Genomic DNA, 42,170 nt, shown 5'->3' on the forward strand with positions numbered 1-42,170 from the left:
AAAGAAGGACATCTCGCAGGCGCGGCTGTGGACGTATTCCCGAGGGAACCGGCATCAAACAAAGAGCGTTTTGAAACACCGCTGCAAGGTTTGGATAATGTCATTCTGACCCCGCATATTGGAGGGTCGACCGAAGAAGCCCAAGAACGCATTGGAAGAGAAGTCTCGAGGAAGCTTGTCGAATATTCGGACATCGGCTCGACGCTAGGCGCTGTCAACTTTCCCCAGGTTCAACTGCCGCCACGTCCAAACGGCACGCGTTTCATCCATGTTCATGAAAATCGCCCTGGCATTCTCAACAATCTGAATACGGTTTTTTCGTCTCGTGGACTTAATATTAATATTGTGGGCGAGTTCCTGCAGACGCACGGCGAAACGGGTTACGTGGTTATTGAAGTCGAAGGCGTTGGCCAAACTGCAAATGATATACTTGATGCACTCCGCCAGATTCAAGGAACGATACGGGCTCGATTGGTTTACTGACGCCGGTGGGAATGCCTTTTCCAGGGTCTAAAGTGCCGGCGGGAGGCAGCATGACCATGGGCGAATGGTTGTCCTTGACTATTCCTGTCGCAACCACGCTCTTGACAGGAGTCGAACCGGTGGCTCACTCCGAAGACGCGTCGTCCAACAGCGCCGAAACCTGCCTTACATGATCTGAGAAACCGGGACGGAGGCGGAATGCCTTTGTCCGCGGATAAGGCTCGGAAACATTGACCGAACCAATGATGCGGCCGGGTCGTGCGGCCATAACGATAACGCGGTTGGACAGATAGACGCTCTCCGTGGTGCTGTGGGTTACCATAACAATCGTGCAACCAGTCTCGCTCCAGATGCGCAGAAGATCGTCGTGCAATCGCGCCCGGTTGATTTCGTCGAGTGCGCCGAATGGCTCGTCCAGCAGGAGGAGTTGCGGCCTGGTAATCAGCGCACGGGCGATCGAGACGCGCATCTTCATACCACCCGAGAGTTCGCGCGGGTACGCGTCGGCGAAGGTCTCAAGCCCGACCATGGTGAGACAACGAATAGCCTCGGATGCCAGATCCACGGCGGAACCCCGTAAGGTCAGTGGCAAAGCGACATTTTCGGAGACCGTCGCCCAAGGCATGAGGCTTGGTTCCTGAAACACGAATCCGATCGAGCCAGCGCCGACAGGCGGTCGGCCGTCGCCCGCCAATTCCACGCGACCTGCCGTGGCACTCGCCAGACCCGCAAGAATATAAAGAGCCGTCGACTTGCCACAGCCGGAAGGTCCGAGAAGACTGACAAACTCGCCCTTGCCGACTGTAAGGTCCATTCGGTCGAGCGCCAGCGTGCCGTTCGGATAGCGCTTGGTCAGGCCCTCGAGCCGGGCAGCAATGACAGCACCATTTCGCGTGCGTTCTTCAAGCCCCATCTTTCAACTCACTTTCGTGCCAATGACCGAGCAGGATCGAGGACAACCGGCTCATAGCGTGCCAGAGCACAACCCCGAACCCCGCAAGTAGAAAGAGCGCGGCAAACATCCGGGGGACGTCGAGCATCGTGCTGCTTTGGACGATCGTCCACGCAAGGCCAGTCGAGGTGCCACTGCCGGCTACGAATTCCGCCACCACGGCGCCGATGACCGACAGTCCCGACGAGACCCGGGCGCCGGACAGAATGAAGGGCAATGCCGCCGGCAATTGCAGGCGCAAGAGCCGCTCCCAACGCGTGGCGCGATAAAGGGTGAAAACATTCTGCAGCCCGCGGTCGACGGATTTCATCCCGACGACGGTGGCCGAGAGCATCGGGAAGAAGGCAACCAGCCAGGACAGGATCAGCAGCGCAAGCCAAACCCTGGATAGTCCGACCCAAATGATCACCAACGGCGCGATCGCGATGATGGGCGTTACCTGGAGCGCCACAGCGTACGGCCAGATGATCTTTTCCACCGTCCGGAAGAGCGAGATCAGAATGCCGAGGGCGATCCCGCTTATCGTCGCGAGCACGAATGCGCTCAACGTCACCAGTGCGGTGTTTCCAAGCGCGCGCATCAGTCCACCGGCATTCGTCCACAGCGATTGGAAGATGACGCTCGGGGCCGGGAGAACATAAGGCGGGATACCGCGCCAGCGCACGAAGACTTCCCAGACGACGAGGAAGATCGCGCCGGCGATCAGGGGTACGAACCGATCGAATACCAGGCCGAGCGAACCGGTTACCCCGTCCGCAGTGATGACGGCCACAGGCGCCACAGCATCTTTATGTTCAGATGTCGTCACAGGCTCGGCCTTTCAGTCCAACCCAGTGAGGCTGCTTGAACTGCTGCCGCTAGATCGAACAGACGCTCCTCATCATGCCAGCGCGCCACCAACTGGATGCCGACGGGAAGGCCTTCTGAAGTGAACCCGCACGGCACTGATATGGCCGGGTGTCCGGTAAGATTGAAGGGATAGAGCGCTGCGGCCCAGGCAGCATAGTCTTCGCCATGGACTGGACACTGCGCGGCGGCCGGCCCGGGTGACCGTGTAAGGCTTGGCGTGGCGATCACGTCCACATGCCGGAACGCATACTGCACACGGCGGAACAGTGCTGTACGCGCCTCTTGAGCCTGCGCGAGATCCGCGGCACTGAAGGACATGCCGAGGTCGGCGATGTTTCTGAAGGTCTCACCCCACATCGACCGCGCCGATGCGCCAAGCTGGCGCAGGCGTCCGGCATGGCCGACAGCTCCGATGACCCTATAGATGGCATGTGCGCCATCGAGAAGCCCCGGCTCAAGATCCGGTTGCAGGCTCGCGCCCGCCCGCTCCAGAACGCCGAGTGCGGCGCTGCAGCGGTCGCTTATCTCCGTCTCGACAAGATAGCCGCCCGGTTTTGCGAGCCATCCGATTCTGGTCCCTTCGAGATTGCCGCTACAGCGACTGCCGTCTGCGACACGCGCCAGCGATGAAAGAGCATCGGCATCTGTCGGGCCGGACATGATCGCGTACGTCGCCACGAGATCCTCGACGCAGTGCGCCATCGGCCCCATCGACGAATAGTTGCCAAAGGTGTCTGGGAAACTCTCATGCGGGATACGGCCAACGGTGGGCTTCAATGCCAGAGTGCCCGTGCAGGCCGCGGGGCAGCGTAACGATCCGCCGCCATCGGACCCGACGGCAACAGAGCCGATGCCCGCCGCCAATGCCGCTGCGGCACCACCGCTCGAGCCCCCCGGCGTAAGCTCCAGCGACCAAGGATTGCGGGTGACGCCGTGAAGGGAGGAATGCGTCGTGACTTCGTGATAGAATTCCGGCGTCGCAGTCTTGCCGATGAGAACAGCGCCGGCCGCCTTCAGTCGCGCCCAGACGACATCGTCTCGCTCCGCAATGACGTCCACCATCGATAGCGATCCGAAGGTCTGCCTGTCGCCGACTGTGGCGATGCCATCCTTCACGGTCACCGGCACACCGCAAAGCGGCCCGGGATCCGCCCTCCGGGCAATCTCGACGTCAATGTGGCGGGCATCTTCCAGCGCGCGCTCATAGCGCGGTACCGCGATGCAGTTGATATCCGTCGCTGTGTCGTTGGCGCGCTGGATGGCCAACGCGACGAGCGCCTCGGACGAGATACTTCCCTCACGCACCATCGCTGCCTGCGTGAGAGCGGAAGCGTATAGTAGGTCGAGCCCGGCGAATGCAGGTTGTGCCTGATCGCGAAACATGGCGTTCACTTCGAACCCGGAAGATAGGAGAGCGTATAGGCTTTCCTGAACTCCAGGTCGGCTGGATAGACGCCTGCCTTCACCATGTCAGCGAAAAAATCCGCCCAGCGCGTATCCGTCATCGCACCAATGCCCTCGCCGCTCTCATTGGAAACGATATGGCGGTCCCGCATCTCGTTGATCGAGGCCTCCCAAAGGCCCTCGCCATAGGCGGGATCGGTGTTGATCGAGGTCGCGAGCTTCATTGCGGGTGTGTAATCGCCAGTCATGCAGCTCTTCCAGCCTTCGGCCGTGGCGCTCAGGAACGCCCTGACGGCATCGGGATGTGCCTCGATATAGCTGCTCATGCCAAAGACGGTCGTCGCATAGTTGAGATAGCCGTGATCTGCGAGCAGCATGATCACCGGAGGCTGGTCGAGCTGGTTGCCGAGGTAATGGGCATCCGCCGTGACATAGCCCTGCTGGATCGCGGTCTTGTCGGAGACGAAGACCGCAGAGCTATAGGTGTAGGGCCGCAACTGGTCGTCGGTGAAACCGAAACGGTATTTGAGGAACTGCCAGAATTCGCCGCGGGCGAAGTCGGCCACCATCACCGGCCGACCTTTGACGTCCTCCAGTTTGGATACCCCCTGCCCTGCATGAGCGACGAGGGTCTGAGGATCCTTCTGGAAGAAGGCCGCGACTGTGACGCCGGGTATACCCTGCTTGACCATATTGAGCGTGGTGAAACTTGATCCCATGCCGAGATCCTGCTCGCCGCCCGCAACCAACATGGCGGTGTTGATGCCAGGTCCACCGGCCATCAGGTCCACATCGAGGCCTGCCTTCTCGTAAAGCCCCGTCGCCTTGGCCTGGAAGAAGCCGCAATGCTCGGCCTCGGGCAGCCAGCCGAGACCGAAACGGATCTTGTCGACTGCGGCGGCAGGGCCACTGGCGCCGAGCAGAAGCGTAGCGGCCATCATTGCAAGCCCGCCGACGCGGGTGGTCTTGGTTGACATTGTTGTTCCCCATTCTTGGTGTTGTGCGAACACGCTACGTCAACTAATGTCCTCTTTACAGCGTCATTTTTGCGCATATATGTCCCAGTTTTTGCACCACAAACCTGAAGAGTGACAAACCGATGAACCAAAAGACCCTGCGGTTTCTCGAACAGGTGTCCCGTTTCGGATCGATGCGGAAGGCCGCCGAAAACCTCAACATTTCCTCGTCCGCGCTCAACCGGCAGATCTTGGCCCTGGAAGAAGAAGTCGGGATGCCCCTGTTCGAGCGTCTTCCTCGCAAACTCCGGCTAACAGCGGCTGGCGAGGTGCTCGTCGCGCACGCACAAGCGGTGGAACGCGATTATCGCTCGACGATGGGCCGCATCGCCGCACTGAAGGGAATGGAAAGAGGCACGATCCGGCTCTCTACCATGGGCGGATTGATCTACGGCCCACTCCTGGCCCTGGCCTGCGAATTCATCCGCCAACACAGCCGCATGCTGGTGCGCGTGGAGATTCAGCCGTCGCCCGAGGCGATCGCTGCACGCGTCATGTCGGGAGAAAGTGATATTGGGTTGGGTTACAACATACTACCCAATCCGGGCCTTCGTATTTTACAGACCATCGACGTGGAAATCGGAGCAGTCGTTTCCCCGGACCATTCCCTTACACACAAGTCGGCTCTTCGCTTATCGGACTGCATCCAGTATCCGATCGTGACGGGGACCGACACGATGGCGATCCGCAGCGTCATGGATCATGCCTTCGCCTCTGCCGAACTGCCCTTGCAGCCGACGGTGGAAACCGATTCTATCGAAGTCATCAAACAGTTCGCGATGAGTGGCAGCGCCATCACTTTCCTTAACCCCTTCGACATCAGTGCGGAGATGGAGCGCGGAGCGTTGATGTGGCTGCCACTCGTAGAGCGTTATTTCCCCATCCCATCCCTTCGCCTCGTCGTCCGCTCGAAAGGTGTACTGGAGACTGCTGCGGCAAGGCTTGCTGAAAATATCAAGTCGCAGATGAGCGCATACAGCGGATGAATAGGCAGCGCTCAACGCTCGCCTTGAAAGGAAACGACCCGCCGTTCTCCATCAAGGGAGCGATCGCACTGGATCTTCAGTGAAAATTCCTGGCCTTCACCTTCAGCGTATCTATATGAAGGTCGGGAATGAAAATATCTCTCGGCTTGACCGCCGGCACTCGATCCCGCGAATCCTGGCCGCCCGGCGAGCCATGGGCGAACTCGTCGCCGCGGCCCGTCGGCAGCTTGAACTCCCCATCACGATCCGCCAAGGCGGATAGGTCGCCCGACAGATCGAACAGTTGCTGGGCGATGAGGTGCACCACCTCCCCTTCCCGCTGGATCCGGCCATTGATTGCCATCATGCTCGATCCTAATACAATGCGCCGACGCCGCTCGAAGAGCTTCGGCCAGACGACGACGTTCGCCGGACCGGTCTCATCCTCGATCGTCAGAAACATCACGCCTTTTGCCGATCCGGGCATTTGACGGACGAGAACGAGGCCTGCGGTCATCAACCAACGGCCATCTCTAGCCAACATGGCTTCTCCGCAGGTGACGATGCTTCGAGCGGCAAGGTCCTTGCGCAGGAAGGCGATCGGGTGCTCTCGCAGGGTCAGACCGGTATGGCTGTAGTCCTGGATGACGTTGTGCCCATCTGTCATCTGCCGGAGTTCGACATCAGGCTCCTGCTGCTCGGCGATTGTTTTCATCTCGCGCTCGGCCGCAGCAACAAAGAGGGGCAGTGGCTCGTCGCGCAAAGCTTTGATCGCCCACAGCGCGTCTCGTCGCTGAAGTTCGAGCGATGGCAGGAAAGCATCGGCCTCCGCCAGTTCGACCAACGACGCCGCTGGCACGCCGGAGCGCCGCCACATATCATCGACGCTATCGAAAGGCTGATCGGCACGGGCGGCCACGATGCGTGCCGCGTCGACTGCGGCCAGTCCACGCACCAGACGCATCCCCAGGCGAACGGCATGGCGGCGCTCGTCACCCACTACCGGCTCGAGCGTGCAGTCCCAGCGAGAGCGGTTGATACAGACCGGCCGGATCTCCACACCGTGGTTGCGGGCGTCACCGACGATCTGGGCGACCGCATAGAAACCCATGGGTTGGCTGTTGATCAAGGCCGCGCAGAACGCGTCGGCGTAATGGCATTTCACATAGCTGGAGGCATAGGCGATGAGCGCGAAGCTTGCAGCGTGGCTTTCAGGAAAACCGTAGGAGCCGAAGCCTTCGAGCTGCGAGAAGGTCTTTTCAGCGAACTCCGGCGAATATCCATTCTTCACCATGCCGGAAACGAGCTTTTCCTTGAACTTTGAGACGCCGCCGGTGAACTTGAACGTGGCCATCGATTTGCGAAGCTGATCGGCCTCGCCGCCGGTAAAGCCGGCGCAGACCATCGCCACCCTCATCGCCGACTCTTGAAACAGCGGCACGCCCAGCGTCTTGCCGAGCACGGCCTCGAGTTCCGGCGTGGGATATTCGACCGGCTCCTTGCCTTCGCGCCGGCGCAGATAGGGATGCACCATATCCCCTTGGATCGGACCGGGCCGGACAATGGCGACCTGCACCACGAGGTCGTAGAAGGTTCGGGGTTTCAGCCGCGGCAGCATCGCCATCTGCGCGCGGCTTTCGATCTGGAAGGTGCCGAGCGTATCGGCCTTGCGGATCATCGCATAGGTCGCAGGATCCTCCTGCTCGATCTTCGAAAGATCAAGGTCCTCGCCCATATGCTCGCGAATAAGATCGAACGCCTTGGCCATGCAAGTCAGCATGCCCAATGCCAGGACGTCGACCTTCATGAACTTCAGTGCCTCGACATCATCCTTATCCCATTCGATGATCTGCCGGTCCTTCATCGTCGCCGGCTCGATGGGGACGAGATCGTCGAGCCGATCATGCGTCAACACGAATCCACCCGGATGCTGGCCGAGATGCCGGGGTGCCCCCATCAGCTGCTGCGCAAGTTTCAGCGTCAACGCCAGCCGGCGGTCGTCGGGATTGAGGTTGAGTTCGCGCAGGTTCCGATCGCCGACCATATCGGCGGACCAGGACCACATGCCCGATGACAGAGCCTTGATCATATCCTCCGGCAGGCCGAGCGCCTTGCCGACATCATGGATCGCACCTTTCGCACGATAGCGTGTCACGGTCGCGCACAGAGCTGCCTTCTGATGTGTGTAGGTCTTGTAGATCCACTGGATGACTTCCTCGCGGCGCTCATGCTCGAAGTCGACGTCGATATCCGGCGGCTCGTCGCGTTCCTGGGAAACGAAGCGCTCAAAGAGCAAATCATTCGTCTCCGGATCGATCGACGTGATCCCGAGAATGTAGCAGACGGCGCTGTTGGCGGCGGACCCCCTGCCTTGGCAAAGAATACCTTGAGACCGCGCATAACGCACGATCGAGAAGACGGTCAGAAAGTAAGGCGCGTATTTCATGGTGCGGATGAGATCGAGCTCGTGGCGCACCGTCTTCAGGACGTCTGGTGGCATGCCTTCTGGATAACGATCGGGAATGCATTGCCAAACATAGTGCTCGAGCGAGGCCTGGGCGTCCTTGCCCGGCACGATCGCCTCCTCCGGATATTGATAGGTGAGCTCCTCAAGCGAAAACTTGGCTCTCGCGACGATCTCCATCGTCCGCGCGAGCGCCTCACGGTAGCGCGGAAAGAGGCGCTGCATTTCTTCCGGCGGCTTCAGGTATCGATCGGCATGGCGCTCGCGCTCGAAACCGACATCGTCGATCGTCGTGCGGGTGCGAATGCAGGTCACGATGTCCTGCAACTGCCGGCGGCCTGGCTCATGGAAGAGGACGTCATTGGTGACGACCGTCTTCACCTTGAAGCGTGCGGCGAGATTGGAAATTTCATGCAGCCGCAGCTGATCGTTCTGCCGGCGCCGCAGGCAAAGCGACACATAGGCGCGATCGCCAAACACCTCGGCCATCTTGCGCAGCTGGATCGCGCAGGCGTCGTCCGGCAGATCCGGCACCAGGATGCCGATCATGCCATCCGCATAGGCGACGACGTCGTCCCAGTGCAGGATGCAGTTGTTCTTGCCGCCGCGCGACTTGCCGAGTGTAATCAGCCGGGTGAGCCTCGAATAGGTAGCGCGATCCGTCGGATAGACCAGCACGGACATGCCATCGGCCAGATCGAGCCGGCAACCGACGACGAGCCGCAAACCGGTGGCGCGCGACGCCTCGAGCGCCCGCACAATCCCGGCCAGCGAATTGCGATCGACGATGCCGATGGCTTGGATGCCGAGAGCCTTGGCGGTCTCGAACAGTTCCTGCGCCGAGCTTGCACCGCGCAGGAAGGAAAAATGGGTGGTGACCTGCAGCTCGGCATAGCTCATGCGAAGATCCCGTGCATGAACCAGCGATGGCTTCCGGTTTCGGGATCAATGCCGTCCCCGGAGCGAAAGACCCAGAGACGTTCGCCAGCCTCGTCTTCGATGATGAAATAATCCCGTACCGCCTCCATCTCGGCGTCGCGCTGCCACCATTCGCCAAAAATCCGTTCCGGGCCATCGGCCCGCTTGACCTTGCGGCGCTTGCCACGCCAGGTGATGGAGACCGGCGGGCGGTCCGGCAGCAAGGCGATGGCCTCGATAAGCTCCGGATGCGCCAGCAGCCGGACCGGCCGGCGCCAATGGCTGACCCAGGTGACCTCGACCGGATCGGCAGCAGGACCGATCCGCTGGACGGAGCGCTCGGGCACGTCGGAGGCAACGGGTGCCACCCGATAAACACGCTGGCCACGGTTGCCGTAGATATCGATCAGCGGCGTGACGTCCGTGACCTCGTCCTCGACCAGCGAGGAGGATTTCTGGCGCTCCTCCAGCGGCTCGGTCATCACGGCGACCAAGGTCAGCTTCTCGATCCCGAAACCGGGCTCGATCTTCTCCGTCCGGTCGCGAAACAGCTTCGTCAGCCAGGCGACATCGCGCACCGGTTTTGCCGTGCCGGCGCGGATCGCCTGTCGCGTTCCGTCGACCCTCTCGACGATCAGATCCGCTCTCCGGACGCCAAGACCGCGCTTTTGCAGTTCCTCGATCAGTTGCACGACCAGTCGTGAGACATATTTGTTGATCGTCTCGGAAGCACCGATCGGCTCGGCAAAGACGCGGCTGACCTCGACGAGCTCGGCGGTACGGATCGGATCGATCGGCTCGCAGATACGGCCGAACATCTGATCGAGCCGCCGGCCGATCTCCGGCCCGAAGCGAAGCGTCAGCGGCGCGCGCGGCGTATTGGCCAATTCGCCGATGGTCTGGAAGCCGAGCGTGCGAAGGTCGCTGACGACCGCGCCGGGAAGGCGAAGCAACGATATCGGCAGCTTCTCGACGGCGCGCACGGTCTCGCCGATCGGCACGATGACCGTCTCACGGCTGATGGCACGGGCACAGGCATGCGCCGTGCCCCAGGTGTCGGCGACAGCGATGCGGGGCGTGAGCTTTCTGGCCAGGAACTGGTTGGCGATCCTCGTCACCATCGGCAGTTCGCCACCCTGCAGGTGATCGGCGCCTTCAGTATCCATGACAATGCCATCGATCCCATCGACCGCGACGATCGGAGAATAGAGCGTCAGCGCCCAAAGGGTAATGCGTTCGAGTGCTGCGGCATCCGCCGCAGGATCTGCATCGACCAGCATCAGACCGCGAAACAGCGCCTGCGCTTTGGCAGCCGGCATGCCGACATGGACGCCAGCTTTTCGGGCGGCGGTGTCTGCGGCCGCTACCCAGCGTTTCGAGCCGCTCCTGGCGATCACGGCGATCGCCTGTTCAGGCGGAATAGACGGATCGGCGCGACGAATGCGATCCGTCGGCAGATCCGGGAGATAGATCGAGACGACCCTTGTCATCGCACGCCCTCACGAGAAACTCAGCACATTCACCCGCTTTCACGCGCATCAGTTCCAGCAACCACTGGGCCCTGCCGACACCCGGCACTGGCAGCTCCTCCGACGGCATGACGCTCACCCGCCACCTCGTGGTCGACGCCGTCGGCTGCCCGAAATCATTCGCCTCCGTTTGCCTGCGCCAGCGTCGGACGGCGAGCGCCATCGTCCCTGTTTTCTCGGCCGCCAGCTGTAGCCGGCGGGAGCCGACCATGGGCAATCGGACAAGTTCACCAACGACGGCGCCAAGGCCGCCGAAGGACAGCCCCTCCTCCATATTGGCGAGCACGTCCTCTTCCTTGTCGGACTCGACAAAGATCACCCGGTCGGCATGGAGGCCGACCTCAGCGAGTGCCGGAAAAAACAGGTCCGGCCGCGTCAGGCACCAGACGATCGGGCCTTTGGTGCGCGCTGCGATGCCGGCGGCGAAAAGCGCTGCCGCCGCACCATCCACCGTGCCCGACCCGCCACCGGCGAATTCGTGCAAGGCGCCATAGGCCAGACCACCTCCCGGCAGGACTGCATCGATTTCCGGCACACCGAAGGAAAGACAGCCGGCCTTTCTGGCTGACACGCCCTCCAGCGAAGCGATGCGCTCGCGCAGATCGGAAATCACCCGTTCACGGGCAGCAGTCATCGTTCACGGCTCCCTTAAAGGTCGTGTTGGCGGCCGACATCATGTCGATCAAAATGCGGATGTTCCCTATCTGTTCCCGCCGACTTGAAGAGTCAAGCAACCGGAGGATGGGAATATTATCCTGAACATTAGGAATCGCACGAATACCCAAGAGAATCAGGTGGGTAGCGGCTGGAGGTTTTTTTCGGAGCGCCTGCGAGTGCTACTCCCTTTGTGTGAATTGCGGGGACAAGTCGGCATCGTCACAGTGTCTTTAAGATTTTTCTGCTGAACTGTCGGCATGACCAGGCCTCCGAGATCAAAACCCCTCCTTCGTGATACCGAGGCTCCGATCCGCTCAAAGCCGCGAGGCAAGCGAAATCCGGCCCAGCCACAGCTGCCTTTCGATCCGATGCCAGACCGCGTCGAACCTGCGTTGGCGCAATTGAAGAGCCATCCTCCAAAAGGGAAAGAATGGAGTTGGGAGCTGAAATGGGACGGCTATCGCCTCGCAGTTCATATCGAGCCTCAAGGGATAAGGATCCTCACCCGCCGCGGCCATGACTGGACGCACCGGTTTCCGGCGATCGTAGAGGCCGCCCAAACGCTCGGACCGGCGACGATGATCATCGATGGCGAGGCCGTTGTCCTTGATGAAGAGGGCCGGCCGGATTTCGGGCTGCTGCAGCAATCGCTCGGCGCATCCGGCAAACAAGCCGGCAACCGGGCCTCCGAGGCCTTCTTCTACGCTTTCGATCTCATCTATTTCGACGGACACGATCTGCGCGGTGTCGAATACCGATCGCGCCGACATCTCCTTGAGGACTCGTTGAACGGCCCAAAGGGTGACAAAGACGGTGCCATCCGGCTGTCGGAAACATTCGACACTGAACCAGCCGTCCTGCTGGAGCATGTCTGCCGCCTCGGCCTGGAAGGCATCGTCGGCAAGCACCTCGATCGGCCCTATCGTTCCGGCCGGACCGCGGATTGGGTGAAAGTCAAATGCGTCCAGAGCGAGGCGTTCTTCATTGTCGGCTATGAGAGGTCGGCGTCGCCTGCCGGCTTCGGGTCGTTGGTGCTTGCTGCCAATCGCGGAGCCGATCTCGTCCACGTCGGAAGCGTCGGCACGGGCTTCAAGGAAGCCGAGGCCATCAGGCTGCGGAAGATGCTGGACAAGCTGCGCTGGAAGCGAAAGCAGCCGCCCCTGCCCTATTCCGCAAGTGCCGATATCGTCTGGGTCGAACCGACGCTGATTGCCGAAATCGAGTTTCGCGCCTGGACATCAGATGGGAAACTTCGCCATCCATCCTACAAGGGCTTGCGCGAACGGCAGGACAATGCCGACGTCTTCCGGCTCGACTAGCGAAATCAGCGCCATACGCTAGATTGTCCTCCACTGAGCTCAAGCGGAGCAGATGGCCCACGATGTGCAATCTTTATCGCATGGAAGACAGGGACTGGGTCGCAAAATGGGCCCAGGACGCTGAAAGCCTGATCAATCTGATGCCCGCCTACCAGATGAACCCAGACCAGATGGGGCCTATCATCCGCAATACTACTGAGGGAAAGAAGCAACTGGTCCATGCGCGCTGGGGACTGCCCTCGCCGCGCTTCGCGCTCGAGAAGTCCGCCAAAGCGAAGGCCGAGAAACTTGCGGCCAAGGGCAAGCCATTCGATCTCGAAGAACTGATCCGAATGGAGGCCGATCGCGGCACGACCAACGTGCGCAAGCTCAGTTTTCCGCACTGGAAGCGATGGTTCGGGGCCGAAAACAGATGTCTCGTCCCGGTCACCAGTTTCGCCGAGCCGGATCCGGCCAGCCAGGAGGAAGGCGGCAACGTGCCCAATGCCTGGTTTGCACGCGACGAGGAGAAGTCGCTGATGTTCTTTGCCGGCATCCATGTGCCGCAGTGGCAGAGTGTCCGAAAGGTCAGGGACGGTCTGACGACTGATGATCTCTACGGTTTCCTGACCACCGATCCGAATAACGTGGTGAAGCCAATTCATGAGAAGGCCATACCGGTCCTCCTTCTGACCACCAAGGAAACCGATGTCTGGATGCGTGCGCCATGGGATGAGGCCAAGGCGCTTGCCAGCCCACTGCCCGACGATGCGCTGATCGTAACATCCCGGGAGCCTTACGGCTCGACGATCGTAACGAGGGCCGGAGAACCGGTCGTGCAGCCGAGCCTTTTCTGAGCCTAACCGGCCCAAAGCAGATCGATCCACACTGGGGGCATGATCGCTTGTGTGGTTCCAGTCTCTCACCGAGTTGTCGATCTTGGCCTGCTTGAGATTGTCAGCAAGTGCTGGGTTTAAGAGGAGTGATCGATCCGCAGCCCTGCGTCGCGGGCAAACGCGTGTTGATATCGCCGCGAAGGCTGCTATGTTCTCTCTTTGTTTCGGGTAAGGCCCTCAAAAGGGACACCGAGCCGGTAGCTCTCTTGCAAGATCCGCCATGAACGATACGACGCCAACGCCGATCCGCAAAATTGTCCATGTCGACATGGATGCTTTTTACGCGTCGGTCGAGCAGCGCGATAACCCGGAACTTCGTGGCAAGCCGCTCGCCGTCGGCGGATCCGCAGCGCGCGGCGTGGTGGCCGCCGCAAGCTATGAGGCGCGTGCCTTTGGTGTCCGTTCGGCCATGCCATCGGTCACCGCAAAACGGAAATGTCCTGACCTGATTTTCGTGCCGCCGCGCTTCGACGTTTACAAGGCCGTTTCCCAGCAAATCCGCGAAATCTTCGCCGAATACACACCACTGATCGAGCCACTCTCGCTCGACGAGGCCTATCTCGATGTGACGGAAAACCTGAAAGGCATGGAAATCGCCACCGAGATTGCCCTGGAGATCCGCGCGAAGATCAAGCAGGTCACCGGGCTCAACGCTTCGGCCGGCATTTCCTACAACAAGTTCCTGGCCAAGATGGCCAGTGACCTCAACAAACCCAACGGCCAGGCCGTCATCACGCCGAAGAATGGGCCAGGCTTTGTCGAAACCCTGCCCGTCAAGAAATTCCATGGTGTCGGGCCTGCGACGGCCGAGCGCATGCGTAAATTCGGTATCGAAACCGGGCTCGATCTGAAATCGAAGTCGCTCACCTTCCTGCAGGAGCATTTTGGGAAATCCGGTCCCTATTTCTATGGCATCGCCCGTGGCATTGACGAACGCCAGGTCAGACCCGACCGCATCCGCAAATCGGTCGGCGCGGAAGACACATTCGCCGAGGATATCCATAATCTCGAACGCGCGAAGGCAGAACTGAAGCCGCTTGCCGAGAAAGTCTGGCGCTACTGCTATGCGCAGGGAACCAGCGGCAAGACGGTGACTGTAAAAATCAAATATTCGGACTTCACCCAGGCGACGCGCAGTCGGACAGGCACAGTGCCATTCGCAAACATGGCTGATTTATTCGACGCGGCATCGGCACTTCTGGCAACCGTCTATCCCTTCAAGCTGTCAGTGCGCCTGTTGGGGGTGACACTCTCGTCGCTGACCAACAATCAGCCCAGCGACGCCACCGAGGGGCAGCCGCAATTCGATCTCAATCTTTAGCAGGAACGAGGCGCCGAAAACAAAACAGCCTGCCGCGGGGGCGGTGCGGCGAGCGCCTGGCAGGATTATTTCGATGGGCAGCGTTCCCTCGAACAGGCGATCAAGCGGCTCGCCAAATCGTCGAAGCAGGCCACTTGAACGCGCGGTCCGTTAGATACCATATCGCCGATCGAGTTCTTTCAGCGCGGACTGTACCTCATCGATCGAAATCGGCTCTGGCATTCCCGGCACCTGCCGGAGAGCGGAATCGAATCGACAGCGTAAAAGTCGGAGGCCCAGGCGGCGAGGATCGTTCGCTTATCATCGACGGAAAGAGCCGGCGCTCTCACCACATCGATTGGCCGCTGAAGCTCCATACCCTGAAGCAAGACCGCTGGTCCCATCGCCATCGCGTTGCTGGCTGCCTGCTGCAACATGTCATGCGTCATCGGACCACCTCACTGTACGTGTGGATCCCGGTCACGCTGCAGACGTGACGCGGCGATCACGTTCATTTCCGGCGCCAGCAGATCGTGTTTCTCGGCGAAAGCCGCAAACAGGCCACGCGCGGTTTCTGCTTCAATCTCGCCACGCAGTGCCGCACTGCAGGCCTTCAGCGCAATCGCATGCGCGCTGTCCCTGAGTGACGTCGGACACTCGGAAAGATGCCGGTAGGCATCCATGACGCTGCGAACCTCCGCTGGGTAGCCAAGGCCGACGAGAATGGAAACAGGCTGTCTAAACATATCGGGTTTCATCGCTCTCTCCTTTCCAACCCGGAATGTTGATGAGCGCCGTAGCCACGGCGCCCTTGTTCTGCGGTCAATGCGGGGTCAAGCCGCCTTCTGCGCTTCGATTTGCGGGGGAGCGACTGCCCCAGCGCTCTGGATGGAGATCTTGCGCGCCTTCAACGCCTCGGGGATCTCCCGAACCAGATCGATCGACAAGAGCCCGTTGCTGAGTTCCGCCCCGTTCACTCTGACATGGTCGGCGAGTTCGAACCGGTGCTCGAACGGCCGGCCGGCAATGCCGCGATGCAGGTAGCCCTCGGCAGCCGCTTCCTGCTTCTTGCCGGTAACCGTCAGTAGATTGGATTGGAAGGTGATGTCGAGTTCGTCCTGGGTGAAGCCCGCGACCGCGATCGAAATCCGGTAGGCGTCGTCACCGGTCTTGACAATGTCATAGGGCGGCCAGTCGCTGATCGACCGGGCGCGCTGGGCGTTTTCCAGAAGATTGAAAACCCGGTCGAAGCCGACGCTCGAACGGTAGAGCGGTGCATAGTCGTAAGATGTTGCCATAGCCATATCCTCCTTGAGCAACATGGATATGGAAGCGCCGAAAGCGGCGCTCCCAGCAAGGCCAGCCCTTCATTGAGCGGCTGGCGGCAATCGATTTGGTTTTTGAGAATTTCGGATTCAAGAGTAGCGGCAGAAAAAAATTTGCTCGTGTTCGGCTTCTGCCACCGGCTCAATCCAACTCATAAACGGCCGCATTATCCTGAACTTCGCGCAAGCCTTTGTAGGATGCGTGACGAAGATTGCCGTCGTCGGTCCAGCCCCGGAATTCGATCTCGGCAATCAGCGTCGGCTGGCGATGGCAACCGGTGAAGAGGGTTCGATCAAGCGACGCCCTTGCCGCCGGTGACACCATAGACCTCACCGTTGATGAAGCTTGCTTCTGGCGATGCAAGCAGGACGAACACGGGAGCCAGCTCGACCGGCTGGCCGGGCCGGCCGAAGTCGCTATCCTTGCCGAAGTTCTTCACCTTCTCGTCTGGCTGCCCGCCACTCGGCTGGAGAACCGTCCAGACCGGTCCGGGTGCCACGACATTGGCGCGAATGCCACGCTCAATCAGCTGCTTGGCAAGGGCCTTCGTATAGGCGACGATGCCGGCCTTTGTCGTGGCATAGTCGAGCAAGATCGGTGACGGCTGGTAAGCCTGGATGGAAGCTGTCGTTATCACCGCAGATCCCGCCGGCATATGGGGCACGGCGGCTTGTGCGATCCAGTGGAGCGCATAGAGATTGGTCTTCATCGTCTTGTCGAAATCCTCCGTCGACAAATCCTCGATCTTCTCGCGGTACTGCTGCCGGCCGGCATTGATGACGAGAATATCGAGACCGCCAAGACCGGAGACCGCCTCGTCGACCAGTTGCCGGCACCACGGCTCCTCCTTGATGTCGCCGGGTAGGGCGACGGCTTTGCGGCCCTCGGCTTCGATAAGTCCGATCACTTCCCTGGCATCTGCCTCTTCATCCGGGAGATAGGCAATCGCGACATCGGCGCCCTCGCGCGCGAAAGCGATTGCCGCAGCGCGGCCAATGCCCGAATCTCCGCCGGTGACGAGTGCCTTCCGGCCAGTGAGCTTCCCTGACCCGCGATAACTCTCCTCGCCATGATCCGGCGTGGGATCCATCTTGCGGGCGAGGCCAGGCGCATGTTGCGGTTGGTTTGGGAAAGGCGGTGCTGGATAAAGCGTGCGAGGATCGTTCAAGGAGGTCTTGTCGCTCATAATGACACCCAAGGTTTTTCCGAATTGCATGGCGAATGCATGTCCGCGAACGCCCGTTTCATCCCTTTGTTCCTGTAACGCCGTCGGCTCGGAACAAACTTTTTGCGTTGTCGTTCGTTCTGATTATCAACGAAGGAGGAAATGTCATGCCCCGTGGTGACAAGTCCAAGTACACCGACAAGCAGGAACGCAAGGCAGACCACATCGCCGAAAGCTACGAAGACCGTGGCGTATCAGAGAAGGAAGCCGAGCGCCGAGCCTCGGCGACCGTCAATAAGGATGATGGCGGCGGCAAGAAGGCCGGCGGTTCCGGGCAAGGCAAGCATACCGGTCATCCGGCCGCCCATAAAGGCGGCGAGAAGGGCGGCAAGGCGGCAGCGTCGCGATCGGCCGCAGACCGTTCGGCTTCGGCAAAGAAGGCGGCCGCGACGCGGAAGCGGAATGCCGAGCACAACGCCCATCATTGATCGGTCGTGTCCCGTGACGGAGCAGAAACGCTACATCCCAGCACCTGACGGATTCCTAATGGTCTTGAGACAGGGAGACGACGTGCTTGCCCGCCTGGGAACGCTCATGGTCGACGAAGACATTCCATCGGCCATGCTTACTGGATTCGGGTTCGCTGGCCAGATCACCTTCGGCTTCTTCAATTTCGAAGCCCGCGAATACAAGCCGAAGAGCTACGAAAACCTTGAGGTGACCAACTTGACGGGCTCGCTTGCCTGGAAGGACGGAAAACCGCTGCCGTATCTGCACGCAACCGCCGGCAGCTCTTCCTTCGAGGCGGTCGGCGGTCACCTGTTGGCGCTCGAGGTCGGTCGCGGTTCGATGGAGCTCCATGTGACGATCCTGAGAGATCGGCTCGAACGGTCCACCGACGCGTCGATTGGCGCCAACATCCTGCAACTCGGTCCGGCCAGTTGAGACGCGGGCTGGCTGCGCTGCCTCGTCTTAGTCGCTGACAACGCCGCGGGGGACCGACAGTCGGATCGCGAGTCCGTTCGGCATCCAGTCGCGCGCGATATCGACGCCGAGGCTCTGACTGATTATCTGCTCAAGCCGGCTTCCAAAACCGATCGAACGTGGCTCCAAGGCAGCCTGCGGAGGACCGCTGCTCTCCAGCCAGACGATCTCCAGGATCTCGCCCTTCACCGCCACCGCTATCTCCAGCTTTCCCTCTTCAACGGACAGCGCACCATATTTCGCGGCATTGGTTGCGAATTCATGGAACAGAAGCGCGAAGTTTGTAATTTTGGTGCCGCTGATGTCGATGTCATCTCCGATCAGCTGCCAACGATTGGCACCGTCCCGCTCATAAGGCGCGAGGATATTCGACAGAAGCTGAAAGAGGGTGGTCTCCGGAGCACCGGTCGCGGTCTCACCGTTTAAACTCGGCAATGTCATCTCATGCGCCCGCGAGAGGGCCATCAACCTGTCCTTCATCCCCGCAGCGAGATCAGCAGTCGTCTTTGCCGTCCTTGCTGCAAGGGTGATGATGCTGCCGGTAATGGCGAACAGGTTTTTTACCCGGTGATGCATCTCGCGCAGCAGAAGTTCCTGACGCTCGGCGGCGCGCTTACGCTCTGATATGTCGCGGGCAATTTTCGATGCGCCGATGATCTTTCCGTTGCCGTCCCGAATAGGCGAGATGGTGAGAGAAATATCGATCAGGCTACCGTCTTTACGTCGTCGTATCGTCTCGAAGTGATCGACGCGTTCGCCGGCTTGAATGCGGGCGAGAATGGCTGGCTCCTCGTTCAGGCGATCGGGTGGAATGACGATCGTGATCGGGTTGCCGATAGCCTCGTCTGCCGTATAACCGAAAAGACGCTCAGCGCCCTTGTTCCAGGTCGTGATGACTCCGCTGAGGCTCTTGCTAACGATCGCATCGTCGGAGGATTCGACGATCGCTGCAAGAAAAGCTGCAGCATTACGTCCATGCTGCGCAGCTTCTATGTCGGCCTCCAGCTGTCGCAAACCGAGCTGGGCCTGGCCCTCGTGTTGCTGGTTATCGGAAATCGACATTTACGCCCCGTCAATCAACGCATTTTTCAAGAAATCGAGACGGCCGAGACCGCTAATGCACCGCCGACCATATTCGCTAAACACCACCAACAACAGTCAGAATCATTTTAGGGGTCGCAAATCCGTATGACGCCATCCGAATGCGAGATCGCTGGCAAAATGCCTTCGCCTTGAACGGAATCGAACCCAGAACCAGCAAACTCAAGAACCTATCTTGCTGATTTCCCACGGAAATGTCCTCTATAATCAACATAGTTTGCGGTCGCTAAAAGAGCCGGGCAAGCGGGCAAAGCCTCCACTGCTCTAAAGGACCGGCTTTCGTTTGGAGCGAGCAGTTCATGCTGCTCATTGCGCCTTTTAACCACGGCCGACTGTCCAACTTTTTACCCTTATTTATCCCAGGTCCGAAGACCGGCGATGCTAGTCCTTTTTCCAGAGGCGCTGATGTGGATCGGCACCCAATTTTGAAAAAGGAAAGCATCATGAAAAAACATCTTCTCACCACTGTCGCACTTCTTATTGCCATCTCTCCCGTTGCGGCCGAAGCCCGCTGCGTGCCGAATAACGCGGTCATCGCCGCGAACGCAGTTCCCGTCATTCAGTACAAAAACACGACGATCGACGGCGTGAAGGTCTTCTATCGCGAAGCCGGCCCGAAGGACGCGCCGGTCCTCCTGCTCCTGCACGGATTTCCGACCTCGTCACACATGTTCCGCAACCTCATCCCCCTGCTCGCTGACCGCTACCGCGTGATTGCGCCTGACTATCCCGGCTACGGCCAGAGTGACGCGCCCGACCACACCAAGTTCGACTACACATTCGCGAACCTGACCAACATCGTCGACAAGCTGACCGACAAGGTCGGAGCCGATCGCTACAGCATGTACGTCATGGATTACGGCGCACCGATTGGATATCGGCTCGCGCTCAAACATCCCGAGCGGGTTGAATCGCTAATCGTGCAGAACGGCAACGCCTATACCGAAGGTCTCGCCGCATTCTGGGACCCGATCAAGGCCTATTGGGCCGAAAAGACGCCGGAACGCCGGGAAGCACTTGCCGGCCTGGTCACGCTCGAGACCACCAAGTTCCAATATACCGACGGTATGGGTGATGTTGCACATATCAGCCCCGACAACTGGGTCGTCGATCAGGCATTGCTTGATCGCCCGGGCAACAAGGATATCCAGCTGGATCTCCTGGGCGACTACGGTAGCAATGTGCCGCTTTACCCTCAGTTCCAAGCCTTCTTCCGCGAGCGCCAACCGCCAACACTGATCGTCTGGGGCAAGAACGACAAGATCTTCCCCGAACCCGGCGCGCACCCCTATCTTCGCGATCTCCCGAACGCCGAGATGCATATTCTCGACAGCGGCCATTTCGCCCTGGAAGACAAGCTCGACGTGATGGCGCCGCTGATCCGCGACTTCCTCGACCGCAAGGTTTGTAACTAATCCAGAGCTCATCCACTTCGCGGGGCTAACGGCCCCGCGGCCAACCCCCTCAAAGGAAAAGATCATGACCAATCCTCTTTCGGGCACCCAGGCGGCTGGGGAGCCAGCCCGTTCGATCGTCCTCGTGCACGGCGCTTTTGTCGATGGCTCCGGATGGCAACAAGTCCATAGCGAACTTGTAGACCGCGGGTTCGAAGTGCTTGTCGCCCAACACCCGACGACCTCACTTGAAGGTGACGTTGCGACCACCGAGCGTCTTATCGCATCGGCTCGCCATCCGGTGCTCCTGGTGGGCCACAGCTACGGCGGAGCGGTTATCACGGAAGCCGGCGCCAATCCCAAGGTCGAGTCGCTGGCCTACATCGCGGCTTTCGTGCCGGATGTCGGCGAGTCCGTCGCAGCGCTGAATGAAGCGCCGGAAGAGCCCGGCGAAGCGAAGGCGCCGTTGTTGCCTCCGCAGGATGGTTACCTCCTTGTGGACCCGGCCCGTTTTTCGGAAGCGTTTGCTGCCGATGTCGATCCCGCCACCACGCGGTTCATGGCTGCCGCCCAGCTACCCTGGGGCCTTGCGGCGGTCATTGCGCCCCTCACGCATGCCGCATGGAAGACCAAACCCAGCTTCTATCTTGTCGCTTCCGCCGACAGGATGGTACCTCCGAGTGCGCAGCGCCGCATGGCTCAGCGCGCGGCAGCCGCGATCACTGAAATCGATAGCAGTCACGCCGTGATTATGTCGCACCCGCAGGACGTCGCAGCGTTCATCGCAGCAGCAGTCGTAAGCACTATCCCGAGAGCCGGACAATGACCCGGCCCGTCACCTACCACCGAACCACCAGCATTGCCGGCGTCAACATATTCTACCGCGAGGCGGGAGAGCGCGGCGCACCTGTGGTGGTGTTGCTGCACGGCTTTCCAAGCTCTTCGCACATGTACCGCAACCTCATTCCAGCGCTCGCTGACCGCTATCATGTGATTGCACCAGACCTTCCGGGGTTCGGTCTGTCGGAAATGCCTTCGTCGAGCGACTTCGAATATGACTTTGCCACGTTCTCAACCGTTGTCGCCAACCTTCTCGAACAGCTGGGTGTCGAGCGGTATGCGCTGTATGTCATGGATTACGGTGCGCCGACCGGGTTTCGTTTGGCGCTCGCGCATCCCGACCAGGTCACCGCCCTGATCGTCCAGAACGGCAATGCCTATGAAGAGGGCATGGGGGACTTTTGGGCACCGACGCGCGCTTACTGGGCCGACAACGGCCCGGCGAACCGCGACGCGATGCGACCTTTTCTGTCGCTCGACGGCACACGCTTCCAGTATCTCACTGGGTCAAAGGACGAGGCGCGGATCGACCCCGCGTCGTGGCTGTACGACCAGCTCTTCCTCGACCGTCCGGGCAGCGTCGAAATCCAGTTGGACATCATCTACGACTATCGGACCAACGTCGCGCTCTATCCCGCCTTTCAGACTTATCTGCGCGAACTTCGGCCTCCGACGCTGATTCTGTGGGGCAAGAATGATCCCATCTTCCTGCCCGACGGCGCGCGCGCTTACCTTCGCGACGTTCCCGAAGCCGAACTTCATTTCTTCGACACTGGACATTTCGCCCTCGAAGACAAGGCGGACGAGATGATCCCCGTGATGCGCGACTTCCTTGCCCGAAATCTGACCAAATAACTCAACCCCAAAGAAGGATAAGAACCATGTACAATAGCAAATCCAAGCCGAGCGTACTTCCGACCGGTGGCGGCGCAGCCCTCATCGACCCCTCCGACGCCCTCATCCTGCTGCTCGATCACCAGTCCGGACTGTTCCAGACAGTAAAGGACATTTCCGTGTCCGATCTGCGCCGAAATGTGGAGGTGATCTCCAAGCTCGCCACCCTCTTGAATATCCCTGTCATCACCACGGCCTCGGAACCTGCCGGGACCAATGGTCCGCTGATGCCAGAGATCCACGAACTGGCTCCGCATGCAGTCTATGTGCCGCGTAAGGGCGAAGTGAATGCATGGGACAATGACGATTTCGTCGCAAAAGTTCGCGCGACCGGCCGCAACACTCTCATCATGGCGGGCGTCTGGACCAGCGTCTGCGTGATGTTTCCGGCGCTCGACGCCCGTGCCGCCGGCTACGATGTCTATGCGGTCCTCGATGCATCGGGAGATCCAAGCGAAATGGCATCCCGCATTTCGCTCGCGCGTTTCGTGCAGGGCGGCGTCAAGCCAACCTCGACCAACGCATTGCTGTCCGAGCTTCACCGGACCTGGGCGCGGCCCGAGGCTTCCGAACTCGGCAAGCTCTATGGACTTGTCGCTCCCAACTATGCTGCTGTGGCAGAGAGTTATGCCCGCGCGCAGCAGGCCGCGTGAGAGGCAATATAGCCTCGCATTCCCAATGCCCTGCAAACCGACAATACAGTGAGGAGATACGATGTGACCTATGGCTTTATGGATATCGCGATCACTCCGTCAGTTCGCAGGGCGCAAGCGGAAATGGGAGCGGATCGTCTGTGGTCGGACTTCAAGGGGCACCGCGAATTCGACCAGTTCTCGATAAGAGAAACCGCATTTATCGCACAGCGCGACAGTTTCTACATGGCCTCGGTTTCGGAGACAGGCTGGCCCTATGTCCAGCACCGCGGCGGACCTCCAGGCTTTCTCAAGGTGCTCGATGATCGCACGCTTGCCTTCGCCGATTACCGCGGCAATCGCCAATATATCAGCACCGGCAATCTGGCGGACAACGACCGGACGTGCCTGTTCTTGATGGACTATCCCGCCCGCACGCGCCTGAAGATTTATGCTCGCGCCGAGAAGCTGGCGCTCGACGCAGATCCGGTGCTTACGGCGAGCATCACCGACTCTGATTATGGAGCCAAGGCCGAACGCATTTTCAAGCTCAAGCTCGAGGCGTTCGACTGGAACTGTCCGCAGCACATCGAGCCACGCTACACCGAAGCCGAATTTCTCTCAGCTTCACAGCATCTAATCGACAAAATTACTCAACTCGAGCGAGAAAATGCGTCGCTTCGCGAGCGCGTTGACACACGAAGAGAAGATTGAGCGTTGGCACTCATCGAACATGAGATTGAAGCGCCATCAGCGCACATCCACCGCAGCCATGGCAAGCTGGGTCCGTTTGATCGCGGCGCCAGCCCCCATGGCGAGGGCGCTATCCAAAGACTTCTGGAAAAAGCGCATCGCTTTGTTTGGACGGGCGTTCCCGGCTTCAATCATTCCCGCAACGCGCCAGAGATCAGGATGCCACCAGCGTTCTTCACGAATCCCGATTTCGCTAAGCACGGCGCGCAGGCTGTTTTCTGCAAGTTGCATCTCACCCGCAGCAATATAGGCCTCCGCCAATAGGCTGCGGTAGAAAGGAACGCGAGCACGCCAGCTTCCCCGAAGCAATCCAGCGATGCTGTCCTGCATCAAGGTGAAACCTGCTCTTTCACCTCGAGCCGACTGGATAGCACCGGCGAAAAACGTGGCTGTCCCCTCATAAATGCCGACGCTTTCACGGCGGCTGACGTCAGCCAACTGCCGCTGAAGCTGCGAAGCGGTTTCGAGATTGCCGTCCACGAATGCGATCGGAAGGCCCGCCAACGAGATCGCATTGCCGAGGGATATCATGTGATCGAGGTCGACGGCACGATCGATGGCACGACTGGCCAGAACGGCAGCACGATCAGAGTCACCCTGTAACCAGCACAGAAATGCCTGAGACAAGCGTATGCCAGCCGGCAAGTCGACTTGGAATCGTGAGAGTCCATGGCCTTCTTCCAAGTGACCCCAATCGTTCATCAGTGCCTCCAGATGGGCCGATGCCGAATTGAGCTCACCTGCGTAGATTTCGATATGCGCCAACAGCCGCTTCCCGTCGGGCGCTGTCGTCCAGTCCAAACCCTTTGATGCCGCAAAATCGTTCATGCTGCGTAACGCCGTGCGCGGCCGGCCGGAATACGCAAGAAAGACGGCCTGTCCGCACACCGAGCGCACTTGAAACCCGACGTCGCGCGACCCGTTCGCATGAAAGATGCTTTCGCGCCAAGCGTCCTCGGTTTGCGGGTGCATGTGGCGTGCCAGCGTCATAGCCCAAGCCCGCGCCGTGGAGAGCTTTGCTCGTCCCAGAGGCGCGAGCCCTACCAGTGCCGCACTGTTTGAGCTTGCAAGATCGATGGCCTCCAGCATTTCCCTGAACGCCGAAAGCTCTTGCCACAGGGGCAATGCGGCGACCACCAGTTCGACACCCAATGCAGCGTCCCCTGCAGGGTCGAACGCCCAGGCGATCGCGGCACGGACATCGTCGATCTGCCTCCTATATTTCCCTAACCATTCGCGAGACGTCTGTGAGGACCATTCCCGTTCGGCGATCTGCAGCTTGTCCCTTATCCGGATGGCAAATTGTCGCCTGGCTTCCTCTCTGTAGCGTGAACCAAAGAGACGCCGTGCAGCATAGGTGCCGGTGCTCTCGGCCATCCTGTAATGCACAGTCCCGCCGTCGTATTGCGCGGAGAGCAGTGATTTTGCCACCAGCTGCGAAAGGGCATCACGTCCTGCCATCGGCACGAGGGCACCAGCGGAATACATGGCTTCTGCGTCGTCGGCGTTGAAACGCCCCGAAAACACCGAAAGCAAGGCGAGCAAGATAGCCTCGCGGTCGGGCAGAAGCCGATAGCTCCAGTCCAGCGTAGCCTCCAGCGACTGGTGGCGCAAAGGCGCATCCCTTGCTCCACGACCCATCGCGTCAAAACCATTCTTGAACAGGCCTTCAAGCGCTGAGGGAGCAAGGACACTGGCCGTGCCGGCGGCCAACTCGATAGCAAGTGCCAAGCCGTCCAGCCGTGTGCAGATTGAGACGACACTGCGAACGTATTCGTCCGTTGGTTCCGAAACGCCAGCGCCGTGGGCCGTTGAGATGAAGAGCTGGATCGCAGGAAACTGAAGCGCGTCAGTCGTGGAGAGCTCAGCCGTCTGGTCTGGATAAGCGAGCCCGGAGAGAAAATGGATTTGCTCGTGTCTCGTCCGAAGCGGCTCGCGGCTGGTCACGAGGATACGGGCACCCGGCACCTCTGCTGAGATCCGCTCGACAATCGTCGCTGCCATTGCAATGACGTGCTCGCAATTGTCGATGATGAGAAGCAGTTTGTTGCTTCGAAGGAGGTCAATCACGCCCGCGATCGGATCGTCCAATCCGAGGGAGATGCCGAGAGCGGAAGCTATTGCGGGCACCACAAATCGGGGATCCGTGACCGTAGAGAGATCGACAAAGGCAATGGCTTTGCCTTCGCTGCAGCAATGTTGAGCAACGGTGACCGCAAGTGACGTTTTTCCGGCTCCGCCTGGCCCGACGATGGTGACATAACCCGGGTGATCAAGCTGTTCGGAGATTTGCCGGATCGCGTCATCGCGGCCGAGGAGCTGTCGCACTTCCGGTGGGGCGGTATGATGACTCGTGATTGAAGCAACTTGCCGTGCTACCGCTGGGCGGTCGTTCTCCACCGCGGCGACGAACTTGTAGCCACGGCCAGCGATCGTTGCGATGTATTCCGCGGCGGGATCGAGTTCGGCCAGCGAGCGTCGAAGGTTGCCCACATTGACCTTCAAGTTATGGTCATGGACGATATAGTCCGGCCATACGTGCGAGAACAGATCGGCTTTACTCACAACCTCGCCAGCCCGCGCCACGAGCAGGGTCAGTATATCGAACCCTCGCCCACCCAGCGCGACGGACTGCCCCTTGTACAGGAGGGCTTGGGCTTCAGGTAACAGGCGGAAATCGCCGAACTGGTAGGCCTTTTGCTTCGACAAGGCCTGGGAACCGCCATCGTGTGACACTTTGCTCTCACAAACCACAAAAGCTCGACGTTACACTGCCTTAGCCAATTTTCAAGACGTTAAGAGAGATGGTTGCATGCACCACATACTGCCCGGAGATGATGGATACCACGTCACTTCTCAGATCCTTGAGCGTGCATTGGGAAATCGTCTGGTTCGCTGAAATCACCCAACTCCGAAGTCATCGGCGCAAATCCTCGTGACCGGCATTCCACGCTCGGACAAATGTGCAGGAAGTCGGCGCTGTGATTATTCTGTTTTTGTTCCAAGAATTCATTTATCCGCTTTCGGCGAAGTTTCTGCCTTAGGAGCACTCCATTGGATTCTTGTTCTTCCGATTACCCCTGCCCTACAAAAGAAGACGCCATTGAGGCCAAAGCTTTCATTGATCTGCATAACGCCGCCCGCGGCCAATTGGCGGACGAAGAACGATTCGAATGCATTTCCATGAATGGTGGATGCACGATCTCTCTTCCGAGCGCGCCTGCGATCGGCCTTAACCGCATCCTCGGCCTCACTGATAGTGAAGACCTTGACGAAGCCTACAACTGGATGAGACAGAGGCTGGGGAAACGGTTTTTGCAGGTCAACACGGACGCTGCATCCGACGCGGTGAGACGTTGGATCCAGTCGAAAGGGTTAATTACCTATGGTCCTGGTTGGGCGAAGCTGAGGCGATCCACGGACGCGGTCTCTCTTCCATCGCCAGCCGCTGTGAAAACACGAAAAGTCCGGCCCGATGAAGCCCAGGTATTCGGCGCCATGATGTGTGCCGGTTTTGGCTTTCCGGAAAGCCTGACTGTCCTATGGGCAGCAATCGTTGGACGAGACGGATGGTCGTGTTTCTACGCGCTAGACGGAGACACACCTGTGGGAACGGGGGCGATGTTTGCTTCAGGATCTTTCGCCTGGCTCGGCGGGGGAACGACCGTGCCGAGCTTTCGAAACCGCGGTGCGCAGAAAGCTTTGATTCAAGCTCGCCTGCAAGAAGGCGCGAAACATGGCGTTTCGACTTTCGTGGTCGAGACAGAGGTGCCATCGGCCGAAAAGGCTAACATCTCGAACGCCAATTTAGCGAAATTAGGTTTCGTGCATATCTATAACCGCAGCAACTTCATTTTATGAGGGACTTGCTGTTAAGAGAGAGCCAAGTTCTTGCACCGGGTATATAATTTGGTTCGGGAGCTTAAGGCGACTGACTGTAGGTGTCGCCTTGGTCTTGACAGGTAATGAACCGGCGACCCCGACATTCCGTGTGCCACCGCCGCGCTAAGCTGCTGCGAGAGCTAGCTTTTGAGGCGTAAGCATATTTATGGAACTTTCCCATCTTGATCTTCATACACTCATCGGACTCAGGCTCTAACCCCGAAACGTAGCTTTACTTCTTCTTGAAACAGTCGGCGAAGATCCCGATACGATCGAAACCCCAGCAGGCGCGTTAACCGAAGTGCCGTAGATTGTGAAACCCCACAGCCATGTGCGATGGATCCGGCGCTGTCGAACGCGGCACAGCCCGGCTGTTCAAGCATCGCCCTCGCCATAACGCCCGGCTTTCCGGAAAGAATAATCTTCCCGGAAGCAATCAAGGATTTCAGCTCCGCCACGACTTTGGCGGCTGCCCCTTATGTGTGAACGTCATGGTATGCCCCCGCAAAGAGCCAACCCCAACCCATTAAATGCTTGCCAAACTGACAGTCTGACCAGACTTGGCCGAGCGCGTCGCAGCCTCGGCGACGGCGAGCGCGTTGACGCCATCGTCAAGCGTGACGGGCAATGCCGACCCCGAATTGACGGCGTCGACAAACGCTGCCCATTCCGCGGAATAGGCCCGCGTGTAGCGCTCCAGGAAAAAGAACTCGGGCTTCGCCGAGGTCACACCGTCCTCCGTCGCCTTGGAGACGGTATTCTCAAGGACATTGCCCGCCGACAGGAGCCCCTCCGAACCGAGCAACTCGACCCGCTGGTCGTAGCCATAGACGGCGCGACGGCTGTTCTTGATGACCGCAATGCGACCGTCGGCAAAATGTAGCGTCACCACGGCGGTATCGACATCGCCGGCCACGCCGATTTCCAGATCGACGATCGAGCTGCCGACGGCCGTCACCGTTTCCGGCAAACCGCCCATGAGCCAGCAGGCCATGTCGAAGTCATGGATCATCATGTCGCGGAACAGACCACCAGATACCTGGATCACAATGCTGTCCGCCGAACAAAAGAGTGAATTTCACCGAGCCTTCGAAGCTCGTCGGCCTTCTGCCGACGGCGAAGCGACGCCTTTCTTGAATTTGACAGTGCCACTCCATTTTCTCCCCTGGAAGACGGTGACCTTTCATTTCGGTTGGCGCTGACAAGCAATGAAACACTGGACCTTGCGACCAACCCGATCTGCGCGGGACGTCTGGCCGCAGCCTTGCTCGACCTGATATCGAAGAGGGGAGATTTTGTCGTCGACCTGACGATCTGGGACGCAAGAAGCGGGGAGCAGCTTGTGAAGCTCAAGCCTTGACGATCCACGCGCGCAAAGCGGCGCCCTGACCGCAAAAGTGTATCATCGAAAACTGCTAGAACCTAATCTTCACGGAACCGACGCTGATCGCCAAGATCGAGTTCCGGGGCTGGAAACTATGGCGGCAGTTGCCGCCACGCTCCTATAAGGCCTTCGTGAGGTTTAGGACCCGCCCGCTCTGTTTTGAGAGCGTCATCGACGCGTTGAAGTTTCATCGGTGCCGAACGTTTGCAGCAACACGAGTGAAGCAGGGGCGAAAATTCGACCTTAGATAGCACCGCCGAGACCGATTGTTCTCCGATCGACGACAGTAGGAACTTTCATGTCGCCGCCGTGTTGTCGTTGAGGCGCTGGCAGATCTGCCGCGTAGCGATACCAAACTATTGGAGCTGACCGATGAGTGATACGGAGCAACCGGACCAGCAGACGCCTCCTACCCCGGGGAGCCCGGCTCCCGCCGCGATACCAAAATCAACCGGGCCGATCTCGTCCACACCGGATGAGCCGGCGGCCAAAGCGCCGGTAGACGGCGCGCCGGCGCTATCAGACGACAGCCAGACCCTGCAGGAACGTCCAAAAACCAAAGGCGTGGCCGATATTGTCTTCCTCCTCGACGTTAGCGGCAGCATGGACCCCTGCATCGACGCGTTGCGGAGAAATATCGAAGCCTTTATTGACTCCTTAAGCCACGGTGATCCGAACAACGCCGCCCCTGTCAAAGATTGGCGCGGCAAGGTTGTTGGCTACCGTGACATTGAGGCCGCCCAAGCTGAAGGCCTGCCATGGATCGTCGACAATGACTTCGTGCGCGATGCCAGCGCGCTCAAGGCGCAGCTTGGCACGCTACAGGCAAACGGCGGCGGGGACGAGCCGGAGTCGCTTCTCGATGCTCTTTATAAGGTTGCCTCTATGGAGGCTGTGCCGAAGGGTTCTCAGACGGAGGATCCGGCGAAATGGCGCTATAGAAGCGATGCGGCGCATGTTGTCATCGTCTTCACCGATGCTTCATTCAAGGAGACCATGAGCATTGCGGAGGCAAAGGGCGGCTCGTTGCAGGACGTAGCTAACCTTATCATGGCCAACCGAATTATTCTCAGCCTCTTTGCCCCGAATTTCGAGGGCTACGACAGGCTGAGCCAGATCGACAAGTCGGAATGGGAAGTGGTGGAATACGAAGGGCTGAACCCGCAGGAGGCGCTCCAGAAATTTACCTCCGACCCGGTCAACTTCCGTAACACCCTGAAGCAGCTGGCCGCCAGTGTATCCCGGTCGGCAGCGACCGTAGCGCTTTAGCCCGGCTGACCCGAAAGCCATGGCCAAGAAGCTGAAAATCGGCGACCGGATCCGGCAGTATCGCGTCACGAAAGTCTTCGGACCTGGAATGATGGCTATTTCCTATGGAGCTCAGACTTCCACCGGTGAGAAGGTTTTTCTTAAGCAATACAAGTCCCCTACTCCGACGGTTGTCTGGTATGGGGCTTTCATTGCTTATCAGAACGAGCTCGGAGCACGCGTCCGGAATGGCCGCGCTGCTCAATTTGCGGTGCGCCAGGTCGATGCATTCGAAGAGATCTGGGGCGGGCCTTGCTACTTTCAGGCATTCGAGTTCGTCGAGAATGGTGCCGACTTGCAGCAAATGCTCGATGAGGAGCGGGAGCAGCATCGTCGCACCAAGTTGGCCGCGACTCGTGACGCCACGGTTTGGGCACGTCACCTCACGTGGTCAAAGGTGTTCATGACAGGTATCGCGGCACTGCACGAATCCAAGGTCGTTCACGCAGATCTCAAGCCGGCGAACGCATATTTGATCACCGACCCGTCGATCAGCTCCGGCTACCAGCTTAAGCTGATCGATATGGACTTCTCCCTGTTGGCTGACCGCCGCGCGCCCTGGCACGGGCATCAGGGATATGTTGGCACTGACAACTATCGATCTCCGGAACATATGACGCGCGGCGCTATTCCGGGACCGGCTTCGGATATTTTCACCTGCGGCCTAATGCTTTACGAACTTCTCGCCGGCCATCATCCATACTGGACCGAGGACCAGGCTGATTATGCAAAGCTTGTGCAGAGCTATGCCGCCAAACCTCCGGCACTTGCCGGGTTGATGCCGGCACCGGCGAGCAATGCCGAGGTCGGTACCGTCCTCCACCGATGCCTGTCTCCAGATCCCGCTGCGAGACCGACGGCTGCGGAAGTTCGGGCTATTTTGAGTGGACGCGGCGCAGACTCTGCCGTCTCCGACCGGAAAGCTGCTGCATCGACAACAGAAGGCATCGCTCCTCCAGCTTCCGCGGAGTTGATCATTTCCGAGAAAATCGAGCTGCTTGGTGCGAACGGACGTTCGCTCCAGATCGGGGTGATGACGGAACTTGGAAAACCCCTGTTGCGGCAGTTCGGGCCGGAAAGCGAGTTCTGGGATAATCGCCAATGTGTCCTAGAACGAAATCCCGCACGGCAATGGGTGGTATCTCCCGTGGCTGGTGCGACCAACGAAACACTCGTGAACGGCCTGACCCTGACAGCTCCTCGTCCGCTCAGGCAAGGTGATCGCATTGCGGTCGGCCGCCAGGCCAAAGGCATCGCCAAGATGCCCCTTACGGTGCGGGCGCTCAACAAATGAACTCGGCCGGCGGACGTGAAGTGCCCGAGCCCGATCCTCCCTGCGAGCAGCCGGCGATAGCAGAGGCACATCCGGTGATGACAGATGTGCCCAAAGATGAACTAGGGGCGCGGGGTCCTTCCAGTCGCGCTGCAGATGTTCCAGCTGTAGGCTCCGAACCTACACCGGCGGTTGCTGCGCCATTGGACGGAGAGCCTGCGTCCAGGACGGAAAGCCTACCGTCCGACCAGGCTCTTTCGAAGGTGACGGCCTTTGCTCCATTAGAAATCGTGGATGTGAATGACCTTGATTGGAAAGCTGTCCTCAATCGGGCCAGCCCGTCTTCCATCCGCTCCGAAATTCGGTCGACGGTGGAAAGAATGGAGGGTCTGCTTGATCGGGCCGACGGGCCAGGCATGTTGTTCGACAAATTCCGCGCCGATCCCACCGACAAAGTCATCAAGATTTCTGACTTCGATACCGAAATCCCGTTGTGGATCATCGGCGACTTGCATGGTGACCTTCTGGCGCTCGAGGCTGCACTTGTGGCTATGCGACAGCCGGGCCTGCAGCCGGAGAAGGCCCACCTCGGATCCTGTTTCTTGGCGATCTCTTCGATGACGAGGGTTTTGGCCTCGAAATCCTTCTCCGCGTATTTGAACTGATCGTAGACGCGCCCGACCGCGTGTGCGTCATCGCCGGCAATCACGACGAAGCACTGTCTTACGATGGCGTACGATTTGCCTCGAGCGTGACGCCATCGGACTTTGCCGACTTCCTCAACGCTAACCTAACCCACGAATGGATCGAGCGGGCCGGTAAGCTTGCCGTGCGCCTGTTTACGAACGCTCCGCGCGCACTCTTCTTTCCCGACGGATTGCTTGCCGCCCACGGAGGCTTTCCGCTGGTTGACTTGCATCCCGCCCTCGCTGAATCGGGGGAATGGAACAACCCGATGTGCCTGTCTGATTTTGTATGGACAAGGGCCCATCCGAAAGCCCGCAGAAAGCTGCCAAACCGTTTCTCCCGCGGGAGCCAGTTCGGCTACGAGGACTTCGCTGCTTTTTGCTCTTTGAGTGCTGGTCTCGGACGGCCCGTCACACATATGGTACGCGGCCACGATCACGTGGACGAGAGGTATGCGAGCTTCCCCGCCTATCGGGCTAATCCACTGCTCACGACCGTCGCACTTTCGCGTCGGTTGAGCCGCGAGGCATTCGGCCCCTACGAGCGGGTTCCCACCATGGCGCGATATGTCGAAGGAGCCCTGCCGAGCGTGTATCGGTTGCACATTCCCGCGGAAATGATCCGTGCCTATTATCCTCAGCCGGCCGCCGACAGCATCGACAATCACCCGAGCCAGGAGCCTCAACCATGACAGGCGTCATCTTGCGTTGTCCAAACTGCGGCACCTCCACAGCGACTTCCGGTGAGTGCGAGGCCTGCCACGAGGCACAAGTCCGCTTCTACTGTACGAACCATAACCCGGGGCATTGGTTAGATGCACCCGCATGTCCGCAATGCGGCGCAAAGTTTGGCGATCCGATACGTCCGGCGGCACCGTCGGTCCCCCCTCCCGTTCGTCCACGTCCACCGGTCCCTTTTCCCAAAGCGGCGCCCCGCGCGGAACCACCACCACCAGCGCTGGACACGAGTCCCGGGCCATGGGGCCGGAAAGAGCGACGGAGGTCTGCCCGCCCTGAGGCGGAGACCGACGGCGCCTCAGCGGGCGACATCCGCACGGCAAAAATGCTGGAGATGCTTAGAGCCCTCTCCCGCGCCGGTCGTATCACTCGAAGGCCAACCTATACTGTTCCGGAAGCGCCACCTGCAAGGGCAGCAGCGGGGGGGTGCCTGATGCGCTTTATGCTCCTCGTGATGTTCCTGTTCATCATCTTGCCGCTGATATTTTCCCTGATAGGAGGCTCTCTACTTGGCGTACTCGACGGCTATTACTTCTGAGGATTGACCACGCCACGCTCCAAGCGGCTGAGGCCGCATGTCCGCGCCATCCGATCTGTTCGTTGTACCTTATACGTGCCGCTCCTGCGGCCGTGCGGATGGCTACTGCTGCATACGCGCCGTGGTAGCGGTGTCAGATTGAGCTCCTTAGCATGTCGCCAGGAAATAGATCCCGTCGGCGATCGCATTTGACGCATCAAAGAACTCCTGAACCACACCATCAAGAAAGGACCAGCATAACGGCCCGGGCCGCTCGTCATAGACGAATCCAAGCTGAATCTCTGGGATAAACCTGGAGTCGTCTTCCGAATTGAACTCAATCTCGAGCTGTCTAGTGAAGCTCGGAGGCGCTTTCAGGTTCCGACCTGCTCGGAGAGGGAGATCCTGGAGCAGTCATCGAGTTATTCCGGCTCGGCAATCGAAGGCTCGTACAGCAGGCTTCTCACTGGGCGTCCGAAACAGCGGGTGCCGCCAACATCCAGACCGCGGCCGCAGCATCATTTAGCACGCGGACGAAGACCCGCTCACGATAGACAGGAGGCCGTGGACAAGGTTCTGGAGCCGGCCTTACTGAGAGGACGGATTCGGCGCGGCCCGGGTCCGGGTGGGGGGTCGCCGAGCCAGCGTCTGTGATCCACCGCACCGTGGGGCACCTGCTCGTGATGTGGCGATAACGTATGGCTGCAATAGTGCCGGGAAGCAGACTTAGCTGATGCTCATACGGGTCCTGCTGCTGACCAAAGAAGAGACCGATATCTGGATGCGTGCGCCGTGGGATGAGGCCAAGGCGCTTGCCCGTCCCCTGCCCAACGATGCGCTGATAGTAGCATCCCGGGAGCCTTACGGCTCAACGATCGTAACGAAGGCCGGAGAACCGATCGCCTAGCCGAGCGTATTCTGAGCCTGGACCGGTCAAAAACAGCTCGATCCTCCGGCGCTTCTCGATGGCCGCGACAACCGCTCGGACGGCGGCCCAGCTGCCGCTCACGGCCCGGCAAAATCCACAATCTTCTCACCCGCAATGGGGCCAATCGAACCGCATCAACGTTGTTGCAGCGCACCGCCGAACCCGGCGCAAGTAGAGCCGCAATTATTCGTCTCCGCTGAGGAAGTGCCCGATGGCGGCAAGTGGCCGAATACCGTCGCAAACAATTTTGGCGATGGCAAGCATCGGCACCGCGAGAATCGCTCCAGGCACACCCCACATCCAAAACCAGAAGATCAGCGCTATAATTACAAGCACAGGATTGAGGGTGAACCGGCGGGCGAGCAGCACCGGCGTGATGATCTCGCCCTCGGCGACATGGATCACAAAATAAAGCGCCGCCGGCAGAAGGGCCAGCCACAACGTATCGATCACCAGCAGGCCGGCGAGCAGAAAAATTCCGACTCCGAGAAGCGGCCCCATGATCGGGACATAGTTCAGCAGAAACGCCGCGACACCCCATAGAACCGGATCGCCCAACCCTGTCAGCCACATGGCAATGCCCGTAGCTAAGCCAACGGCGCCATTCATGACCGTAATAGTGACGAGGTAGGCAGAAATATTTTTCTCGACATCCTGGGACAGCTCGACAACCTGCCGCTTCTCCTTGAAATTGGGCAGTATTTCGACCATCCGTTTTAAGAACGTGCTTCCGGATACGAGCAAAAAGAACAATATGACGATGGTTTCGAAGAAACTGGCTGCAAAGTGGGTCGTTCCAGCGAAAAGCGTCGCGGCGATCGTCGAGCCGGACCCCCCGCTTGTTACCGATCCTTGCTGCATGAAGCTATCGACCTGGTGCAGGAATGTTTGAAGTGCTTTCACCGGTTCATTGAGAAACTTGAGACGCTCCTGCAATCTGGGAATTCCTTCGGGCAGCTTCGCAGCCCACTCTGTCGCTGGTCCAGAGATTGCACCGCCGATGCCGACGATGGCGCCGAAAACAAACAAAATTAGCAATAGGGCTGCAAGCGTTCGAGGAAAATGGAGTTTCTCCAGCAATCGCATGGCCGGCTGAAACAGAAGCTTGAGAACGAGTGCCAGCACAATCGGCAGCACGATCTCAGCCGCCACGTAGGCAATGCATAATGTAGCGAGCGCCACCAATATCGAAAGCAGCACGACCACCGGGTTGGTGGGCAAATCCAGCGATTTGACTTGAACGCCGAGAGCGAATTTGGGCTCTGCCATTTTATCGACGTTCAGTTCGGTTTTGTCGTCGGCCACTTTGCATTTCCTTTGGCCCTGCCAAACTGTTCCGCCGAATTGAGATAGAAGAGCCCGTTTGTGACGGACCCTTCTTGGTGCGTCTAAGACTTGGCGTTTTTGTGACTTTGCTCACCTGCCTTGACGTGCTGCTCGTGGGTGCCGCCCTGAGTGCTCGATGTTTTCGAGCCACTGCTACCCTTGGACGACGAAGCGCTCTTGCCGGTGCCGGACTTGACGCCCGGCTTGCTTTCGCTGGTTCCGCTTGACGATGGCATGTTTTACTCCTCCACTGACGAGACCGGTTTGGTCTCGATAAGAGAACCAGAATCCTGATTAAGTGTTCCCCCCCCTGTCTGACAGTTCCCAGAACAAGCTCTTGCGATTCCGATATCCGACGTGCGCCACAGCATTGGCGCTGCGGAGCAACACGAAAGGCGGCGTCCTCACCCATTCAAACAGGCGAGGCTAAAACGCCGCGAGGATTGTCATCCGTTCGGCCGGACCACTACGTTCATGCATCCCCTTCGGAAGACTGGTAGGGCGTCAGCCCCTTTTTCCACACAGAGTCGCCGCGTAATCCGGAAAGCCGGAGCGATCTTGCCCTTGACGATCTGGCTCGAACAGTGCCGGGACGTCTATTGTCCCTGCATCAAGGGTCAAGTCCTTTTCGACAAGGTGCCGAGGTCGGCACCGTCGCACCGACTACCGGTTGGCCCGCCGGATATTTCACGCGGTTGCAGAGGAACTTATACCAGCTGCAGAGGTTCTGTCTTCACGGCCGAGTAAACACCGTCCGAGAAGGAGGACATCTCAATGATACACAATGGTTCTCGTCGGGGCGCGGGGTAGGCGCGTCGTCGCTCAGTTCTGTCGCACCGACGTACCCCGCGTCCTCTACCGATGCCGGAACTCCGGCGGTCGCGACGCTCGACGCAAAGAACTCGGGTGCGGCAGGGCCAACAGCTCCACCGAGACTCTGGCCAAAAACGGCATCGAGAAGGCTGGCTTCGACGACACGCTCGCCCCCTCACGCCTGACGGTGGCCGCGAACATGACCGGGCATCTGGACCACGACAGAAAATCTTTCGAACCCAAGGAGCTAACCATGGCTAAGGAAATCAAAACACTCGACGTCCTCTTTCACGACACTTTGAAGGACGTGTATTTCGCCGAAAACAAGATCGTTGCGACGCTGCCGAAGATGCGCGACGCGGCCAAGAACAGGCAACTCAAGGACGCCTTCGTGAAGCACCTCGCCGAGACCAAGGTGCACGTCACCCGTCTCGAAGATGTCTTCAAGATCATCGGCAAGAAGCCGGAGCAGAAGACCTGTGACGCGATGATGGGCATCGTCAAGGAAGGCGCCGAGATCATGGAAGAGTACGAGGGGATGCCGGCACTCGACGCCGGCCTTCTTGCCGCGGCCCAGGCGGTCGAGCACTACGAGATGTCGCGCTATGGCACCCTGCGGACATGGGCGCTTGAGTTGGGGATGAAGGACGCCGCCAAGCTCCTTCAGACGACGCTCGATGAGGAACAGGCGACCGATCTCGCGCTAACCTCCATTGCGACGAAGGTCGTCAATCAGAATGCCGAGAAAGCCGCCTGACGCCGTTGACGTAGCTCGTCACCGCGCGTCCGTGCACGGTCATCGCTCATCTAGGCGGTGACCAGCCAAGGCAGTCCAGGCCGCCAACGGAGGAGAATTATTCAATGACCGAATTTGAGGATATCAGGATCGTCGAGTTGAACGACGGTGCATCGGGGTCCGTAGAGGGACCGCTCACGACAATGGTCCTGCAGCTTTCGGCAGATACCCCCGCGGCTTGGTCCGATTCCTTCAACGAGACATGGAAAGGCCGCGCATCCGTGATGAGGCGGGCGGCTACTGCTTCCGGGAACATGATAATGTCGGCATGCATGCCCTACGAGCTGCAGAGTCAGATCACGGAGTTGAACAAGGTTGTCGCCGAGACCAATGCTTCCTATCGAGACGTAGTCGAACAAGCGGCAGCTAGGCAGGACGCCGAACTCAAGCATTTGAAGGCCACGCTGAAATATGACTAGGATCACGAAGCGCACCGATTGAGGACACTCTCTGGTTTGGCGTCGTTACCTCATCGTCATTCGGGCTATGTCATGTCATATTGAAGTGACTTCCTCGCTGATAGCTGAAGACGGCTTGATAGCAAGCGTCGCCGTACGTGCTGTTGAACCAGGTGGTCGAGCGCACGGTCGGCAGCCTCGCGTGTTTCGAAAATGACCCGGATCGTGGTGGTATTGTCATTCGGCATTGGACTGTCTCCTGCTCGGTTATGCATAGGAGCAGAACGCCTTGGCAGGCCAGTAGTTTCACCGCGTGCAGGGGGCGTATAAACTGGAGGTCGTAGTGCGAAGACGCGAATTGGAAGCCGGCTAGGTCGACGGGTGATCGTTATCCACCCGATGACGGACAAGCCGAGGCATTCTCGTTTCCAGGATTTCTGCTATCGTCCACATGTCACGGGAGTAGGCGTCATGGTTGCAGCGAGTTTGGTGCCGGGTGCGGTTTACTGGGCGAAGTCCTCGAAGTACTTCGACGGACGAGCAACGATCGTTCAGGTCTCCACGGTCTTCGGGGACGATCCTGCCTACTGGACGCTGGCGCTCTTGGGAACCGATCAGCACGCCATGCCCGCGGACTTCGAGATCATTGCTTCGGTGGAGCTCCCAGAAGAGTACCCTCTCCGTCAAGCCGCCGAGTGAACGTCAATCAGGCAAGCGAACGACGGGCGGCGACGGAGGAAGCCATCATAGGGCGCTCACACCGACAACCGGTTTTCCTTTAATCGAAGCACGACGACCAACCCGCTCGGGGTACAGTCGTAGCAGATCGAACCGTCGAGCTGACCGGTGACGGCGCGATGGAGAAGTTTGCTGCCATAGCCATCGGAACTTGCGGGAGGTTCGATGACGGGGCCGCCCTGCTCGCTCCAGGCGATTTCAACTTCACCTTCCGCCAGAACGCCAGACACGTCCAAGGTCCCCGTTTCCACCGAGAGCGCGCCGTATTTGAGGGAGTTGGTGGCCAGTTCATGAATGACGAGTGCTAGGCTCGTCGCCGACGATTACCAACGCCCATCCGAGGAACTGCGACGCGAATTCGCCCCGCAAACGCGCCTTCGTCGTCGTAGGGTGCGAGCAGAACGGTGAACAGATCTCCAAGAAGGGCAGCATTTCCCTGCCCGCCCTTGAGCGGGCGGACGAGGTCGTGGGCACGCCCGAGCGCCGTCAGGCGTTGCGTGAGCTGGCTCACCATCTTCTCCTTCGACGTCGTCGACCGGGAGGTGATAGCGGTAAGACCGGAAGCGAGTGCCAGGAGATTCTTGACGCGGTGGCTCATTTCGCCGGCGAGCAGTTCGTGCCCTTCTTCCGCTTGTTTGCGACCGGTAACATCCAAAAATATTCCAGACATCACCCGGGCGACGATGCCGGCGTCGTTGCCTTGACCGCGAGCGGAAATCCAACGGACGTCGGAGGCGTCCGTCAATATCCTGAAGTCAATCTCATATGGGCCGGCAATCACTCGGGTGGCGACAAAGGCGGATCGGACTCTGTCGCGGTCGGCCGGATGAATCTTCGCCGACAAGCGCTCGAATGTCAGCGGGCTCCCCCGCGAGACCTCCCAGAGTTCGTATCCTTTGGCGTCCATCAAAAAGGTACCGTCGTCGACGTTCCAGGTCCAAAGGGCGACGCCTGCGGCCTTGATCGCATTGCGAAGCTCCTCGGGGTTCCAGTCTGGCTCGTCGTCGGTTTCGTGATCGGTCAGAAGATCTCCCTGCGTCGGAAGAACTTTACTCACCGGAGAAGGGTAGTTGCCTTTATATAGTTGAGATGCGCCGGATTTCCTGAAATTCGCTGGATTTTATCGGCAGCGCGCGTGATTCACGCCTGCTAAGCGGTCAGCCGCCGAAGTGTGTGAGCGAGATCGTCGACATCGTAAGGCTTGGGGAAGAACACTCCGCGCTCAGGGAGGTCGTCCCTGCTGATCGTCACCCTCCCCGACACGACGATGATCCCGATGAACGGCCATCTTTCGCGGACTGAGGCGGCCAGCGCCAAGCCATTCATAGTCCCCGGCATCTCGACATCGGTCAGGACGACGGCGATGTCACTCCTGCCTTCCAAGATGAGGACCGCATCATCCGCGTTCGTCGCCTCGAGCGCTTCCAGTCCGACCGCTTCGACGACGTCCACCGCCATCATCATCAGCAGGGGCTCGTCTTCGACGACGAGAACTACGTGTCTTCCGTGAGGATGCCTCATGCCATATTACCGTGGATCATAACCGTGAACCTCCGCGCTTCTGTTTGGTTCCCGAGCGTCCACGACTTCGAGCGTCCCTCGTGACATGAGTGGTCGCCCGGTGTACGTCGGGTGATCGCATGCCGTGAGAATGACGATGCCCGATCGCATCCTGCTCCTCGAAGACGAACCCTTCATCGCCCTTGATCTCGAGGGAGTATTGGAGGAGCACGGCTATGACGACGTCGTGGCCATCGTCGATCCCCACCTCTCGGACGGTCTTTGCAGCGCGGTGGTTCGTCATCTCGCCAGGGGGCAGGTTCCCTTTGTCGTATATTCGGGCGAACCCGGATCACTAATTGACGAAGAGCCCGCGTTCGAAAACGGCGAACACCTTTCCAAGCCGGCCATGCCGGACGATGTGATAGCGGCAGTCAGGCGCGCTCCTGCAGCGGTGTGAGAGCGCCCTCGGTTTCTGAACAGCGACGGCTTGACGACGGCCTGACCGACTCCATTATCGCGGATGGATCATAGCGCTTCGCCTCAACATGGAACCATCCAGACCGCCCTGATGTGCCAGGAACGAAGGAGGATGCGAGGCGATGTCCGACGCGACCGTGGCGAAGGCGCTTCTCGTGCTGGCCGACGCGGCATAAACGCTGCCCATCGCGTAAGGCCGCGCGATTGGAATGTTGGCGCTCCGCCCTAATTTGATATCGACGTCAAGAAGGAGAACAGCATGACGACTATCACCTACCATGTCGGCGAGCACGACGGCGGCTTCGGCTACCGTCTTGGAGACGTGTGGTCGGAGACCTATCCGGACCACGATAGCGCGCTCGCTGCCGCCAAGTCGGCGGCCCAGCGTCAGCACATTGAAGGCCGCGATGCCGAAATTTCATATCAGTTCGCCGATGGTCGGTGGCAGACGGAACATGCCGATGGCGGCGACCGCCCGGATACGGAAGTTCTCGACGACGAAGAGGGGTCGGGTGATGGGCGTCCGTGATGAGCGTCCTGACAGGATCCTGCCTCAGCGGTAATGTGCGCAGTGCCGTCCGCGGCGACCCAAAACGGATCGGCATCTGTCACTGCGCGGACTGCCGGCAGGAGAGCGGCTTCGCATTCACCTACTCGCCATATGGCCGGCCGATCAGTTCGATGCGGACGCCGATTCTGTCTGGAGTGCGGATCGCGCGTGTATTCCGCGGACGAGAACGAAGCTGAGATCAAGCCGGGCGTCCTTTCCGAAGCGCCGACGCCCCTCGCCCGACATATGCGCTCTGGATCAAGCGCCGCCAGGCATGGCAGCGCCCTGTCGACGGTGGCCGTAGTTCCAAGAGGATCGGTTTTAGCAAATCGACGATCGCTGCCGAGTCACGTATTTGGATATGCTTCACAGAACTGCCAGTGATTTGGTGCTCCACGTCGTTCGGACGGACAAACAGTAGCGGGTTCCCGCCATTACGATGGCTCATGGCTACGCTGCCTTGGTTTGCCACCACTCCTCAATATTTGACAACAGCACAACTTTAGGAGTTAAAAATCTCACTGCCTTTGAAAGGTTTGTTTGAGTTGCCCGATGGATTGTTGGATACCCTCTCCCTTTGTTGTCCGCTCGCATTGCCCTGGCACCGTAGAGAATAATCCGGCAGGGCACCGCGCTGCCAGATAATTTAGAAAAATCAATTGCATACTGCCGTGCTGCGGCGGGGGGAACAAAAATCTCCTCTGGGTGTTTTTACCGCACTGGATCCTCATGTGATCCGTAAAATGGAGGAAACACATATGAAGAAGATCGTCTTCGCGGCGGCAATTCTCGGCGCGTCTGCCGTTGCAGCCTTTGCCCAAACCACACCGGCTCCATCCAAGGATGGAAATACACCTGCGGTTGCAACCCCAGATACCAAAAATCCGACTGCGCCCGTTGAGGGCGCCAATAGCTTTACCGAAGCTCAGGCGAAGGATCGCATTGCGGAAGCGGGCTACACCGACGTCAAGGATCTCAAGCTCGATGACAAGGGGATCTGGATGGCCTCCGGCATGAAGGACGGCAAAGCCGT

The 42,170-nt window shown here is 59.4% G+C and carries 40 protein-coding genes and 5 pseudogenes; 25 read left to right on the forward strand and 20 right to left on the reverse strand.

Translation table 11 applies throughout. The features are described from left to right. Positions 1-483: NAD(P)-dependent oxidoreductase (locus tag AC1D2N_RS33365; protein ID WP_477982797.1), on the forward strand; the 483-nt coding region annotated here is incomplete at its 5' end. Between the two features lie 124 nt (positions 484-607). On the opposite strand, the gene AC1D2N_RS33370 is transcribed toward AC1D2N_RS33365, so the two are convergent. Genes AC1D2N_RS33370 through AC1D2N_RS33385 form a run of 4 tightly spaced genes read right to left on the reverse strand, consistent with a single transcriptional unit; the run spans position 608 to position 4,665 of the window. Continuing rightward, the gene (locus AC1D2N_RS33370) at positions 608-1,396 is read right to left on the reverse strand and encodes an ABC transporter ATP-binding protein (RefSeq protein ID WP_018517346.1); all 789 of its coding nucleotides are present in this window, start codon (positions 1,394-1,396) and stop codon (positions 608-610) included. Continuing rightward, on the reverse strand, positions 1,386-2,243 hold the full coding sequence (locus AC1D2N_RS33375; protein ID WP_018517345.1) for an ABC transporter permease: 858 nt from the start codon (positions 2,241-2,243) through the stop codon (positions 1,386-1,388). Before AC1D2N_RS33375 ends, AC1D2N_RS33370 begins: the two co-directional genes overlap by 11 nt. Continuing rightward, the gene (locus AC1D2N_RS33380; protein WP_032990382.1) at positions 2,240-3,667 is read right to left on the reverse strand and encodes an amidase; all 1,428 of its coding nucleotides are present in this window, start codon (positions 3,665-3,667) and stop codon (positions 2,240-2,242) included. Before AC1D2N_RS33380 ends, AC1D2N_RS33375 begins: the two co-directional genes overlap by 4 nt. Positions 3,668-3,672: 5 nt before the next feature. Next, positions 3,673-4,665, reverse strand: coding sequence for an ABC transporter substrate-binding protein (locus tag AC1D2N_RS33385; RefSeq protein WP_018517343.1), 993 nt, complete (start codon positions 4,663-4,665; stop codon positions 3,673-3,675). 122 nt (positions 4,666-4,787) lie between these two features. On the opposite strand from AC1D2N_RS33385, the gene AC1D2N_RS33390 reads away from it, so the two are divergent. Further along, positions 4,788-5,690 carry a LysR family transcriptional regulator gene (locus AC1D2N_RS33390; protein WP_018517342.1) on the forward strand — a complete coding sequence of 301 codons (903 nt, stop codon included), beginning with the start codon at positions 4,788-4,790 and terminating at the stop codon, positions 5,688-5,690. 76 nt (positions 5,691-5,766) lie between these two features. Here AC1D2N_RS33390 and AC1D2N_RS33395 read toward each other — a convergent pair whose 3' ends face one another. From AC1D2N_RS33395 to AC1D2N_RS33405, 3 genes are read right to left on the reverse strand one after another with little or no spacing between them, the layout of a single operon-like run. Next, positions 5,767-9,033: an error-prone DNA polymerase gene (locus AC1D2N_RS33395; RefSeq protein WP_130716227.1), complete on the reverse strand. Its 3,267-nt coding sequence runs from the start codon at positions 9,031-9,033 to the stop codon at positions 5,767-5,769. Continuing rightward, entirely contained in the window at positions 9,030-10,541 is a 1,512-nt protein-coding gene (locus AC1D2N_RS33400) for a Y-family DNA polymerase (protein WP_018517341.1), read from the reverse strand. Before AC1D2N_RS33400 ends, AC1D2N_RS33395 begins: the two co-directional genes overlap by 4 nt. Further along, positions 10,462-11,214 (reverse strand): ImuA family protein, encoded by a 753-nt coding sequence (locus AC1D2N_RS33405; RefSeq protein ID WP_018517340.1) that lies wholly within the window; start codon positions 11,212-11,214, stop codon positions 10,462-10,464. The genes AC1D2N_RS33400 and AC1D2N_RS33405 overlap by 80 nt, the downstream gene beginning before the upstream one ends. 280 nt (positions 11,215-11,494) lie before the next feature. Here AC1D2N_RS33405 and ligD point away from each other — a divergent pair, with 280 nt between their 5' ends. The 3 genes from ligD to dinB all read left to right on the forward strand — a co-directional run bounded on the left by ligD (position 11,495) and on the right by dinB (position 14,752). Continuing rightward, positions 11,495-12,556 carry a non-homologous end-joining DNA ligase gene (ligD, locus tag AC1D2N_RS33410; protein ID WP_018517339.1) on the forward strand — a complete coding sequence of 354 codons (1,062 nt, stop codon included), beginning with the start codon at positions 11,495-11,497 and terminating at the stop codon, positions 12,554-12,556. A 62-nt stretch (positions 12,557-12,618) separates the two neighbouring features. Continuing rightward, positions 12,619-13,392 (forward strand): SOS response-associated peptidase family protein, encoded by a 774-nt coding sequence (locus AC1D2N_RS33415; protein ID WP_018517338.1) that lies wholly within the window; start codon positions 12,619-12,621, stop codon positions 13,390-13,392. Positions 13,393-13,651: 259 nt separating this feature from the next. Next, complete coding sequence (gene dinB, locus AC1D2N_RS33420; protein WP_018517337.1) at positions 13,652-14,752, forward strand: DNA polymerase IV; 1,101 nt, start codon at positions 13,652-13,654, stop codon at positions 14,750-14,752. Positions 14,753-14,902: 150 nt separating this feature from the next. Here the strand turns inward: dinB and AC1D2N_RS33425 are convergent. From AC1D2N_RS33425 to AC1D2N_RS33445, 5 genes and pseudogenes are all read right to left on the reverse strand, one after another. Continuing rightward, a pseudogene (locus AC1D2N_RS33425) lies at positions 14,903-15,180 on the reverse strand (hypothetical protein). A gap of 9 nt (positions 15,181-15,189) precedes the next feature. Beyond that, complete coding sequence (locus tag AC1D2N_RS33430; RefSeq protein ID WP_018517336.1) at positions 15,190-15,489, reverse strand: DUF982 domain-containing protein; 300 nt, start codon at positions 15,487-15,489, stop codon at positions 15,190-15,192. A gap of 75 nt (positions 15,490-15,564) precedes the next feature. After that, positions 15,565-16,029, reverse strand: a complete 465-nt coding sequence (locus AC1D2N_RS33435) for an Hsp20 family protein (RefSeq protein WP_018517335.1) — start codon at positions 16,027-16,029, stop codon at positions 15,565-15,567. A 169-nt stretch (positions 16,030-16,198) separates the two neighbouring features. Next, a pseudogene (locus AC1D2N_RS33440) lies at positions 16,199-16,321 on the reverse strand (ATP dependent DNA ligase); the annotation flags it as partial. Between the two features lie 28 nt (positions 16,322-16,349). Further along, complete coding sequence (locus AC1D2N_RS33445) at positions 16,350-17,243, reverse strand: SDR family oxidoreductase (RefSeq protein WP_130716228.1); 894 nt, start codon at positions 17,241-17,243, stop codon at positions 16,350-16,352. Positions 17,244-17,389: 146 nt separating this feature from the next. On the opposite strand from AC1D2N_RS33445, the gene AC1D2N_RS33450 reads away from it, so the two are divergent. Both AC1D2N_RS33450 and AC1D2N_RS33455 read left to right on the forward strand, forming a co-directional pair. Continuing rightward, positions 17,390-17,710, forward strand: coding sequence for a hypothetical protein (locus AC1D2N_RS33450; protein ID WP_026242410.1), 321 nt, complete (start codon positions 17,390-17,392; stop codon positions 17,708-17,710). A 58-nt stretch (positions 17,711-17,768) separates the two neighbouring features. Then, positions 17,769-18,167 carry a PPC domain-containing DNA-binding protein gene (locus tag AC1D2N_RS33455; RefSeq protein ID WP_018517331.1) on the forward strand — a complete coding sequence of 133 codons (399 nt, stop codon included), beginning with the start codon at positions 17,769-17,771 and terminating at the stop codon, positions 18,165-18,167. A gap of 27 nt (positions 18,168-18,194) precedes the next feature. Here the strand turns inward: AC1D2N_RS33455 and AC1D2N_RS33460 are convergent, their stop codons facing one another. After that, the gene (locus AC1D2N_RS33460) at positions 18,195-19,268 is read right to left on the reverse strand and encodes a PAS domain S-box protein (RefSeq protein ID WP_018517330.1); all 1,074 of its coding nucleotides are present in this window, start codon (positions 19,266-19,268) and stop codon (positions 18,195-18,197) included. A 482-nt stretch (positions 19,269-19,750) separates the two neighbouring features. Here AC1D2N_RS33460 and AC1D2N_RS33465 point away from each other — a divergent pair, with 482 nt between their 5' ends. The 5 genes from AC1D2N_RS33465 to AC1D2N_RS33485 all read left to right on the forward strand — a co-directional run bounded on the left by AC1D2N_RS33465 (position 19,751) and on the right by AC1D2N_RS33485 (position 23,781). Beyond that, positions 19,751-20,722, forward strand: coding sequence for an alpha/beta fold hydrolase (locus tag AC1D2N_RS33465; protein ID WP_018517329.1), 972 nt, complete (start codon positions 19,751-19,753; stop codon positions 20,720-20,722). A 64-nt stretch (positions 20,723-20,786) separates the two neighbouring features. Beyond that, complete coding sequence (locus AC1D2N_RS33470; protein WP_018517328.1) at positions 20,787-21,527, forward strand: alpha/beta hydrolase; 741 nt, start codon at positions 20,787-20,789, stop codon at positions 21,525-21,527. After that, positions 21,524-22,396: an alpha/beta fold hydrolase gene (locus AC1D2N_RS33475; protein WP_018517327.1), complete on the forward strand. Its 873-nt coding sequence runs from the start codon at positions 21,524-21,526 to the stop codon at positions 22,394-22,396. Before AC1D2N_RS33470 ends, AC1D2N_RS33475 begins: the two co-directional genes overlap by 4 nt. 26 nt (positions 22,397-22,422) lie before the next feature. Then, positions 22,423-23,088 (forward strand): isochorismatase family protein, encoded by a 666-nt coding sequence (locus tag AC1D2N_RS33480; RefSeq protein WP_018517326.1) that lies wholly within the window; start codon positions 22,423-22,425, stop codon positions 23,086-23,088. A 63-nt stretch (positions 23,089-23,151) separates the two neighbouring features. Beyond that, positions 23,152-23,781: a pyridoxamine 5'-phosphate oxidase family protein gene (locus AC1D2N_RS33485; RefSeq protein ID WP_018517325.1), complete on the forward strand. Its 630-nt coding sequence runs from the start codon at positions 23,152-23,154 to the stop codon at positions 23,779-23,781. A gap of 36 nt (positions 23,782-23,817) precedes the next feature. Here AC1D2N_RS33485 and AC1D2N_RS33490 read toward each other — a convergent pair whose 3' ends face one another. Then, positions 23,818-26,529 carry an ATP-binding protein gene (locus AC1D2N_RS33490; protein ID WP_205934523.1) on the reverse strand — a complete coding sequence of 904 codons (2,712 nt, stop codon included), beginning with the start codon at positions 26,527-26,529 and terminating at the stop codon, positions 23,818-23,820. A 345-nt stretch (positions 26,530-26,874) separates the two neighbouring features. Here AC1D2N_RS33490 and AC1D2N_RS33495 point away from each other — a divergent pair, with 345 nt between their 5' ends. Continuing rightward, positions 26,875-27,681, forward strand: a complete 807-nt coding sequence (locus tag AC1D2N_RS33495; protein ID WP_018517323.1) for a GNAT family N-acetyltransferase — start codon at positions 26,875-26,877, stop codon at positions 27,679-27,681. A gap of 227 nt (positions 27,682-27,908) precedes the next feature. Here the strand turns inward: AC1D2N_RS33495 and AC1D2N_RS33500 are convergent, their stop codons facing one another. Both AC1D2N_RS33500 and AC1D2N_RS33505 read right to left on the reverse strand, forming a co-directional pair. Continuing rightward, a complete protein-coding gene (locus tag AC1D2N_RS33500; protein WP_130748093.1) occupies positions 27,909-28,097 on the reverse strand; it encodes a hypothetical protein in 189 nt (62 codons plus the stop codon). A 131-nt stretch (positions 28,098-28,228) separates the two neighbouring features. Next, entirely contained in the window at positions 28,229-28,750 is a 522-nt protein-coding gene (locus tag AC1D2N_RS33505; RefSeq protein WP_245484557.1) for a Gfo/Idh/MocA family oxidoreductase, read from the reverse strand. Between the two features lie 708 nt (positions 28,751-29,458). Between AC1D2N_RS33505 and AC1D2N_RS33510 the strand changes: the two genes are divergently transcribed. From AC1D2N_RS33510 to AC1D2N_RS33530, 5 genes and pseudogenes are all read left to right on the forward strand, one after another. Next, positions 29,459-30,355, forward strand: a complete 897-nt coding sequence (locus AC1D2N_RS33510; RefSeq protein WP_130747922.1) for a vWA domain-containing protein — start codon at positions 29,459-29,461, stop codon at positions 30,353-30,355. A gap of 19 nt (positions 30,356-30,374) precedes the next feature. Next, complete coding sequence (locus AC1D2N_RS33515; protein WP_130747921.1) at positions 30,375-31,688, forward strand: protein kinase domain-containing protein; 1,314 nt, start codon at positions 30,375-30,377, stop codon at positions 31,686-31,688. Continuing rightward, positions 31,685-32,332 carry a hypothetical protein gene (locus AC1D2N_RS33520; protein ID WP_477982808.1) on the forward strand — a complete coding sequence of 216 codons (648 nt, stop codon included), beginning with the start codon at positions 31,685-31,687 and terminating at the stop codon, positions 32,330-32,332. Before AC1D2N_RS33515 ends, AC1D2N_RS33520 begins: the two co-directional genes overlap by 4 nt. Next, positions 32,308-33,045 carry a metallophosphoesterase family protein gene (locus AC1D2N_RS33525; RefSeq protein ID WP_477982816.1) on the forward strand — a complete coding sequence of 246 codons (738 nt, stop codon included), beginning with the start codon at positions 32,308-32,310 and terminating at the stop codon, positions 33,043-33,045. The genes AC1D2N_RS33520 and AC1D2N_RS33525 overlap by 25 nt, the downstream gene beginning before the upstream one ends. A gap of 1,308 nt (positions 33,046-34,353) precedes the next feature. Continuing rightward, positions 34,354-34,515, forward strand: a pseudogene (locus AC1D2N_RS33530) (SOS response-associated peptidase); the annotation flags it as partial. 204 nt (positions 34,516-34,719) lie between these two features. Here AC1D2N_RS33530 and AC1D2N_RS33535 read toward each other — a convergent pair. Together AC1D2N_RS33535 and AC1D2N_RS33540 are read right to left on the reverse strand one after the other, a co-directional pair. Next, positions 34,720-35,841, reverse strand: a complete 1,122-nt coding sequence (locus AC1D2N_RS33535; RefSeq protein WP_245484556.1) for an AI-2E family transporter — start codon at positions 35,839-35,841, stop codon at positions 34,720-34,722. Positions 35,842-35,924: 83 nt separating this feature from the next. After that, positions 35,925-36,098, reverse strand: coding sequence for a hypothetical protein (locus tag AC1D2N_RS33540; RefSeq protein WP_165403378.1), 174 nt, complete (start codon positions 36,096-36,098; stop codon positions 35,925-35,927). A gap of 830 nt (positions 36,099-36,928) precedes the next feature. Between AC1D2N_RS33540 and AC1D2N_RS33545 the strand changes: the two genes are divergently transcribed. From AC1D2N_RS33545 to AC1D2N_RS33555, 3 genes are all read left to right on the forward strand, one after another. Next, entirely contained in the window at positions 36,929-37,432 is a 504-nt protein-coding gene (locus AC1D2N_RS33545) for a YciE/YciF ferroxidase family protein (protein WP_027687075.1), read from the forward strand. A 104-nt stretch (positions 37,433-37,536) separates the two neighbouring features. Next, positions 37,537-37,890 carry a hypothetical protein gene (locus AC1D2N_RS33550; protein ID WP_130747919.1) on the forward strand — a complete coding sequence of 118 codons (354 nt, stop codon included), beginning with the start codon at positions 37,537-37,539 and terminating at the stop codon, positions 37,888-37,890. Positions 37,891-38,340: 450 nt separating this feature from the next. Beyond that, positions 38,341-38,568 carry a hypothetical protein gene (locus AC1D2N_RS33555; RefSeq protein WP_130747918.1) on the forward strand — a complete coding sequence of 76 codons (228 nt, stop codon included), beginning with the start codon at positions 38,341-38,343 and terminating at the stop codon, positions 38,566-38,568. A 56-nt stretch (positions 38,569-38,624) separates the two neighbouring features. Here the strand turns inward: AC1D2N_RS33555 and AC1D2N_RS33560 are convergent. Next, positions 38,625-39,631 (reverse strand): annotated as a pseudogene (locus AC1D2N_RS33560) (sensor histidine kinase). Positions 39,632-39,756: 125 nt separating this feature from the next. Then, positions 39,757-40,128, reverse strand: coding sequence for a response regulator (locus tag AC1D2N_RS33565; RefSeq protein ID WP_130747917.1), 372 nt, complete (start codon positions 40,126-40,128; stop codon positions 39,757-39,759). Between the two features lie 136 nt (positions 40,129-40,264). Here AC1D2N_RS33565 and AC1D2N_RS33570 point away from each other — a divergent pair, with 136 nt between their 5' ends. The 4 genes and pseudogenes from AC1D2N_RS33570 to AC1D2N_RS33585 form a co-directional block, all read left to right on the forward strand. Continuing rightward, a complete protein-coding gene (locus AC1D2N_RS33570; RefSeq protein ID WP_130747916.1) occupies positions 40,265-40,567 on the forward strand; it encodes a response regulator in 303 nt (100 codons plus the stop codon). 279 nt (positions 40,568-40,846) lie between these two features. Continuing rightward, positions 40,847-41,116, forward strand: a complete 270-nt coding sequence (locus tag AC1D2N_RS33575; protein ID WP_130747915.1) for a hypothetical protein — start codon at positions 40,847-40,849, stop codon at positions 41,114-41,116. Continuing rightward, positions 41,116-41,433: pseudogene (locus tag AC1D2N_RS33580) on the forward strand (GFA family protein); the annotation flags it as partial. The gene AC1D2N_RS33575 and the pseudogene AC1D2N_RS33580, both read left to right, overlap by 1 nt. Before the next feature lie 462 nt (positions 41,434-41,895). Further along, positions 41,896-42,170 (forward strand): PepSY domain-containing protein (locus AC1D2N_RS33585; RefSeq protein ID WP_477982813.1); only part of this gene is annotated, 275 nt, incomplete at its 3' end.

This window comes from Rhizobium sp. P1_B8, assembly GCF_056406515.1.

Excerpts from the sequence above, each read along its gene's own strand:
- AC1D2N_RS33565 (WP_130747917.1), bottom strand. The coding sequence starts at position 40,128 with ATGAGGCATCCTCACGGAAGACACGTAGTTCTCGTCGTCGAAGACGAG.
- AC1D2N_RS33380 (WP_032990382.1), bottom strand. The coding sequence starts at position 3,667 with ATGTTTCGCGATCAGGCACAACCTGCATTCGCCGGGCTCGACCTACTA.
- AC1D2N_RS33370 (WP_018517346.1), bottom strand. The coding sequence starts at position 1,396 with ATGGGGCTTGAAGAACGCACGCGAAATGGTGCTGTCATTGCTGCCCGG.
- AC1D2N_RS33405 (WP_018517340.1), bottom strand. The coding sequence starts at position 11,214 with ATGACTGCTGCCCGTGAACGGGTGATTTCCGATCTGCGCGAGCGCATC.
- AC1D2N_RS33445 (WP_130716228.1), bottom strand. The coding sequence starts at position 17,243 with ATGAGCGACAAGACCTCCTTGAACGATCCTCGCACGCTTTATCCAGCA.
- AC1D2N_RS33545 (WP_027687075.1), top strand. The coding sequence starts at position 36,929 with ATGGCTAAGGAAATCAAAACACTCGACGTCCTCTTTCACGACACTTTG.
- AC1D2N_RS33480 (WP_018517326.1), top strand. The coding sequence starts at position 22,423 with ATGTACAATAGCAAATCCAAGCCGAGCGTACTTCCGACCGGTGGCGGC.
- AC1D2N_RS33465 (WP_018517329.1), top strand. The coding sequence starts at position 19,751 with ATGAAAAAACATCTTCTCACCACTGTCGCACTTCTTATTGCCATCTCT.
- AC1D2N_RS33540 (WP_165403378.1), bottom strand. The coding sequence starts at position 36,098 with ATGCCATCGTCAAGCGGAACCAGCGAAAGCAAGCCGGGCGTCAAGTCC.
- AC1D2N_RS33385 (WP_018517343.1), bottom strand. The coding sequence starts at position 4,665 with ATGTCAACCAAGACCACCCGCGTCGGCGGGCTTGCAATGATGGCCGCT.
- AC1D2N_RS33395 (WP_130716227.1), bottom strand. The coding sequence starts at position 9,033 with ATGAGCTATGCCGAGCTGCAGGTCACCACCCATTTTTCCTTCCTGCGC.
- dinB (WP_018517337.1), top strand. The coding sequence starts at position 13,652 with ATGAACGATACGACGCCAACGCCGATCCGCAAAATTGTCCATGTCGAC.
- AC1D2N_RS33500 (WP_130748093.1), bottom strand. The coding sequence starts at position 28,097 with ATGGCGAGGGCGATGCTTGAACAGCCGGGCTGTGCCGCGTTCGACAGC.
- AC1D2N_RS33575 (WP_130747915.1), top strand. The coding sequence starts at position 40,847 with ATGACGACTATCACCTACCATGTCGGCGAGCACGACGGCGGCTTCGGC.
- AC1D2N_RS33555 (WP_130747918.1), top strand. The coding sequence starts at position 38,341 with ATGGTTGCAGCGAGTTTGGTGCCGGGTGCGGTTTACTGGGCGAAGTCC.
- AC1D2N_RS33455 (WP_018517331.1), top strand. The coding sequence starts at position 17,769 with ATGGTCTTGAGACAGGGAGACGACGTGCTTGCCCGCCTGGGAACGCTC.
- AC1D2N_RS33570 (WP_130747916.1), top strand. The coding sequence starts at position 40,265 with ATGCCCGATCGCATCCTGCTCCTCGAAGACGAACCCTTCATCGCCCTT.
- AC1D2N_RS33430 (WP_018517336.1), bottom strand. The coding sequence starts at position 15,489 with ATGAAACCCGATATGTTTAGACAGCCTGTTTCCATTCTCGTCGGCCTT.
- AC1D2N_RS33475 (WP_018517327.1), top strand. The coding sequence starts at position 21,524 with ATGACCCGGCCCGTCACCTACCACCGAACCACCAGCATTGCCGGCGTC.
- AC1D2N_RS33450 (WP_026242410.1), top strand. The coding sequence starts at position 17,390 with ATGCCCCGTGGTGACAAGTCCAAGTACACCGACAAGCAGGAACGCAAG.
- AC1D2N_RS33550 (WP_130747919.1), top strand. The coding sequence starts at position 37,537 with ATGACCGAATTTGAGGATATCAGGATCGTCGAGTTGAACGACGGTGCA.
- AC1D2N_RS33435 (WP_018517335.1), bottom strand. The coding sequence starts at position 16,029 with ATGGCAACATCTTACGACTATGCACCGCTCTACCGTTCGAGCGTCGGC.
- AC1D2N_RS33515 (WP_130747921.1), top strand. The coding sequence starts at position 30,375 with ATGGCCAAGAAGCTGAAAATCGGCGACCGGATCCGGCAGTATCGCGTC.
- AC1D2N_RS33460 (WP_018517330.1), bottom strand. The coding sequence starts at position 19,268 with ATGTCGATTTCCGATAACCAGCAACACGAGGGCCAGGCCCAGCTCGGT.
- AC1D2N_RS33415 (WP_018517338.1), top strand. The coding sequence starts at position 12,619 with ATGTGCAATCTTTATCGCATGGAAGACAGGGACTGGGTCGCAAAATGG.
- AC1D2N_RS33510 (WP_130747922.1), top strand. The coding sequence starts at position 29,459 with ATGAGTGATACGGAGCAACCGGACCAGCAGACGCCTCCTACCCCGGGG.
- AC1D2N_RS33390 (WP_018517342.1), top strand. The coding sequence starts at position 4,788 with ATGAACCAAAAGACCCTGCGGTTTCTCGAACAGGTGTCCCGTTTCGGA.
- ligD (WP_018517339.1), top strand. The coding sequence starts at position 11,495 with ATGACCAGGCCTCCGAGATCAAAACCCCTCCTTCGTGATACCGAGGCT.
- AC1D2N_RS33520 (WP_477982808.1), top strand. The coding sequence starts at position 31,685 with ATGAACTCGGCCGGCGGACGTGAAGTGCCCGAGCCCGATCCTCCCTGC.
- AC1D2N_RS33470 (WP_018517328.1), top strand. The coding sequence starts at position 20,787 with ATGACCAATCCTCTTTCGGGCACCCAGGCGGCTGGGGAGCCAGCCCGT.
- AC1D2N_RS33400 (WP_018517341.1), bottom strand. The coding sequence starts at position 10,541 with ATGACAAGGGTCGTCTCGATCTATCTCCCGGATCTGCCGACGGATCGC.